Below are 57,671 nucleotides of genomic sequence, written 5' to 3' on the forward strand. Positions count from 1 at the left end.
GAATCTGGAAGCACACGTGGTGGAATTCGCGCCGCGTCTGATGCCGGTGCAGCTGGACGAGGCCGGCGGCGCGGCGCTGAAAGCGCGCATCGAGGCGCTGGGCGTGGGCGTGCACCTGTCGCGCGCCACGCAGGACATCAAGCCGGGCACCCAATACCGTTACCGCATGCGTTTTGCTGAAGGCGCGCCGCTGGAAACCGACCTGATCGTGTTTTCGGCCGGGATCCGTCCGCAGGTGTTCCTGGCGCGCAAAGCCGGGCTGGCGCTAGCCGAGCGCGGCGGCGTCGCCATCGACGAACGCTGCCGCAGCAGCGATGAAAACATCTACGCCATCGGCGAATGCGCGTCCTGGAACGGCACCGTCTTTGGCTTGGTCGCGCCCGGCTACCAGATGGCCCGCATCGTCGCCGCCGACCTGTGCGGCGCGCCCGAACAGGCATTTTCGGGCGCCGACATGTCCACGAAGCTCAAGCTCTTGGGCGTGGACGTGGGCTCGATTGGCGACGCGCACGGCGTCACGCCCGGTTCGCGCAGCTACCGCTACATCGACGAGGCCGGCTCCGGTTACCGCCGCCTGGTGATCTCCGAAGACGGCAAGCGCGTGCTGGGCGCGGTTCTGGTGGGCGACAACAGCTACTACGACACGCTGCTGCAATACGCGCAGAACGGCATCGCGCCGCCCGCGGATCCGTCCAGCCTGATCCTGCCGCAAGGCCAGGCCGCGCCGCTGCTCGGCGTGGACGCCCTGCCCGCCACCGCCACAATCTGCTCCTGCCACAACGTCAACAAGGGCGCGATATGCGACGCCATCGACGGCGGCTGTACGGACCTGGCCGGCGTCAAGGCCTGCACCAAGGCGGCCTCGGGCTGCGGCGGCTGCGCGGGTCTGCTCAAGCAGGTGGTCGAACACGAACTCGCCAGCCGCGGCGTCGTGGTGGACAAGAGCCTCTGCGAGCACTTTGCCTACACCCGTCAGGAGCTGTACGCGATCGTGCGCGTGAGCGGCGCCGAGACCTTCGAAGAAGTCCTGGCCAGCCACGGCCGCGGCCACGTCGGCTGCGAGATCTGCAAGCCCGCCATCGGCTCGATCCTGGCGTCCTGCTGGAACCGTCCCATCCAGGACCCGCACCTCGTGCCGCTGCAGGACACCAACGACACCTTCATGGCCAACATGCAGAAGAACGGCACTTATTCGGTGGTGCCGCGCATGCCGGCCGGCGAAGTCACGCCCGATGGCCTGATTGCCGTCGGCATGGTCGCCAAGAAATACAACCTGTACGTCAAGGTGACCGGCGGCCAGCGCATCGACCTGTTCGGCGCGCAACTGCACGAGCTGCCCGGCATCTGGTCCGAACTGATCGCCGCCGGCTTCGAGACGGGCCACGCCTACGGCAAGTCCACCCGCACCGTGAAGTCCTGCGTGGGCAGCACCTGGTGCCGCTTCGGCGTGCAGGACAGCGTGAAGATGGCGCTGGACATCGAGCACCGCTACAAGGGGCTGCGCGCCCCGCACAAGCTGAAGTTCGCCGTGTCCGGCTGCACCCGCGAGTGCGCCGAGGCGCAAAGCAAGGACATCGGCGTCATCGCCACCGAGAACGGCTGGAACCTGTACGTGTGCGGCAACGGCGGCATGCGCCCGCGCCATGCCGAGCTCTTTGCCACCGACCTGGACGACGCCACCCTCATCCGCTACATCGACCGCGTGCTGATGTTCTACATCCGCACGGCCGACAAGCTGCAGCGCACGTCGGTGTGGCGCGAGTCGCTGGAAGGCGGGCTGGACTACCTGAAGGCGGTCGTGATCGACGACAGCCTGGGTCTGGGCGCCGAGCTTGAAGCGCAGATGCAGCTGGTGGTGGACCGCTACGAATGCGAGTGGGCCAACGCCATCAGCGACCCCGAAAAGCTCAAGCGCTTCCGCACCTTCGTCAACGACAGCCAGGGCGACCCCGACATCCAGTTCGTGCAGGAACGCGGCCAGCCCCGCCCGGCCCCGGCGCGCGCCGCCCAGCGCGTCATCCCGATTGCCGAGGAGATCGTCTGATGGCCGCCTTGCCCAAAACCCAACCCGCCTGGCGCCGCGCTTGCGACCGCCAGGACCTCGTCGCCAATTCCGGCGTCGTCGCGCTGGTCGACGGCGCGCAGGTCGCACTGTTCTATCTGCCGGACGCGCCGGGCCAAACCCTGTACGCCGTGTCGAACCGCGATCCGAAGTCCGGGGCCAACGTCATTGGCCGGGGCATCGTGGGCCAACTGGCCGGCGACCTGGTCGTGGCGTCCCCCCTCTACAAGCAGCACTTCCGGCTGGCGGACGGCAGCTGCGTGCAATTTCCCGAGCAGCGCCTGCAGACCTGGCAGGCGCGCTTTAACGGCGACGCGGTCGAAATCGCCTGACGGCCGCCGCGAACGTATTCAACACATCAGCACAGCAACAGGAAACATCATGTCCTACCTAGCTCCCTCCGAGTTCGTCACCAAGATGGTGGATGCCGGCGAATCGAAGCTCTACATGGCGACCCGCGACGTCCTGATCCGCGCCTTCATGGCCGGCGCCATCCTCGCGATCGCCGCGGTCTTCGCCGTCACCGTCACGGTGCAAACCGGCTCGCCCATCCTCGGCGCCGCGCTCTTTCCGGTCGGCTTCTGCATCCTGTACCTGATGGGCTTCGACCTTTTGACGGGCGTATTCGTGCTGACCCCGCTGGCGCTCTTCGACAAGCGGCCCGGTGTCACGATGGGCGGCATCCTCAAGCACTGGGGCAAGGTCTTCGTGGGCAACTTCCTGGGCGCGCTGACCGTCGCCGTGCTGATGGCCATCGTGTTCACTTACGGCTTTTCGGTGCCGCCCAACAAGGTCGGCCAGGTCATCTCGCACATCGGCGAAGACCGCACGCTGGGCTACAAGGAATACGGCGCGGGCGGCATGCTGACCATCTTCATCCGCGGCGTGCTGTGCAACTGGATGGTGTCGCTGGGCGTCGTGGGCGCCATGATCTCGACCACCGTCAGCGGCAAGGTCATCGCCATGTGGATGCCCGTCATGCTGTTCTTCGCCATGGGCTTCGAGCACTCCATCGTCAACATGTTCCTGTTCCCGTCGGCCATGATCATGGGCGGCAACTTCTCGATCATGGATTACATGATCTGGAACGAGATCCCCGTGGTGCTGGGCAACCTGATCGGCGGCATTTCGCTGACGGGCCTGACGCTCTACACCACGCACATGAAGACCGCGCCCAAGCGCCGCTTCAACTGATACGCCCCGGCATGGACAGCTTCTCGCCCGCCACCTCGCCCGCCGTCTCGCTCAGGGTGGCGGTGGGCCAGCACACCGATCCCGGCGTCAAGTCCGTCAACCAGGACTTCCACGGGCTGTGCGTGCCGGGCGAGCCGCTGCTCGGCGCCAAGGGCATCGCCATCGCGCTGGCCGACGGCATCAGCAGCAGCAACGTCAGCCACATCGCCAGCGAAACGGCGGTGGCAAGCTTTTTGGAAGATTATTACTGCACGCCCGAAACGTGGTCGGTGAAGAAGTCCGCCCAGAAGGTGCTCAGCGCGGCCAATGCCTGGCTGCATTCGCAGAGCCGCCAGCGCCACGGGCAGGATCAGGACAGCGGCTACGTCTGCACGCTGACCGTGATGGTGCTCAAGGGCGCCACCGCGCACATCCTGCATATCGGCGACGCGCGCATCTATCGTCTGCGGGACGGCGTGGTCGAACAACTGACCGAGGACCACCGCGTCTGGGTCGCGCACGACAAAAGCTACCTGGGCCGCGCGCTGGGCCTGGCGCCGCATCTGGAAATCGACTATCACACGCAGGCCGTGGAATCGGGCGATGTGTTTTTGCTGGCGACCGACGGCGTGTACGAGCATGTCGGCGACGACGATCTGCGTGCGGCCGTCACCGCCAATACCGGCGATCTGGACGCGGCCGCGCGCGCATTGGTCGCGCTGGCGCTTGCCCGCGGCAGCGACGACAACCTGACCATCCAGATCGTGCGAGTCGACGCCCTGCCCGCGCGCCAGGCCGGCGAGCTGGCCCAGTACTCCGGCAGCCTGCCCTGCCCGCCGCTGCTGGACGTGGGTCAGACATTCGAAGGCTTTCGCATCACCGACGAGTTGCGCGCCAGCAGCCGCAGCCACGTCTACCTGGCCGAAGACATCGACAGCGGCGACACGGTCGTCATCAAGATACCGTCGCTGGATCTGCGGCACGATCCCGCCTATCTGGAGCGCCTCTTGACCGAGGAATGGCTGGCGCGCCGCATCGACAGCCGCCACGTCGTGCGGGCCTGGCCGCGCACGCGGCAGCGCCGCTCGCTCTACACCGTCAGCGAATACATCGAAGGCCGCACGCTGACGCAATGGATGGCCGCCAACCCGCGTCCCGCGCTGGAACCGGCGATCGCCATCATCGAGCAGATCGCGCGCGGCCTGCAGGCCTTTCATCGGCTGGAGATCGTGCATCAGGATCTGCGGCCGGACAACATCCTGATCACGCCGGACGGCACGGCAAAGATCATCGACCTGGGCTCGGCCCGCACGGCGGGCATCCAGGACCTGAGCGCCGAGGACGACGACGCCTTGCCGGTGCTGGGCACCGCCCAATATTCGGCGCCCGAGTACTTTCTGGGCGAAGCTGGCACGGCGCGGTCCGACATCTATTCGCTCGCGGCGATCCTGTACCAGATGCTCTCCGGCCGCCTGCCGTACGGCGCCGACGTGGCGCGCTCGCGCAGCCGCGCCGCACAATTGCGTCTGACCTACGTGTCGGTGCTGGACCGGGAACGCGAGATTCCGGCCTGGATCGACAGCGTGCTTAGCCGCGCCCTGCATCCCGACCCGCAGCACCGCACGCCCGAGCTGTCCGAATTCACGCACGCGCTGCGCAATCCGCCCGACGTGCGCGGCGGCGAGCGACTGCCCCTGCTGGAACGCAATCCGGTGGCTTTCTGGAAAGGCCTGTGCCTTGTCCTGGCCATCGTGATCGTGATCCAGGCCCTGAACTCCTGATACGAGACGACCATGCCCGCCACGAATCCCACCGTGTCCCTGATCGGCGCCGGCCCCGGCGACCCCGAGCTGCTGACCTTGAAAGCCGTCAGGGCGCTGGCCCGCGCCGACGTGGTCCTGGTCGACGACCTGGTCAACCCCGAGATTCTGCAGCACTGCCCCCACGCCCGCATCGTTCGCGTGGGCAAGCGCGGGGGCTGCCGTTCCACGCCGCAGGACTTCATTCAACGCCTGATGCTGCGTTATGCGCGCCAGGGGCTGCGCGTGGCGCGCCTGAAGGGTGGCGACCCGTGCATCTTTGGCCGTGGCGGCGAGGAAACGCAGTGGCTCAGCGACCACGGCGTCGCCTGCGAGATCGTGAACGGCATTACCGCCGGGCTGGCCGCGGCCACCTCCGCCGGCATCCCGCTGACGCAACGCGGCATGGCTCAGGGCGTTACACTCATCACCGCGCATTCGCAGGACGGCGCAACGCCCGATTGGTCCGGATTGGCGCGCAGCGGCACGACGCTGGTGGTCTACATGGGCGTGGCAAAGGTGCACGACATGACCCGCCAGTTGCTGGCCGCCGGGATGGCCCCGGACACGCCGGTGGCGATGATCGAGCGCGCGTCGCTTCCCGGCCAGCGGGTCTGTGCGTCGACGCTGGCCGGCATGGCGTTGGACGCCCAGGCCTTCCGGTTACGCAGCCCGGCCGTGCTGGTCATCGGCGAGGTTGCCGCCTGCCGGATGTTCGGCGTGCTGGACGACGCGGCAGGCGCGATTGCGCCGCAACGCCGGACGGCCTGATTTCCGCGAAGACACCGCGCCTCACCCCGCATAGAGATTTCGATGGCCGAACGCCACATGCCGCCGCCGCTGCGCTTTCTGCTTGCTGCCCGACGCAGCGAGCTCCAGGGCCTGGAAATCCTGGCCGCCACCTGCGACCTGGTGCTGCGCATCAGCGCGCTGGTGCATGCGCTGCAAAAAGAGCGCGGCTATTCCAACCTGACCCTGTGCAGCCCCGCAGGCCGGCTGCAGCCGGCGCTGGCCGGCCTGTCGAGCGACGCGCAGGTCGTGGAAGCCGACGTGCGCGCATTCCTGGATGGGCTGGAGGCCGACACCGCGGCCGGCAGCAGCCGCGCGCGCCTGCTCAATTGCATTGCGTACGCCCTATTCCGTCTGGACGAATTGCCGGCCTTACGCCGCCAGATCCGCGACCGGTGCGTGGCGGTGGAAGACGCCGATACCCACTTCACCCAAGTGATCGGCAGCCTGCTGGCAGTGGTCTTCGAAGCCGCCGACTCGTCGCTGGACCCGGACGTGACGCGCCTGTTGGTGGCGCTGTTGAATTTCATGCAAGGCAAGGAACTGAGCGGCCAGGAGCGCGCCTGCGGCGTCATGGGCTTTACGGCCGGCTGGTTCGACGACGCGCGCAAGGCGCGCATGCTGGGCCTGGCGGCCAACCAGGCGCGCAGTTTCGGCGTCTACACGCAGTACGCGCAAGGCGCGCCGCTGCAGGCCTGGGATCAAGTTCAGCAGCAGGCGCAGCCGGTGCAACGCATGCGCGACATGGCGCAGCACACGTCAGACGCGCAGCGTGTCGACAGCGGTCTGGCCGAGTTGTGGTTTGACTTGTGCACCGCGCGCATCGACGCCATGCGCAGCGTCGAGACACAGTTGGCACAGGAACTGGCGCAGCAATGCGCCCGGCGCATCGCCGACACCCGCCAGGAATTGGACGACCGCCGCCTGCTGCTTAGCCGCTACACCGATCACGCCAGCGGCCGCGCCCCCAGCATGGTGTTCAGCGTGCAGAGCCGCATTCTGGACGTGCCGCCCGAGGACGGCGTGGGCAGCGAGCTGGAACGGTCGATCCTGGACATGATGCGCGAGCAGACGCTGCGCATGCAGCACGCCGACGATGCGCTGACCAGCGTGCGGGGCGCGCTGGACGACAGGAAGCGCATCGACCGCGCCAAGCTGCTGTTGATCAGCCGCTATGGCCTGAACGAGCAGGCGGCGCATGAACGCCTGCAACGCGCTGCGATGGACGGCGGCCTGTCGCTGGCGGACGTGGCGCGGCAGATCATTGCGCAGCTTGGCGGCAACTGAACCGCACCCCCCTAGCGGAACACGCGCTGCACTAGGCTGACGGCCGCCGCCGCCAGCGCCACCCCCGCCACGATCTGGAAATGATCCAGGCTGGCCAGCAGCACCGACTGCTGGTTCAGCAGTTGCGCGATCTGCGCCGTGGCAAGTTGCGGCGCCGCTGCCGGCCCCACCGCCGCGGTGAAATAGGCGGTCAGCTGCGCCATCGCCGCCTCGAACTGCGCGTTGCCGGTCGCGATGCTTTCCTGCAGCACCGTGTAGTGCCGGGAGGTGAACCACTGCTGGCCGACGGTGGCCAGCATGATGCCCAGCGCCTGGCCGATCTGCGCCAGCATGTTCTTGACCTGCTGCGCATGGGCGAACACCGCAGGGTCGCCCGTCAGGCCGGTGAAGGTCTGCATCGCGGTCGTGGGCATGAGGGTCATGATGAACATGCCGTAACAGGCCAACGCGGGAAACACGTCGGTCCACATGTTGGCCGTGGGCGTCAGCCGCGACATCCACACCCCGAACGCCGCCAGCGCCAGGAAGCCGGTCACGAAGAACTTGCGTGGCGACGGCCAGCGCGGCAGCAGTTGCGACATGACGGCCCAGGTCAGCACGCCCGCCCCCAGCCCCATCGCGAAGAACTCGCCTGCCGTGATCCATGCCTGCCCCAGCGCGCGTTGCAGCATCAGCGGCACCAGGTAGCCATTGGCGCCAAGCATCACGTAGCAGACCATGAAGAGGCCCAGCCCGCACAGGAACCGCACTTCCTTCATGCCGCCCAGCCTGAGCAGCGGCGCGCCGTTGCGCGTCTCCGACCACACGAAGTAACCCAGCGCGGCCACGCCCGCCGCGGCCGACAGCGCCAGGAAGCTGCCCTGGCTGAAGAAGTCGTAATAGGCGCGCTGCAACGCATGCAGCACAAGAAAGCTGCCCCCGCCCAGCGCGGCGATCGGCAGCAAACGCACGTTGCCAGCCAGCACCGAGCCCGCTTCACGGCCCGGCATGGCCAGCATGACGGGCGCCATCGCAAGCAGCGACAGCGCGGCGATCAGCCAGAACATCAACGGCCAGCCATCGTGCTCGACCGCCATCGCGGCCAACCAGGGCGCCAGCGCCGTGCCCACGCAAAGCCCTGTCGCCAAGGCCTTGATGCCCAGAAAACGCGCCGGACTGGGCGGGATCAGGTTCACGGTCAGCCGGGACGACGTGAGCATCGCCGCGCAGCCCATCGCCATCAGCACCCGCCCGAGCAGGAACCCGGTCTGGTCCTGCGCCAGCGCGCACACGGCCGCGCCCACGCCCGCCGCGGCCAGCGACGCCAGCAGGTAGACCCGCAGACCCAGCCGATGCGTCAGCCAGCCCTGCAACGCGATCATCATCACCGCCACGCAGGCGTAGATGAGCGCGATATGGGTGTATTCCTCGGGGCTGGCGCCGATTTCGCCCATGATGGGCGCGGCGCCGAACGTGGCCATACCGTTCTGCAGGAAGTCGATGAACGTCAGCGCGCCGATGACCAGCAGCAGCGAGACCGGGGGCTTGGGGTGGGACATGTGCGCCGCCCGATCAAAGGTTGGCGTCGATGATGGCGCGCACCTGGGCGTCAGCCTGGGCCAGCTCGTCGGCATATACCGCCGTCGTGTAGGCCTGCGCCTGCCCTTGCGCCGCGACCAGGCGCTTGCCGTCGCGCGCCTCGGTGTCCACCTCGACCCGCATCGACAGGCCAAGCTGCAGCGGCTGCGCCGCGACCTCTGCCGGGTCCAGCGCGATGCGCACCGGCACGCGCTGCACCACCTTGATCCAGTTGCCGGTGGCATTTTGCGCCGGCAACAGCGAGAACGCGCTGCCCGTCCCCGCATCCTGGCCCAGCACGCGTCCGTGATAAACCACGCCGCCCCCGTACAGATCGGTGGTCAACTTGACGGGCTGGCCGATCCGCACATTGCGCAACTGCGATTCCTTCAGGTTGGCGGTGACCCACAGCTGATCCAACGGCACGACCGACATCAGCGCCGCGCCGGCCGCCACGCGCTGTCCGACCTGCACGCCGCGCTTGGTCACCACGCCGCCCACCGGCGCCGGGACCTTGGTCCGCGCAAGCGCCACGCTGGCATTGCGCAGTTGCACGGCCGCGGCCCGCACGTCCGGGTGCGACTCGACCGTCGTGCCGTCGATCAGCGCATGGTTGCGCTTGAGCTGTTCGTTCGCAACGTCCAGCGCGGCGCGCGCGGTGCGCACGGCCTGCTGCGCATGGACCAATTCCTCGCCGGGGATGGCGCCGATCTTGGCCAGCGCAGACCGGCGCGACACGTCCTCCTGCGCGCGGGCCAGGTCGACCTTGCGCAGCGCCACGGTGGCGCCGTCCTGCCCGGCCATCGCAAACTGGCCGCGCACCTGCCGCACGCTGCGCGCCAGATTCGCGCGCGCGGCGTCCAGCGCCAGCTGCGCGTCCACGCCATTCAGCTCGATCAGGACCGCGCCCGCCTCGACCCTGTCGGTGTTGTCCGCGCGGATCGCGGTCACCACGCCGCCGACCTGCGGCGTCACCTGCACGACGTTGCCTTCGACATAGGCGTCTTCCGTCGATACCCAACGGCCGTCGGAATACTCGGCATAGGCGCCGGCCAGCACGGTGAAGGCCAGGATCGCGGCGCCGCCGACGGCGACTTTGCGTGCCAGGCTGCCGCGCGGACGGGACGAGGAGGAAGGCGGGTTCGGGGTGGCTTCGGGCTTCATGGCTTGCGGGGAATCGGTATGGGAAGGAGCGGATGGATGGGGATGACGGTTCATGACGGACGCCCGGCTTCGGTGAGCGCGGCCGCGCCGGATGCCGCGGCTGATGCGGAGGCTGCGGACGTCTTTGACGCCTCGGGCACATAGCCCCCGCCCAGCGCCCGGATCAGTTCCAGATGCAGCGCGCGGTTGCGCGTATCCAGTTCGATCAGCAACTGCTTTTGCTGCAGCACCTGACCTTCGGCGGACAGCACCTGCAGATAGCTGCCCACGCCGCTGCGGTAGCGCGCGGACGCCATGTCGTAGGCTTCCTGCGTCAGCCGCAGCGCTTCCTGCTGCTGCGCTGACCGCTCGGCCTGCCAGCGCAGCGACACCAGCTGGTCCACCACGTCGTGCAGCGCCGTGACCAGCGTGCCGTTGTATTGCTCGACCGCGACGTCGTACTCGGCCTGCCGCGCGCCCAGGTTGCCGCGCAGCCGGCCGCCGTCAAAGACCGGCAGCGAGATCGCCGGGCCGATGCCCAGCACGCGGCTGCCGGCGTTCATCAGGTCCGACAGGCCCAGGCTTTGCAGCCCGGTAAATGCCGTCAAGCTGACGTTGGGATAGAACTGCGCGCGGGCGACCTTGATCTCTGCGCCGGCCGCTTCCACACGCCAGCGCTGCGCCACCACGTCGGGACGTCGGCCGATCAGTTCTGCCGGCACCGTCGTCGGGATCGCGCCGGCAAAACCGCCGCGCAGCGACGGCCGGCGCACCTGAATGCCCGCGTCCGGTCCGCGGCCCACCAGCGCCGCCACCTGATTGCGCGTCAGCGCGATCTGTTCGTTGAGTGCGGCGATGCGTTCGCGCGTCGCGGGCAGCGCGGCTTCGGCCTGCTTCATGTCCAGGCGCGAATCCAGTTGGGCGTCGACGCGGCGCTGGGTCAGCTTGAGCGTGTCCTCGCGCTGGCGCAGCGTGTCTTCGGCCAGGTCGCGCAGCAGATACGCGGTGTCCAGCTTCAGATACGCGCGCACCAGCGACGTCGTCAGCATCAGTTCGGCGGCATGGCGGTCCACCTCGGCGGCCTGCGCGCGCTGCAGCGCGGCGTCCAGCGCCGACCGGTTCTTGCCCCAGAAGTCGATTTCGTAGCCCACGCCCGCCTGCAGGTCGGCCGTCCAATCCCACGAGCCGGCCAGCGGCTGCGGCGTGGTGCTGTGCTCGCTGAAACGCTGGCGCGTTGCGCGGCCATTCAGATTGCCCTGCGGCGACAGCGGCGCCCCCGCGACGCTGGCCAGCGCATCCGCCTGCCGCACCCGCGCGGCCGCGACCCGCAGACTCGGCTGCTCGGCCAGCGCGGCGACCACAAGCTGGGTCAGCTGCGCGTCGCCAAAACTTTCCCACCACGCCTCGGTCGGCCATACGGCCGGGGACACCGGCGTCCCGTCGAGCGACGCGGTTGCCGCCAGCTGGTTGGCGCTGCCCACCGTCGAATGGATATGCAGGTCGCCCGTGCTGGCGCATCCGGCCAGCAGCAGCGCCGACAGGGTGAGGCCCAGGATGTGACGGGGGCACCTTGGGCTCAGGAGAGTTGGGGAGGAGACTTGCATGGTGAAGGGGCCTTTCTTTTGCTCAGGCCGTATATGCCTAGGCAGATAAATAGATAAAAAAATCGGCGGACCCGGGAAACGCTAGTCCGCCCGCGCGTTGATCAGGATGCGGGACAGCAGCTTTTGCAGCAGTTCCGCTTCCGCTTCGGAAAACCCGTCCAGCAACCTGCGAAACGCCACCTCGGTGAGCTGCCGTGCCTGGGGGAATGCCGCCTTGCCCTGCTCGGTGAGTTCGATTAGCGAGCTGCGGCGGTCGGACTCGTTTTCCACCCGGCGGATGAAGCCCTTGGCGGCGATCCGATCCAGCAGCCGGGTCATGGCGCCCGAGTCATAGGCCAGGACGCGGCAGAAGTCGCTAAGCGTGCGGCCCCACCCCTTGACGATGCAATTAAGCACGACGTACTGCTGAACGGTGATCTGCAGCGGGGCCAGCTCGCGGTCCAGCGCTTCGTGAATGCCGTTGCGCACGGAGGTCACCAGGAAACCCAGCTCGCCGGTGCACAGTTCGTCCAGTACGGAAGGTGATGCGTTGCTCATGATGGGCCTGGCGCGTAGTCGTTGGAATCAACGGACGCATATTAGCTGCCTAGGCAGTTATTTAGCAAGCGAAATCTGACGGTGGGTGCCGGATTTCATACCTCCCGTTCCCCCGGCTACCCCCGACGCGTCATCCGATCCCGATCCGCCGCGCGCCCTCGCGGAACAGCGCCTGCGTGTCCGGCTCCAGCCGGAACGATGCCAGGAAGTCCTCTACCCGATAGGACGACTGCGCCTTGCGGATGGCGGGCAGAAAGCCCAATGCCTCGTCGGTCCGGCCGGCCAGCGACAGACAGCACGCGGCAATCGCCAGAATGTGCACGTGCGCGTTGGGCCGCGCGGCCGCCTTGATCGCCCATCCAGCCGCCTCGTCGATCCGGCCGAGCCGCACCAGCGCCAGCGCGCGCACCGCCAGCATGCCGAAAAGCAGCGGATCGAAGGGGCTCAGATGGCGAGAATGGTCGGATGCGCCGATGGCGGCCTCTGCGTCGCCCATCTGGCAGTCGACAAAACCTAGCGTGTAATGGCCCAGCGCGAAGTTCGGGCTGAGGTCTACGGCGATCTGCAGTTCACTGACCGACTGGTCCTGGCTGCCGCGCAGCCACAGCGCCCGCCCCATCGCCCAATGCGCCGCCGGATCCCGGTCATCGGCGATCAGGCTTTGGCCGGCCGTTTCGAATGCCCGATCGATGGCGCCACCCTGCTCGTCCCAGCGCTGAAACGCCGTCTGCCAATGCGTGAACGACAAGCCCGCGTAGGCCCGCGAAAACGTCGGATCCAGCCGCACCGCCAACTCGAAGAAATGCCGCGCCTGCTCGTTGTCGGTACGGTTGAACCGGTACATGTGCCACAGGCCGCGGTGATGCGCCTGCCACGCGTCCAGCGAATTGGGCGGCGTCAGGATCGCGCGGTTGCGCTCGGCGGCTTCAATTTCAATATCGACGGACGCCACGATCCGGTTGCCGATCTCGTCCAGCGCCAGCAGCGCGTCGTCATAGGGGTGATCAAGGACATCCGCCCAGACGATGCGCGCCGTGCGCGAATCAACCAACTGCACGTCCACGGCAAGCCGCTGGCCGTGACGCCGCAGCGAGCCGCTGACGACGTAATCCACGTTGAGTGTGCGGCCCGCTTCCTCCGGTCCCACGCTGCGCTGATCCAGCGCAAACACCGTGCCCTGCGCGATGACGAACAGGCTGCGCAGCTTCGCCAGCCTCGCGATGACGTCAAAGGCCAATCCGTCCGCCAATCCGCCGCGTACGCCCGCCTGCGCGGACCGGTCCACAAACGGCATCACCGCGATGGAGGCGCGCCCGCGCCGGTCGGGCGGGGGGTCGGTAAGGCGGGAAGGAGGATCGGCTTCGGGTGGCGGCTGGCCCGTTGTGTCGGCCGCAAACGGCGCGGCGGTGTCCGTCGTGATCGTTGCTGCGGCCTCTCCAACCCGCGGCATCGCTTCCGATGTCCCGACCTGATCCGAGGCGGAGCTGGGGATCTGCCCTGACGCCTGCCCCCCGCCCGCCCGTCGGGCGCGCACGTCGCGCCACGCCTCGCGCAGCAGCCGCCCGTCCAGTCCCTCGGCCTCAAACGCGCGCACGGCCGCAGCCAGATGCTCCTCGCCTTCGCGCCACTGCCCGCGCAGTCCCAGCGCGTCCAGCATCAGTTCATGCGCCTGCGAATCGAACGGCGCCAGTTGCAGCCATTTATCCAGGCAGGCGAAGCGTTCTTCCGCCCTCGCCGGCAGGCTCGCGGCCTGGTGCGCCAGCACGGCCGCATGGCACGCCCGCAGGCGCCGCCGCTGCGCGGTCAGCCAGCTATGGAAGAACGGGCTGCGGCCGATTTCCAGCCCTTCCAGGAAATCACCCTTGAACAGCGCCGACAGGGCGCGCAGCCTGTCTGGGCTTGCCTTGTCGATGCCCGCCTGCATCGCCGTGCCGATTTCGATGACATCCACGCGGCAATCGGACAGGTCCAGACGCACGGCGTCCTGCACCGTCTCGACCCGGCGCCGGCCCGGCTCGTCCAGGAGGCCGCGCGCCTTGCTCAGGCACCAGCGCAACTCACCGCGCGGATCGTTCGGAATGTCCCACAGCAATTCGCACAGGTGCGAGCGCATCACGGCATTCGGGGCCAGCGCAAGGTAGGCAATCAGCGCCCGCAGCTTGCGCGACGGCGGCAACGCCAGCGGGTCGCCGCCGCGGCTGATCGCCATCGGCCCCAGCATGCGCACGTGGATGCCCGCGCCGGTCGAATCCACGGCAGATTCCACGCCGGCTACCACGCTCGCCTCCACGCCCGGTTTTTATCGTTGTTTCCGGGGCGCACGGCACGCGAATTCCTTCGCGGCGCTGGTTGCACTACCCCGGCGCGCTGGCAATGGATGCCGTCGCGCACCCCACGCAATAACGGAGAATCACCATGTCCATTTCCTCCCTTGCCACCAGTGACGTGCGCGAAACCGCACAGCCCGACCTGGCCGCCTTGAAGACTCGCCAGCAGGGCACCTGGTCCTCCGGGGACTACGCCGTCGTCGGCACCACGCTGCAGATCGTGGGAGAACAGCTTTGCGAAGCCCTTGATGTCCGAGCCGGCCAGAAGGTGCTGGACGTTGCAGCCGGCAACGGCAACGCCACGCTGGCCGCTGCCCGCCGCTGGTGCGACGTCACGTCGACCGACTACGTGCCGGCGCTGCTCAGCCGCGGCCGCGAACGCGCCGCCGCGGAACGCCTGAAGATCGAATTCCAGGAGGCCGACGCCGAGGCGCTGCCCTTCCCCGACGCGGCGTTCGACGTCGTCATGTCGACCTTCGGGGTGATGTTCACGGCCGACCAGGACAAGGCCGCGTCCGAACTGATGCGCGTGTGCAAGCACGGCGGCAAGATCGGCCTGGCCAACTGGACGCCCGACGGCTTCATCGGCCAGATCTTCAAGACCATCGGCAAGCACCTGCCCCCGCCCGCCGGCGTCAAGTCGCCCGCGCTGTGGGGCACCAAGGCGCGCATCGAAGAGATGTTCGGATCGCAAGCCGCGTCGATCCAGTGCGAACCGCGTCATTTCGTGTTCCGCTACCGTTCGCCCGAGCACTGGATGCAGGTCTTCAAGACCTACTACGGCCCGCTGCTCAAGGCCTTCGGCGCGCTGGAACCGGCGGCGCAGACGGCGCTGACGGCCGACATCACCGCGCAGATCCAACGCTTCAACCGCTCTGGCGATTCGGCGGTCGTGGTGCCCAGCGAGTACATGGAAATCGTGATCACCCGCCGGTGATCGCGCGGCGAGCCCCGCCTCGCAAGTGGCGGGGATGGCCTGGCGGTCGGCTGTGTGGTCCATGGCGCAACGCCTTCACGGCCGCCCACCGGCAAGCGCCGGGCAACCGTTGTTGAGGAACCATCGTTGAAGTAGGCAGCGGCGTACCCCGCCGCTGCCGCACTGGGTGCGAGCCCATAGCCGAAATAATACGCCCGCGATCCGCCGATTGGCGCAGATGCGGACGCTTGAGCGATCCGACGTGTAGGACTGAATGAGGTGTCAGACACCGGCTCAAAACGTAGGACTGATTGAGGTGTCTGACACCCTGGGGAGACAGTCGTCGTGCCAAGGGCTTTCCTCAAGGGTGTCAGACACCGGGCCACATGAGACACCGCGGCCACATGAAGGGTGTCGATGAGGTGTCTGACACCAGCCCAAAACGTAGGACTGAATGAGGTGTCTGACACCCTGGGGAGACAGTCGTCGTGCCAAGGGCTTGCCTCAAGGGTGTCAGACACCGGGCCACATGAGACACCGCGGCCACATGAAGGGTGTCGATGAGGTGTCTGACACCCTGGGGAGACGGTCGTCGTGCCAAGGGCTTGCCTCAAGGGTGTCAGACACCGGGCCACATGCACGCCGCCGCCCCTACGGCAAGTTCTCCCGGAATATCACCTGGCTACGCGCCAACTCCACCCCATTCATCGCGCTGCGCTTGTCCCGCAGGTTGCTGAAAATCCGCACGCAGCTCATCAGCGCTTCCATCGGGCTCTGCGTAATGACCGCGTCCATCGTGCCGTCGATCAGCAGCGACCGTGTATCCGGCGTCAGTCCATGCCCGATGAAAACAACCCGGTGCTGCTGCCCTGCCTCTTTCAGCGCGCGAGCCACGCCGTCTGACGCGCCGCCGATGTTGTAAATCCCGGCGAGCTGCGGATATTGCTCCAGCAGCTGCCGCGTCTGCTCGTAGTTGCGCTGCGCGTCGTCATACCCTTCGCGCAGGTCCACCACCTGCATCGCCTGAAACTGTTCGGCGTAGAGCTGCAGAAAACCGCTTTCCCGCTCTTCATGGGCGCGGTAATGCCGCGACCCCGCGATCAGCGCCACATGGGCCGCGCGTAAACCGATGAAGCGCGCGATCAGGTAGCCGGCCGTGCGCCCGGCGGCGCGGTTGTCCAATCCCACATACGCCGTGCGCGCGCTGTTGGCGATGTCCGAAATCACCGTCACTGTCGGCACGCCCTGTTGCGCCAGCGCGTTCACGGCTTCGCGGACCACGGGGTGCTCCAGCGCCATGAACGCAATCCCGTCGGCCCGCTTGCCATGCTTGACCAGCGCCTGCGCCAGCGCGTCGGGGTTGAAGCTCTCTACATATTCGACGTGGCACTTGGCATTGAGCGGCGCGAAGTGCTCGTGCGCGAAGCTGACCGTGTCGCCCAGCATGCGCAGGTAGCGGTTGCTGCCGCGCGGCAGCAGGAACACCAGCCGCATGGGCTCGGGCGCGGGGGCCGCGTACGCCTCTTCGTCCGGCAAGTAGTCCAGATCGATTGCGGCCTTGAAGACCTTTTGCGCCGTGGCCGGGCGCACGCCGGGCCGGCGGTTCAGCACGCGATCGGCCGTGGCGGTCGACACGCCGGCGCGGGCGGCCACATCCGCCAGCCGGGCCAGTCCACGAGAGGAAGCACTTTTATTCACATCAAAAACCATCATGAATAAGATTTGACGATGATAGCGCCTATTCACTATTGTCCACAGTGCCGCATGGCTCAGGCGGTTTTGTGGCACATCAAAAAACATCATAAGTAAGACAACGGAGACAACCATGAAGCTGCTTACTCGCCGCAGTGCCCTGCGCCGCCTTTGCGCGGTCCCCGCCCTTGCCGTCGCCGGCACCGGCTTTCCGCTGATCGCCCGCGCCGCCGATTATTCGCTCAAGTACGGCAACAACCTGCCGGTGACGCATCCGCTGAACATCCGCGCTCAGGAAGCGGCCGAACGCATCCTCAAGGAAAGCAACGGCCGCGTCGACATCAAGATCTTCCCGAACAATCAGCTGGGCGGCGACACCGACATGCTGGCGCAGGTGCGTTCCGGCGGCATCGACTTCTTCACGCCGTCCGCCCTGGTGATCGCCACACTGGTGCCGGTGGCCGCCATCAACGCCGTCGGCTTCGCGTTCAAGGACTACGACCAGGTCTGGAACGCCATGGACGGCGCGCTCGGCGCCCACGTGCGCGCCGCCATCGCGCAGCGCAAGCTCTACGCCTTTGAAAAGATGTGGGACAACGGTTTCCGCCAGACCACCAGCAGCAAGAGCCCGGTCAACACGGCCGCCGACATGGACGGCCTGAAGATCCGCGTGCCGGTGAGCTCGCTGCCGATCTCCATGTTCAAGGGCCTGGGCGCTGCGCCCGCCAGCCTGCAGTTCAGCGAGGTCTACTCGTCGCTGCAGACCAAGGTGGTGGACGCGCAGGAAAACCCGCTTCCCATCATCCAGGTCGCCAAGCTGTACGAAGTGCAGAAGTACTGCTCGCTGACCAAGCACATCTGGGACGGCTACTGGTTCATCGCCAACGGCCGCATGTGGGAAGGGCTGCCCGCCGACTTGAAGACGGTTGTGGCGCGCGGCATCAACGAAGCCGGCCTGGCCCAGCGCGAAGACATCAAGAAGCTCAACGCCTCGGTGCAGGCAGACCTTGAAGCCAAGGGTCTGGTGTTCAACCAGCCGTCCGCGGACAGCTTCCGCGAACAGCTGCGCACCGCGGGCTTCTACAAGGAATGGCAAGGCCGGTTCGGCAACGAGGCCTGGGGCTTGCTGGAGCAGTCCGTCGGCAAGCTGGCCTGAGGTCGCGCGTCATGTCCTCCCTGTCCGCTCCCCACGCCGCGGCGCCCGCGCTGCCGGCCAATCCCCTGCGCCGGGCGGCCGGCGCGCTCGACAGCGTGTTGGGCACCGTGGTCGAACACGTTGCCGCGGCCATCGTGCTGGTCGAGATCCTCGTCCTGTTTGCCGGCGTGGTGGCGCGCTATGCGTTCCACAGCCCGCTGGTCTGGTCCGACGAACTCGCCTCCATCCTGTTCCTCTGGCTGTCCATGCTGGGCGCCGTCGTGGCATTGCGGCGCGGCGAGCACATGCGCATGACCGCGCTGGTGAACAACGTCAGCCCCGCGCGGCGCGCGCAGCTTGAAACCGCGGCACTGGCGGCCTCGCTGGCCTTCCTGGTGCTGATCCTGGCGCCCGCCATCGAGTACGCGCATGAAGAGCACTTCATCATCACGCCCGCGCTGGAGCTCAGCAACGCCTGGCGCGCCGCGGCGATTCCGGTGGGCATGGGGCTGATGGGCATCATCGCGCTGCTGCGCCTGCTGCGCACGCAGCCGCTGCCGCAGGTCGCAATGGCGCTGGCTGGCGTGGCGGCGGTCGTCGGGCTCTTCTGGATGGCGCAGCCGATGTTCGCGGGCCTGGGCAAGCTGAATCTGGTGATTTTCTTCGTGGGCATCGTCGCCGCCACCGTGTTTTCGGGCGTGCCGATTGCCTTCTCGTTCGCACTTGCCACCTTCTCGTATCTGGCGCTGACCACCAACACGCCGATGGTCGTCATGGTGGGCCGGCTGGACGAAGGCATGTCGCACCTGATGCTGCTGGCGGTGCCGCTCTTCATCTTCCTGGGCTCGCTGATCGAGATGACCGGCATGGCGCGCGCCATGATCCAGTTCCTGGCCAGCCTGCTCGGCCACGTGCGCGGCGGGTTGTCGTACGTGCTGATCGGCGCCATGTATCTGGTGTCGGGCATCTCGGGCTCGAAGATCGCCGACATGGCGGCCATCGCGCCGGTGCTGTTCCCGGAAATGAAAAAGCGCGGCGCCAAGCCCGGCGATCTGGTCGCCCTGCTGTCCGCCACCGGCGCGCAGACCGAAACGATTCCGCCATCCATCGTGCTGATCACCATCGGTTCGGTGACCGGCGTGTCGATCGCCGCGCTGTTCACGGGCGGCCTGCTGCCCGCCGTCGTGTTGGGTCTGGCCCTGTGCGCCGTGGTCTGGTGGCGCTACCGCAAGGAAGACCTGAGCCTCGTCCAGCGCTTCACCTTCAAGGAGATCGGCCGCTTCTTCATGATCGCGCTGCCCGCCGTGGCCCTGCCCTTCGTGATCCGCGCCGCCGTCGTCGAAGGCGTGGCGACCGCCACCGAGGTCTCCACCATCGGCATTGTGTACTCCGTCGTCGTGGGCCTTGTGACCTACCGCTGCTTCGACTGGGCGCGTGTGAAGCCCATGCTCATCGAGACCGCCTCCCTGTCCGGCGCCATCATGCTGATCGTGGGCTGCGCCACCGCCATGGCATGGGCGCTGACGCAATCCGGATTCTCGGGCGACTTGGCCAAGCTGATGGCGGGCATGCCCGGCGGCAGCTACGGCTTCCTGGCTGTCTCCATCGTGGCGTTCATCATCCTGGGTAGTGTGCTGGAAGGCATTCCCGCCATCGTGCTGTTCGGTCCGCTGCTGTTCCCGATCGCAGTGCAGGCCGGCGTGCACGAGGTCCACTACGCCATGGTCGTGATCTTCGCGATGGGCATTGGCCTGTTCGCACCGCCCTTCGGCGTCGGCTACTACGGCGCCTGCGCGATCAGCCGGGTCGATCCCAACGAGGGCATCCGCCCGATCTGGGGCTACATCGGCGCGCTGCTGATCGGTCTGATCGTCGTGGCCGCCTTCCCCTGGTTCTCCATCGGTTTCCTGTGACGCGACGCGGCCCCTTGCGGGCCGCGCCCTTCCCGTCTCTCAGCCACCCTTTTTAAAAAGATCCAACATGAGTCGTTTCCTGGGCGAGATCCGCCAACTCGGTTATGTCGTGCACGACATCGAAGCCGCCATGGACTACTGGAGCACCAAGCTCGGCGTGGGCCCCTGGTACTACAACCCGCGCGTGCCCATCGTCAATTACCAATACGATGGCGAACCCCACGAGCCGCACAACTCCGTCGCCCTGGCCAACTCCGGCTATGTGCAGGTCGAACTGATCCAGACCCGCAACGACGTGCCCTCCATGTACCGCGACTTCCTGCAAGCCGGCCGCACCGGCCTGCAGCACGTCGCCTACTGGACCGAAAGCTACGACGCCGACCTCGAGCGCCTGCTGGCGCAGGGCTTCAAGCCCAAGATGAGCGGTGAAGTCGGCGAGAAAGGCCGCTTCATCTACTTCGACACCGAATACCACCCCGGCACCGTCATCGAGCTCTCCGAAGTGGCCGGCCCCAAGGGCCGCCTCTTCGACCTGATCCGCGAAAGCTCGGTGAACTGGGACGGCAAGGACCCGGTCCGCGCCTTCCCCGACCTGAGCCGCCTCTGATACGCCCCTGCCGCACACCGCCACCATGAATTCCCAATCGTTTACCGCCACCTACCTGATTGAAACCCCCGTCGACCCCGCCAAGGTTGCGGAGGTCATGGCCGGCGAGCAGTCCTGCGGCACGTTCACGCGCGTTCAGGGCGAAACGGACGAGCTGCGCGCCCGCGCACGCGCCCGCATCGAATCCATCGAAACGCTGGAAACGGTCGACACGCCCAGCCTGCCCAACGCCTACCTCGCGCGCCAGCCAGGCGGCATGCCCGCCAAGTTCCAGCGCGCGCGGATTCGCATCGCGTTTCCGGTCGCCAATGTGGGCGCCAACCTGCCCACGCTGGCCGCCACCGTCGGCGGCAATCTGTACGACCTGGGCGAAGTCACCGGCCTGCGGCTCGAAAGCATGGAGCTGCCCGCCAACTACCGCGCCCAGTTCGACCTGCCGCAAGTCGGCATCGCCGGCACGCGCGCGCTGACCGGCGTGGACAAGGGCCCGCTGGTCGGCACCATCATCAAGCCCAACGTCGGCCTCTCGCCCGAACAGACCGCGCATCTGGTGGCGCAGCTGTGCGCGGCCGGCGTGGACTTCATCAAGGACGATGAGGTGTGCGCCAACCCGGCCCACGCCCCGCTCGCCCAGCGCGTGGCCGCGGTCATGGCCGTCGTGCGCGCGCACCGCGAACGCACCGGCCGCAACGTGATGGTCGCGTTCAACATTACCGACGAGACCGACGCCATGCGCCGCCACGCCGACCTGATTGAACGTGAGCGCGGCACCTGCGTCATGGCCAGCCTGAACTGGTGCGGCTACTCGGCCATCCAGACCCTGCGGCGCAGCACGCCGCTGGCGCTGCACGGTCACCGCAATGGCTTCGGCGCGCTGTCGCGCCATCCGCTGCTGGGCATGGGCTTTCAGGCGTACCAGACGCTGTGGCGGCTGGCCGGCGTGGACCACATGCACGTGCATGGGTTGCAAGGCAAGTTCTCGCAGGAGGACAGTGAAGTCGTGGACTCGGCCCGCGATTGCCTCGCGTCGCTGACGCCGGGGATCGACGACGCCGTCATGCCTGCTTTCTCGTCTGGTCAATGGGCCGGGACGGTGCCTGCCACGTGGGCCGCCGTGCGCAGCGACGATCTGATGTTCATGTCCGGCGGCGGCATCCTGGCGCACCCGGACGGTCCTGCGGCGGGTGTGCAGAGCATCCGGCAAGCGTGGCACGCCGTGCGCGACAACCAGCGCCTGGAAGACTACGCCCGCAACGCGCCCGAACTGCAGCGCGCGCTGGAATTTTTTGGAAGCCGCGCATGATTGGCGGCACCGCGCCGCAGGTCTGTTGGTATGGCGACGACTTCACCGGCGCCACTGACACGTTGGCCGAGGTCGCCCGGGCGGGCCTACGCAGCCTGCTGTTTTTAGGCGTGCCGTCTTCTGCGCAACTGGAGCGTGCCGGCCCGCTGGACGCCATCGGCATCGCCGGCGCCGCGCGTGGCATGACGCCTGCGGAGATGGAGCCCGAACTGGACGCCGTGGGCCGGTTCATGGCAAGCACCGGCGCACGCATGCTGCACTACAAATGCTGTTCCACCTTCGACAGCGCGCCGCATGTTGGCAGCATCGGCGCCGCCGTCCGCACGCTGCGACGCCACCTGCCCAATCCGCTGGTGCCCATCGTCGGCGGACAGCCCAGCATCGGGCGCTATTGCAGCTTCTCCCAACTCTTTGCGCGCGCGGGCGCCGCGCCGGAGATCCACCGCATCGACCGCCATCCGGTCATGAGCGTGCATCCGGTTACGCCGATGCACGAGGCCGACCTGCGGCTGCACCTTCACGCGCAGGGGCTCTCCAGCATCCACGCCGTGCCGCACATTGCCTATCCGCCGGCCGCCGACAAGCCCGCGCTCGACGCGTGGATCGACCACGTGATCGATACCATCGACGGTCCCCTTCTGCTGGACCTGGTGGATCAATCGCAGCTAGCCATCATCGGCCGCCTGATCCGCCGCGCGGCGGCGCGCGCGCCGCTCCTGGCCGTGGGGCCGAGCAGCGTGCAGCAGGCGCTGGCCCGCGCCACCACGCCCGCCCCCGGACACGGCATGCAAGCGGCGCCCCTGGGCCTCGCAGACGGACCCGTGCTGGTGGTGGCGGGTAGTCTGTCGCCGGTCACCGCGCGGCAGATCGCTGCCTGCGAGCATTACGTCCGGCAGCCGCTGCAGGTCGACCGGCTGCGCACGGATGCCGCCTACGCGGCCGAGCAGGCGCAATTGGCGGCCGCCACGCTGGCCCGGGGCCGCAACGTGCTCGCGCACACGGACAAGCCGCCCGGCCCGGTGAGTGCGCAAGACACCGCCGCCACCGCCCGCGCCACCGGCCGCCTCGTGGCGGACATCGTGCACGCCAGCGGTCAGGCCGGCAGGCGCCTGGCGCGCATCGGCATCGCCGGCGGCGACACCTCCAGCCAGGCCACGCTGGCGCTGGGGTTGTGGGGGTTGGCATTCAGATGCGTGCTGGCGCCGGGCGTCACCGTCAGCGTCGCCCGCAGCGACGATCCCCTGACCGACGGCATCGAGCTGATGCTCAAGGGCGGGCAGATGGGCGGGGACCGGTTGTTTGATCAGTTGGCCACAGGGAACGGCTGAGACGCCTGCGGTCGTTAGCGACCATGCCAATACCGTCCCGCTCGCTCCCGCTGTGCCCACACTTCCAACCCATCGGGTCCCGATTCCGCCCTCACCGCGCCGTCCCGATCGCTGCGCCAGAACTTGCCCCCCGCGCGCATCCAACGCAGTTCCACCGCCCGCGCCGGATGCTTGAACCGATTCAGGTGTCCCGCCTGCGCAATGACGTGCTTGGCCTGCGCTGCCGCCACCAGTTCACGGCTGGACGATGAAGACGAACCGTGATGCGGCGCCAGGACAACGTCGGCATCCGCCAGCCCCAGCGCGACCAGCGCCCTCTCTTGTGCCACGCCCACATCTCCGGTCAACAACAGGGAATGGTCCTTACCCTCCACACGAAGCACGCAACTATCAGCATTGCGGTCATCCGCCTTGCCACTGCGTTCCGAAGGCCCCGGATGCAGGAAAGTGAACACCACCCCATCCGCCTCCCACCGCCCTCCCCGTTCGCACCGCTCCATCTCATCAGGCAAGACCGGCTGCGCATTGCCCACGTCCGGCCACATGCGGGCGTCCCGCCGCACGTAGGCCGGCAGATCGAACGACGTATAACTTCGCCGCACCGGCACCGCCGCCAGCACCGCGCGCGTGCCGCCGACATGATCCATATCGGCATGCGACAGCACCAACACATCCAGCCGTCCGATCCCCCGCGACTGCAAGAATGGCGCGACGACGCGTTCGCCCGCGTCGCTGCCGCCGTAACTGCGCGGCCCGGCATCGAACAGCAACGATTGGCTGGCCGTTTCCACCAGGATCGCGCTGCCCTGTCCCACGTCCATCGCGCTCATGCGCCAATAGCCGGGTTCCGGCTTGTCCGGCCGCCAGAACAGCAATGGCAGCATGCAGGCCCATCCCAGATGACGCCCCGGCCAGCCGCGCGCCTGCAGCGCCCACGCCATGCCCGCGACCGCCAACAGCAGCCACATCCAGCCGGCCGCCGCAACCGGCACGCTGGCCCAGCTTGCGTTGCCCACCCATGCCACCGGCACCATGGTGAGGTCGAAGGTGCCCAGCCCTGCCTGCCCCGCCCACGCCGCCAACGTCTCCGCCCCGGGCAGGCAGGACAGCGCCGCGCAAAGCAGCGCCAGCGGCGTCACGATGAACGTCACGACCGGTATCGCCACCGCATTCGCCAAAGGCGAGCCCAACGAGACTTGATGCACCAGAAAAGCCAGCAACGGCATCAGCCCCACGGTCACCATCCATTGCACGCGCACCGCCTGCCCCAGCCGCGCCGCGCAGCGCGCGCGCCAACCGGCATCGATATCAATCGGCGCGGCGGCGATGCGCATCAGCACCGCCACCGCGCCGAACGATAACCAGAAACCGGCGGACACAGGCGCCCACGGGTCCAGCGCCACGACGGCAGCCGCCGCGCACGCCAGGACGCGGCCGCCCGACAACGGCAACCTCGACAACGCCGCCGCCAGCACCACCAACAACATGAAGAACGTGCGGCGCGCAGGCACGCCCCAGCCGGCAAGCAGGCAGTACAGCAGCGCGACCAGCGCCGCCACCGCCCCGCCCGCGATACGCGCGGGCACGCGCTCCGCCAATCCCACGCCGCGCCAGCGCATTCGACGCCATAGCGCCGATGCGAGCAGACCGCCAATGCCCGCGATCGACGTCACGTGCATCCCGCTGATCGACACCAGATGCGTAATGCCGCTGCGGTTGAAGATCCGCCAGTCGTCGCGCGACACACCGGCCTGGTCCCCGATCGCCAACGCAATCAACACCGGTGCATAGCGATGCTCGCCCAGCGCAGCACGCATGCCTTCGCGCACGTGGTGCCGCGCGCGTTCAATCGCGATGCCCGGCGACGCCCATGGCCGATCTTCCAGCAGCACGGGTTGTCCGCGCACGGTGCCGGTAGCGCGAATACCTTGGGCAAACATGCGCCCCTCCGTATCCGGCCCTGCGGGATTGAGCAGGCCATGCGGCCTGCGCAACACCAAAGCCATGCGCCATACCTGACCCGGCAGCACCTGCGGCACGGTCTGATTGGCCCCGGCCCCGGCCTGCCACGTGACCTGGATGTGCGAGGGAATACCGGGACGCGCGGGCGAATCAAGCTCCGCCAGGAAACGCAACCGGTTCGCGTCGCCATCGGGCAATCCCACCACACGCAACACCAGCCGCGAGACCTGATCCTGGTGCTCGTCGGCCAGCGTGTCGTCCAGGCGGTGCTGGGCTTGCAGGGCCGCGTTGAAAAGCCCGGCGCAGGATCCCAGCGCCAAGGCGGCAAGCACACGCAAGCAAGGATGCCGAACGCGCGTCCATGCGGCGCAGAAAGCCGCGCCGGCGGCAGCGAGCACCCACAGCACAAACGCACCGGGCAAGAACGGCGACATCTGCACCAGCCCCGCGCCGGCCACGAACGCGAGGCAGAATGATCGGCCCGTAATCGCTTTCTCCTGAAAAGAGAAAGCGTAGGACGCCACACAATCGGCGGACGAGCCAGTGAACGGATTGATCCACCTCGGCAAACCGCCATTGTCCGGGCGCGCGAAGTACAGTAGCGCCAAATCAGCCCAAACCCGTCACCCGCTTACCGCCCCGTATGAAAGGCACCCGCAACTCCCTATCCTCCCTGCGCATCTTCCTGACCGCCGCCGAAACCCTGAATTTCAGCCGCGCCGGCGAAGCGCTGAACCTGACCCAAAGCGCGGTCAGCAAACACGTTGCAGCGCTGGAGGACAGATTAGGCACGGCCCTCTTCAAACGCATGCCCGCCGGCTTGCGGCTGACCTACGCCGGCGCCCTGTATCTGGAACGCATCAGCGCCGCGGTGCGCCTCATCGACGAAGCCGACGCGCTGGTCGCCAATCCCGCCTCGCGCGTTGCCCTGAACGTGGCGGTATCGCCGTCCTTTGCGCAGTTTTTCCTGCTGCCCAGGTTGTCCGAGTTCTTCGAACTGCACCCCGAGATCCGCGTCAACATCCGTCCTCGCCTGCTGCATGCGCGCGACCGCTCGGAACGGTTCGACGCGGAGATCCAGCTCCATACAGGCTATGTATCCGGCATGAGCGCTCAGTATCTCTGCGGCCGTGAGATGACGCTGGTCGCGGCGCCGTCGCTGCTGGAACGCCATCCCGTGAAGTCGGTGGATGACATCGCCCAATTGCCGCTCCTTAAGCGTGCCCAGCGCGGTTACGGCTGGGACGAATGGCGAGCCGACGTCGCTCCGCTGTGGTCCGGCCCTGCCGCCACCGCGCCAGAGTACGAAGGCTTTTCCATTCTGCTGCCTGCCGTGCTGAACGGATTGGGTGCGGGCATCATGCCGTTGTGCATGGTGCTGGACCATTTGGAATCCGGACAGTTGGTGCGGCCGTTCAAAGAGACGGTGGAAGGCCGTTATGGCTATCACCTGATGCAGCCTCGGCCCAACGTCGGCGGGCCGTACAGTCAGGCGTTTTGCGACTGGGTCATCGCCCAAGGCCAGGCGCTGAATATTCGAACGCGTCGCTACTCGGGAATGGGGTAAAGGCCAGCGCAACCGGCCAGTCAACCTTCTCGCACCCGAAAGGGCGCGTTATAGGTATTCCAATTCGGAATATCCCATTCGCATACTTCCTTTGCCCGTGGAAAATGCAGCCGCCACAATGACGTGAATTATTCATGGATCACCATAAAAATCATGTTCAAGTGGAAAAAACTGCTGGCCGCCGTCGCCATCCCCACGGCCCTGGCCGCCGCACAAACAGCGTCCGCCTCCTATCCCGATAAACCCGTCAAGATCGTCGTGCCGTACTCGGCGGGCGGCAGCTCGGATGTGGTCGCCCGCGCCATCAGCGACCAATTGAGCGCGCAGCTGGGCCAGTCCGTCGTTGTTGAAAACCGCGCCGGCGCAGGCTCGATGCTGGGAACCGCCTATGTGGCCACCGAAGCGCCCGATGGCTATACGCTGCTGCTGGCCGACGTGCCCTTCACCATCGTGCCGGCGCTGTACAAGGACCGCGTGAAGTACGACGCCAAAAAGGACTTTGCGCCGATCACGCTGCTGGGCCTGTCGCCCATGTACCTGTTCGTGAATCCCGGGTTCGAGGCGCAGGACGTCCCGGCGCTGGTGAAGACCGCCGCCGGCAAGCCGGACACCGTCTCCATCGGCTCGGGCGGCAACGGCTCGCTGACCCATCTGATGGCCGAGCTGTTCATGCAGAACACCAAGACCAAGCTCGCGCACATCCCCTACAAGGGCGCATCCGCATCCGTCAATGACCTGGCTGGCCGTCAAATCGATACCAGCTTCACCACCATGGCCTCGGCCGTTGCCCTGTTCCAAAGCGGCAAGATCAAGCCGATCGCCGTGTCCTCGCCCGTACGGCAGGCCGACACACCGGATGTTCCGACGTTTCAGGAACTCGGCTATCCGGGACTGACCGTGCAAAGCTGGTGGGGACTCGTCGCACCGGCCGGAACGCCTGAGCCTGTGCGCCAGAAGCTGTCGGAAGCCATGGCGAAAGTCATGCAGTCCGAGCCCGTCAAGCAACGGCTGGCGAGTGTCGGCATGAACCTTCCGCCGGATACCAGCGCCACCGCGCTGAACGCGTTGCTGGCGCAGGACTTTGCGCGCTGGGCCGACCTGGTGCAACGCGCCAACATCACCTTCGAATAACAACGTTGCAGCGCCGCGCGGCACGCGCGCGGCGCCGGAGACATCAACAATGACGACACCCTGGCAACAGGCGGCCGCTGACGACGCGGCCCTGATGAGCGATTTTCAGACCATTTGCCGCTTTGGCGGACGGCTGTCCGGGTCCGGGCAGGACGAGGCGGCCATGGACTGGGCGCTGGACCGTCTTCGCGAAATCGGGTCCGACGTGCGGCGCGTGCCGGTGCCCTACGACGGGTGGCGCTGCCTCTCCAGCAATCTGACCCTGCTGGGCGACACGCCCATGGCGTTGGAATGCGTTCCCCTGCTGCGCTCCGCGTCCACTGACGGCCAGGGACTGGAAGGCGTGATCCTGGATCTGGGCGCGGGCCGGCCGGAAGACTTTGAACGTGCCGGCGAATCCGTGCGCGGAAAAGTCGTGCTCGTGCGCCATGAGTACCCGTTCTCGCAAACGCACGTGCACCGCCGCCGCAAGTACGACATGGCAGTGGCGCAAGGGGCGGCCGCCTTCCTCATCGCCAATCCGCTGCCCGGCGCCGGCCCCTTGTCCGGTTCCTCTGGCCGTCCCCGTGACGGTGCGGGTATCCCCGCGGCGTACATCGGCCACGAAGCGGCATTGGCGTTGACGGCAGCCGCTGACGCGCGCGTGCGCTTGCATATCCGGGGAGAAGAATTGCGGGATTCGATGGCCTGCGCCGGCGTTCTGGACTTGCCTGGCGGCCGGGAAAGCCGGATCGTGATCAGCGCCCACATGGACGGCCATGATCTGGGCCAAAGCGCGCTGGACAATGCCACGGGCGTTGCCGTCGCGCTGGCTGCGGCCCGGCTGCTCGCCAAGCAGTTGGGTCCGGACACCCCGGGCCTGCGCATCTGCTTCTTCACCGCCGAGGAATGGGCGCTGGCCGGGTCGGCCCGCTACCTGGCCGACATGCCCACTGCAGAACGCCAGCGCCTGAAGCTCGACATCAATCTGGACACGGTGGCAGGTGACGACACCCTTTGCGCGCTGATCAGCGATTATCCGGCGCTGGCGGGCGTGGTCGACGACACGGCCGCGCGCGCGGGCGTGCCGGTGTCGCACTGGCTGCCCTTCATGCCGAACTCCGATCACGCCAACTTCGCCAGGCATGGCATCCCCGCCCTGCGGCTGGTGGCCGGCTTCGAGAAACCCGATTCGCGCGTGCGCCATATCCTGTCGCGCGGCGACGTGCCGGACATCATTCTGGAAGACGAAATGCGCAATGCCTTGGCGGTCACGTGCGCGATGGCATCGCTGGCGCTGGAAATGACGGATCAGGCGCTGGATGCACTGAAAGCCGGCTCGAACTGCCCGCGCGTCTGACGCGTAAAAGACAATCACCCAGGCCATTGCCCCGCCAGGCACGCCACTTGCTGAGTCTCCAATTCTCAGGCGGCCCACGCCGCCTGTTCCTTCCAAACCAAGGAGACCAACATGGCCGAACATGTAATCAAGGTGCTGAACAATCTGATCGAAACGTCGAAGAACGGCGAAAAGGGCTTTGCCGCGGCGGCTGAAGACGCGAAGGCGCCCGAGATGCAGGAACTGTTTCGCAACCGTTCGCGCGACTGCGCAGCCGGCGCCACGGAGTTGCAGACCCTGGTGACGCAACTGGGCGGCGAGCCCGAGGACAGCGGCACGGTGGCCGGCGCCATGCATCGTGGCTGGACGAACATCAAGGCGGCGGTATCCAGCCGCACCGACCTTACGCTGCTCGAGGAATGCGAGAAAGGCGAGGACGTGGCCAAGGCGGACTACGAAAAGGCGCTCAAGGAAACGCTGCCTGACAACGTGCGCGCTGTTGTCGAGCGCCAGTATCAAGGCGTGCTGCGCAACCACGACCAGATCCGCGATCTGCGTAACCGCTACCGCGCGTCGACGTAAGCACGTCAAGCTGCAATACGCGTTGTATTGAAACCGCCCGCCCGCCGCACCACGCGCCGGGCGGGCGTTGTGTTGCAGTGGCCTTCGAATGCGCAAAAGTGCGGTGTCAAAAATGCCCCGGCGCATAACGTGAATTTTCTTCAATCTGCCCGCAAACCCAATTCACGCTATATCGCCTATAAACCCGGGTCCGCTTTTTACGCCTTTTCCGTCCGGAGTCCGCATGTCCATCCTGTTGCCCACCACGCTCGTCGGTTCATATGCCCAGCCCGACTGGCTGATTGATCGCAAGCGTCTTGGCGATCGCTTTCCGCCGCGGGTGCGCGCCAAGGAACTGTGGCGCGTCGCGCCGGAGTGGCTGGAGCAGGCGCAGGACGACGCCACGCTGCTCGCGATCCGCGACCAGGAAAATGCGGGCATCGACATCATCACGGACGGGGAAGTTCGCCGTGAAAGCTATTCCAATCGCTTTGCCACGGCGCTCGAAGGTGTTGATCTCGACAACCCGGGCGAGGCCCTGGACCGCAGCGGCCACCCCAATCCCGTGCCGCGCGTCGTGGGCAAGATCCGCCGCAAGCACGCCGTGCAGGTGCGCGACGTGCAATTCCTGCGCGTGAACACGGACCGCCAGATCAAGATCACGGTGCCGGGCCCCTTCACCATGGCGCAGCAGGCCCAGAACGATTTCTACAAGTCGGAGGCCGAAATGGCCTACGACTATGCGCAAGCCGTCAACGAAGAGATCCGTGACCTGTTCGCCGCCGGCGCCGACGTGGTGCAGATCGACGAGCCCTACATGCAGGCGCGCCCCGAGAAGGCCCGTGAGTACGGCGTCGAGGTGCTGAACCGCGCCCTCGAAGGCGTGACGGGCCGCACCGCGGTGCACATCTGCTTCGGCTACGCCGCCGTGATCCACGCGCGTCCGAACGGCTACTCGTTCCTGCCCGAGTTGTGCGGCTGCTCGGCGCACCAGATCTCGATCGAGACCGCGCAATCGAATCTGGACTGCACCGTGCTGGACAGCCTGTCCAACAAGGAAATCATGCTGGGCGTGCTGGACCTGTCCACCAATGAGATCGAGCATCCCGAGGTGGTCGCTGCCCGCATCCGCCGTGCGTTGCCGCACGTGTCCCCCGAGCGCCTGATCATCGCGCCCGATTGCGGCCTGAAGTATCTGCCGCGCGACGTGGCCTACGGCAAGATGAAGGCCATGGTCGAAGGCGCCGCGATCGTACGCGCCGAACTGGCCGAACGCGCCTGACCGCCCGCCGCTGCCCCAGGTGACCTCCATGTTGCGCAAACTGATCGCCCTTTCGTTCTCGCTGCTCGCGCCGCTGGCTGCCGCGCAGGATTTTCCGACGCACCCAATCACGATCGTGGTGCCGGTGCCGCCGGGCGGCATCGTGGATCTGGCCGCGCGCCTGGCGGGCGAGCCGCTTGCCACCGGCCTGGGCCAGCCCACCGTCATCGACAACCGCGCGGGCGCCAGCGGCAACATTGCGTATGGCGTCGTGGCGGGCGCGCGTCCCGACGGCTATACGCTCCTGGCCTCTTATTCGATGTACCACGCGAGCAATCCGTCGATGTTCACCGGCTTGCGCTGGAGCGCCGAGTCGTTCAAACCGGTCGGCATGATCGCCGTGTCTCCGCACGTGGTGACGGTGCATCCGTCGCTGCCGGTGCACAACCTGAAGGAACTGGTCGCCTACGCCAAGGCGCATCCGGGCGAAATCAACTACGCCTCGCAGGGCAGCGGTTCCGTGCCGCATGTGGGCACGGAACTCTTCAAGCAGATGACGGGGACCGATATGGTTCACGTGCCGTACAAGGGTTCCGGCCCGGCCATCCAGGACGTGCTGTCCGGCCGCGTGCAGCTCTTCGTGACCACGCCGCCGTCGGTGATCGGCCACGTGCAGATGGGCAAGTTGCGCGCGATTGCCATCGCCGGGGCGACGCGCCATCCGATGATTCCGGACGTGCCGACCGCCGCCGAACAGGGCTACCCCGGGTTCGAGCTGGATGCGTGGGTATCGCTGTTCGCGCCGGCAGGCACGCCCGACGCCGTGGTGCAGAAGATCAGCGCCGCGCTGGAGGCGGGACTGAAGAAGCCCGAGCTCATCAAAACCGCCAATGAAGCGGGCGTGCGGGCGAACTACCAGAATCCCGAGGAACTGGGCCGCACCGTCGCGCAGGATACGGCGCATTGGTCGCAGGTGATCAAGTCGGCCAATATCACGGTGAATTGAAACGCCGCCCGCCTGCATGGCCATCTGGGCGCCGGCGCGGGATGCGGCCGGCGCGGCTGCGCATTTATCGCATCAGTTCGGCATAGACCTGCTTGAACAAGGCGAAGCGCTCTTTCAGCCCCACCAACCCGCCATTTATCCGCCGCGTAATCCTGGCGAAATCCTCCAGGTCATCGTCATGCGTGCGGTCGTCCGCCAGCTCGTTCAGCCCGCGCGACTGCCAATACCACCCGGCGCTCAGCGCAGCCCATTTCGGGTCGGACAGTAACTCGGGCGTCTCAAGCAAATTGACGCCCATGGCGTCGCCAGCCGAGTCGTAATTGCTGCGCCCGGTCAGCTGGATGATGCCGCGTCCGCGATACCGGAATCCGTCGTTGCTTTGCGCATCACCATTACCCATCCGGTTCGCATAAACCAGATTTGCAAGTCCTTGCGGATTGTTCACATACGGCATGGCCGACGCCTCATTGGGAAATCGCTTTGGCCACACCTTGGTCAACCGCGAGGCCGTCGAGTAATTGAGGTTTTCCTCGATCCGGTTGTATTGGCCGGATTCATAACCCGTCTGCGCCAGAAAGCTTGCGATGCGATCCGGAGTTTCGATCTCGTATTTCTGAAATGCGGGCGCCAACGCATCGGCCCACACAGCGGGCGTTTTGCAGCTGGGAAATATACGTTGGATTTGTTCGGCACTCAGCATGGAGGCACCTCTTTTGCTGGCGGGGCCAATGATTGTGATCCAGCCCGCACAACCGCCAATACCTCAAATTGAGTATGCGCCCGCGCAGCATTTGCGGCGTGGCGGAGCCATGGACGATTCAATCAAGTTGTGACACACTCAGATATTTTTGGATACGTTCTAACTTTTCCATTAACAACTGACACCGACGACCATGAATCGATCGACCAAGAATAAGCTGAAACTGGCAGTTGCCTGCGCCGCCGTCCTGGCAGCGACGGGATGCGCGAATGTTCCGCTGGCTTCGCAAGAAAACAACCAGAAGGCCAAAGCGTTTGCGGCGCCGGACGAAGGTAAATCCGGCTTGTACGTGTATCGGGACAGCTTCGTGGGCAAGGCGTTGAAGAAAGACGTGTATATCGACGGAAACTGCCTGGGCGAAACCGCCGACAGAGTCTTCTTCTATACCCAGGTCCAGGGCGACCAGCAGCACAAGGTGTCGACGGAATCCGAGTTTTCTCCGAACGATCTGCTGCTGACCATGCAAGCCGGAAAGAATTATTTTGTCCGCCAGTTCATCAAGATGGGCGTATTTGTGGGCGGCGCCGGCGTTGAAGAGGTGTCCGAAGAAGAAGGCAAGCGGGTAATCTCCAAACCCGAAGTGAAGCTGGCCGCCGAAGGCCAGTGCGGCTGATCATTCGCGCATTCCGCCGCAGGGCCCAAGCACGGGTCGGCGGCGGGAACTTGACACCTCTGCGCCCCCCCGGGAACATACGGCACCGATCCGGGGAGCTTCGCGTCCCCGGCCCAAACCCCGCCCGGCATGACGCATTCCGACATCACTTCCCTCGCCCAACAATCCCAGGACCTCCTCGCCGCTGTCCGCCGTGACGCGCCGTTGGTGCAGTGCCTGACCAATTTCGTCTCCATGAATTACGCGGCCAACGCGGTGCTTGCGATCGGCGCGTCCCCCGCCATGGTGCACGCCGAAGAAGAGGCGCCGGAGTTCGCGCGCTTTGCCGGTGCGGTGGTCGTCAACATCGGCACGTTATCGTCGCCCTGGCTGCGCAGCATGCTGCTGACCGCGCAAGCCGCGGCAGAAGCCGGCACGCCCTGGGTCCTGGATCCGGTGGCGCATCACGCCACCGCTTTTCGCCGCGACGCCATCCAGCGGCTGCTGGACCTTGAACCGGCCATCATCCGGGGCAACGCATCGGAGATCATCGCCTTGGCCGGCGGCCACAGCGCCGGCAAAGGCGTGGACGCCCGCGACGCCGTGGCGCAGGCCGAGCAGTCTGCCCACGACATCGCCGCGCGCCGCAAGACCGTGGTGGCCGTCACCGGCGAGGTCGATTACGTCACGGACGGCACCCGCGCCGTGCGCATTGCGGGCGGTTCGCCGCTGATGCCACGCGTGACCGCCACCGGCTGCGCGCTCAGCGCGGTGGTCGGCGCCTTTGCCGCCGTGTCGAAAAACGATGCGTATGCCGCGGCCGTGGCCGCCCTGTCCTGCTTCGGCATCGCGGGCCAGCACGCGGCGGAGCATGCCGACGGGCCCGGCTCGTTCGCGTGGCGATTCCTGGACGCGCTGGCGGCGCTGGACGCGGATTGCCTGACCCGCGAGTCCCCGCTGCGTTGATTTGCCCCCGTGCATGTCACGGGTAGGTCACACACCGTCCCCAAAATTCTTTCCTTCAACACGGAGGAAAGACGGTGAAGCCACACGTACGCAAGATCTTTGCAGTGACCGCCAGCTTTGCGCTGGTGGCCGGCCTGTCCGCCTGCGGCGGCGATGACGATGACGATGACACCGCCGCGCCCGAGACCCCGCCGCAGGCCAGCGTGCCGCAAGGCACCACGCTGGACGTTGCGATTCTCGGCACCACGGACCTGCACGCCAATGTGCTGGGCTACGACTACTACAAGCTTGCCGAAGACAAGAGCTACGGCATGGACCGCACGGCCACGCTGATCGCCAATGCGCGCAAGCAGTATCCGAACACGCTGCTGCTCGACAACGGCGACACCGTGCAAGGCACGGCACTGTCGGACTATCAGGCGCTGGTGTCGCCGGTACAGTGTTCCGACATGATCGCGATCTACAAACAGATGAAGCTGCTGTCGTACGACGCGGCCACGATGGGCAACCACGAGTTCAACTACGGCCTGCCCTATCTGTCGCAGATCACCAACGTGGATTTCGGGCTGGCCGGCATCGGCAAGGGCACGGCGCAGACCAACCCCGCGGGCGCCAAGGATTGCGCGGCCCCGGCGTTCCCGTTCGTATCGGCCAACGTCGTGTCGGCAGCCTCCAAGCAGCCGATCTTCAAGCCTTATGTCCTGCTTGAAAAAACCTTCACGGCCACGGACAGCACGGGCAAGTCCATCGACGTACCGCTCAAGGTAGGCGTGATCGGTTTTGCGCCGCCGCCCATCATGCAATGGGACAAGGCGAATCTGGAAGGCCACGTGGAAGTCACCGGCTGGAAGGAAACCGCGGCGCGCTACGTGCCCGAAATGAGGGCGGCGGGCGCGGACCTGGTCGTGGCGCTGGCGCACGGCGGCATCGACCTGGCCACGGTCTATAGCCCGGACATGGAAAACGGCGCGGGCTATCTGAGCCAGGTGCCGGGCATCGACGCGCTCATCACGGGCCACCAGCATCTGCTCTTTCCCGACACCAATGCCAAATCGCAGTTCGCCGGGCAGCCGGGCGTCGAACTGGAAAAGGGTTTGATCAATGGCGTACCGACCGTGCAGGCCGGCCAATGGGGCAACAACCTCGGCCAGATCACTTTGACGCTGTCGTATGACCAGGGCTGGAAGGTGCAGAAGGAGGCGACGCAGGTGCAGCGCATCTCCACGAGCCTGACCGCGCAAAGCGGCTCGACGCCGGCAACCTACGTGGCGCCGGACGCGGCCGCGCAGCAACTTGTGCAGGCCGAGCACGCCGCGACGATCGACTACGTCAAGACGCCGATCGGCCAGAGCCAGTTCGACATGGCCACGTACTACGCGCTGGCGGGCGACGTGTCCGCGCTGCAGATCGTGAACATGGCGCAGATCGATTACCTGACGGTTTACATCGCCAAGAACAGCCCGTCGTACGCGGGCCTGCCGATCCTGTCGGCCGCCGCGCCCTTCAAGGGCGGGCGCAACGGTCCGGGCGACTTCACCTATGTGAAGCAAGGCAACGTCGCCATCAACAACGCGGCCGACCTGTATCTGTACCCCAACACGCTGCAAGTCGTGCGGGTCAGCGGCGACATCGTGCGCCAGTGGCTGGAAAAGACGGCCGAGCAGTTCAAGCAGATCGACCCCGCGCAGGTCGCGCCGCAGGATCTGATCGACACCGGCTTTCCGACGTTCAACTTCGACGTGCTGTATGCGGCCGGCAATGCGCTGCAGTATGAAATCGACGTGACCAGGCCAAAGGGCTCGCGCATCACCGCGCTGACGTACAACGGCGCGCCGCTGGACCTGACCGCGCAATTCCTGGTGGTGACCAACAACTACCGCGCCAGCGGCGGCGGCGACTTCCCCGGCCTGGCCGGCGGCAAGGGCGACATCGTGCTGCAGGCTCCGGACGCCAGCCGCGACGTGTTGATCAGCTATATCAAGAAGAACCCCACGCTCGACCTGGCCACGTTCGGCCTGGATCGCAGTTGGCGTTTCGCGCAGGTCAGTTCGCTAGCCGGACCGGTGGTGTTTTCGTCGGTGCCGGGCACGCTGGCGATGGCCACGGCGCACGACGTGACCAACGTCTCGGTGTTTGACGCCACGCCCGATCCGGTGACGCAGCTGTCGCGTTACGCGATCGATCTGACCCAGTAAGCAGTTCGATCCGGCGGGCGCCCAGCAATGGGGAGCCCCGCCTCAGCGGTAGTACACGCAGATGCGCTTGCCGCCGATCTCATGCACATCGATCGGCAGTTCATACAGATCGCTCAGCACGTCCGGCCGGATCAGTTCGGCCGGCGTGCCGTGCCGCGCGATCCGCCCCTGCCGCATCGCCACGATGCGGTCCGCATAGCTGGACGCAAAGTTGATGTCGTGCAGCACCAGCACTACCGTCTTGCCCAGTTCATCGGCCGCGCGCCGCAAGGTGCCCATCATCGCGACGGCATGCTTCATGTCCAGGCTGTTCAAGGGCTCGTCCAGCAGCACGTAGCGCGTGTCCTGGCACAGCACCATGGCCACGAACGCGCGTTGGCGCTGGCCGCCGGACATCTCGTCCAGATAGCGGTCCGCCAGCGGTTCCAGGTTCAGGTACGCAATGGCCTGATCGATGTGGACCTTGTCGTCCATTGTCAGGCGCCCGCCCGTGTGCGGGTAGCGGCCGAACGCCACCAGGTCCTTTACCGTCAGCCGCAGCGGCAGGTGGTTGTCCTGCCGAAGAATGGCCAGGCGCCGGGCCAGTTCGCGGCTGTCGGCGCGCGTGACGTCCAGACCTTCGACCAGCACCCGCCCCGCGCTCAGCGGCAGCAAACGGCTCACCATGGACAGCAACGTCGACTTGCCCGCCCCGTTCGGCCCGATGATGGCGGTGACGCCGCCGGCAGGCAGGTCCAGGCTGACATCGTCGATCACAACGGTGTCGCCATATTGCTTGCTGACGTTCTGGATTTCTATCATCGGCGCCCCCTGCGCAAGATCAGGACGAGGAACATCACGCCGCCCACGAATTCAATCACCACGCTGACCGTGGTGTTCAGCCCAAGCACGCGCTCCAGCAGCGTCTGGCCGCCCACCAGGAAAATGACGCTGAGCAGCGTCGCGGCCGGCACGGTGTACCGGTGCCTGTCCGAGCCCATGGCTTGATACGCCAGGTTGCTGACCAGCAGACCGAAGAACGTCACGGGACCGACCAGCGCCGTCGACACGGACACCAGCACCGCAATCGCCGCCAGTGTCACCACCAGCGTGCGGCGATAGTCAACGCCCAGATTCAATGCCATGTCGCGGCCCAGCGCCAGCACGTCGTACCGCCGGCGCATGCGCCAGACGAAGAACGACGCGGTGCACACGGCGCCGAAAGCGATCGGCAGCAGCTCGACGCGTACCGAATTGAAGCTGGCGAACATGCGGTCCTGCAGGACCAGGAATTCATTCGGATCGATCAGCCGCACCACAAAGCTGGACAGGCTGCGAAACAGCAGTCCGAAGATGATGCCCACCAGCATCATCAAATGCAGGCTGCGCGCGGCGTCGGAAAACAGCCAGCGGAACAGCAGGCACGCGAACGCCGTCATCGCGCACACTTCCAGGAGAAACGCTGCGACCGGATGACTGGCGGCGGCCGCCGCCTGCCCGAAGCCGAACACCACGACCGCCTGGATCAGCAGGTACAGGGCGTCGAAGCCCATGATGGCGGGCGTGAGGATACGGTTGTGCGTGATGGTCTGGAACAGCACGGACGACACCGCCACCGCATACGCCACCAGCAGCATGGCCAGCAGCTTGCCGCCACGAAAGGGAATGACGAACGACCATTGGCCATTCGCGCCCAACGTCATGAAGGCGGCAACGCAGATCAGCGCGCCGGCGCCCAGTGCCGCAAGGCGCCACCTCTGCGGCGCGCGCGGGGCAACGCGGAGAATCGAGGCGGTTTCAGCCAAGGCGGTTCCTCCGCGAGCGCAGCAGCCACAGGAACAGGATGCTGCCCAGCACGCCCACCACGGTGCCGATGGGGATCTCGTAGGGGTGGATGACCAGCCGGCCGATGATGTCGCAGGCCAGTACGAATGCGCCCCCAAGCAACGCCACCCACGGAATGGCGCGGCGCATGTTGTCGCCCAGCACCAGGCTGACGGCATTGGGCACGATGAGGCCCAGGAACGGGATGCTGCCGGCCGTTACGACCACCACGGCTGATATGGCCGAAACGATCAGCAGGCCGACCAGCGTCAGCCGTGCGTGATTCAGCCCCAGGTTGGACGCGAACTCGCGGCCCATGCCCGCCACGGTGTAGCGGTCGGCAGCGGCATAGGCCGCGCAGGCCAGCGCAAACCCGATCCACAGCAGCTCATACCGGCCGCGCAGCACGCCGGAGAAGTCGCCGGTAGTCCACGCATGCAGCGACTGCAGCAGGTCGAAGCGGTACGCCATGAAGGTCGTCACCGCCTGGATCACGCCGCCCAGGATCAGCCCGATCAGCGGCACGATGAACGGCGTGCGCAGCGGCACGCGGCGCAGCAAGGCCAGAAACAGCAAGGTGCCCGCCAGCGCAAAGCCCGTGGCCGTCACCATCTTGCCGATCACGGACGTATCGGGCGCCAGCAAGGTGATGACCAGGATGCCGAGGGTGGCGGATTCGACGGTGCCGGCCGTCGTCGGCTCCACAAAGCGGTTGCGCACCAGCATCTGCATGATGAGGCCGGCGACGGCCAGCGCCGTGCCTGCCAGCAGCAACGCGAGGGTGCGCGGGATGCGGCTGACCATCAGCAGCCGCCATGCTCGCTCGCCCTCTTCGCCGCCGTTCCACAGCGCGGCCCAATGCATCTGGCCAGCGCCCAGGCTGATGCTTGCCACGCACAGCAGCAGCAACACCACCACCACGGCCGTCAAGCCGCCCCACCCGCCGATTGCGCGCCGCCAGCTCACCGGCAGCCCTTCCCGTCTTGCATGCTGCCTACCTTCCTTGCGACAACGCCGCGGCGATCTGATCCACGTTCTGCTGCATGGCCGTCAGGCCCGCGCTGCCGAGCAGATACCAGTTGAAGCCGTTCAGGTAGACCACGCGCTGGTTCTTCCACGCCTTGGTCGGACGCACCAGCTCGTTGTCCAGCATGCGCTGCGCCGACACGCCTTCACGGCCGATGGCCGCGTCGCGGTCGATCACGAACAGCCAGTCCGGATCGGTCTGGGCAATGAACTCGAACGAAATCGCCTGGCCGTGGTTGGACACGTTCAGGCCGGTCGCGGCAGGCTTGACGCCGAAGGCGTCGTGGATCACGCCAAAGCGCGAGCCCGGCCCGTAGGCGCTCATCTTGCCGCCGGTTGTCAGCACGATCAACGCGGTGCCGGCGTTGGCGGCCTTGCCTTTCAGGGACGCAATCGACGCATCCAGCGCGGCCAGCTTTTCCTTGGCCTCGCTCGCTTTGCCGTATAGCGCGGCCAGCGTTTCGGTGTTGCGCCGGACGCTGCCGACCAGGTCCTTGGCGTCGACCGTCAGGTCCACGGTGGGCGCAATCTTGGACAGCTCGTCATACTTGGGCGCCGAGCGGCCGGCCACGAAAATGACTTGCGGCGCGGCGGCGTGAATGACCTCGTAGTTGGGCTCGAACATCGTGCCGGCCTTCAGATATCGCTTGTCGGCGAACTGGCTCAGTTGCGGCGGCAGCTTGGCGGCGCTGGGCACACCCACGGGGTCCACGCCGAGCGTGTGCAGGGTGTCCAGCACGGCCAGGTCCAGCACGATCGTCTTGGACGGATTGGACGGCACCGCGGTTTCGCCGCGGGCGTGCTTGACCGGCGTGGTGGACTGCGCGGCGCACACGGCTGCCGCGGCGCTCAAGGCCAGTGCCACACCGGCCCGGGTTGCCCAGCGGCGGGCGGCGCCCGCCTGTTTTCCATTGTTCATGCAAACCTCTCTGTAATGGGGCGCCAGGCGCCCCGTCATTCTCAGAACTTCACGCCCACGCCCAGCCAGTAACGGCGGCCGTCTTCGACATAGCCGAAGTCGTCGTAGGCGACCTGCTTGTCGAACAGGTTGTAGATGCCGGCATACACCGACACGGTCTTGTTCACGGCGTACGAACCGCCCAGGTCCACGAACGTGTAGGACGGCGCGACCAGCGCGTCCGACGACGGGCCCGTGGTCGGCTGGCTTTCGCGGCCGCGGAAGTTTAGGCGGGCCCACGCCTGCAGCGCGTCGGACGGCTGCCAATTCACCGTGGTCGTGAACAGATGCTTGGGCAACTGGTTCAGAGGCTCGCCCTTGTACTGGCCGGACTTCTGCTCCGACTTCGTGAAGGTGTAGCTGCTGGTCATCGACCAGTCGGCCGCCAGCGGCAGCTTCAGGCTGGCTTCCACGCCGCGCGACACAGCCTTGTCCACGTTCATGTACGTGGTGGGGTCCGAGCCGAACTGGTTGGGGCCGTCCGTGCACTGCGACAGGGGGCACGCCACGCGGGTGATCTTGTCCTTGAAGTCGTTGTTGAACAACGTGATGCCGGCGTTCATGCCCTCGCCGTCGTCATACAGCAGGCCGATTTCCTGGGTCACCGACTTTTCGGGCGTCAGGTCCGGATTGCCGTACATGTTGCCGCCGCGGCTGGTCTGGCCCCAGCCGGCCACGGTCTGGCGCAGGTCGGGCGCCCGGAAGCCGGTGGACACGCCGCCCTTCAGCGTCCAGCGTTCGGCCATGTGCCACACGCCGTACAGGCGCGGGCTGAAGTGGCTGCCGAAATTCTCGTCCTGATCCATGCGCAGGCCGGTCGTGAGAGCAAAGCTTTCGGTCAGGCGCCATTCGTCTTCGGCGAACAATGCCCATTGATACCGTTCCACGTTGCTGGGGCCGCCGGGCAACTGATTGCCGTTCTGGTCATCCAGACGTTGATTGAGATAGCTGCCCCCCAAGGTCAGCATGTGCGAACCCAGCGGCAGCGACCAGCTCGTCTGCAGGTCCAGGTTCTTGATCTTCATCTGGCGCGAGCGGTTGTCGAACTCTTCCTGCTGCACATAGCTGTCGGACACGCCCCAGCCCCAGCGGCCGGTGTGCGACAGCGCCCACTTGCTGCTGCGGTAATCGGTTTCCGACGACGCCGGGCAGCCCGTGCGCGGGCACGCGGTGCCGGGCGGCAGCGGCTCCACCGTCTTGCCCAGGGTGTCCTGGAACTTCTGGCGCATCGTGGTCGCTTCCAGCACGATGTCGTGATCGCGATTGGGCGTCAGCGCCAGCTTGGCGGTCACGCTTTCAGCGTTGCGCTTGCGGTAGCCGTTGTAGATGTTGTCTTCGTCGCGCTGCGTGGCCTGGCCGTAGATCTGCAGGCCCAGCAGGTCGTTCTTGATCGGGCCGGCCAGGTAGAAGTTGCCCTGGTAGATATCGCCCGACTTGCTGCTCTCCTGGATCGTCGTATCCATGCGGATTTCGCCGTGCCATTCGTCGGGCACCTTGCGCGTGATGATGTTGATCACCCCGCCCATGGCGTCCGACCCGTACAGCGACGACATCGGGCCGCGCACCACTTCAATGCGCTCGATGGCCGACAGCGGCGGCGTCCAGCCACCCTCCACGCCCGTCGAATCCGAGTTGGTGCGAGTTTCGCGCGAGCTCTGGCGCTTGCCGTCGATCAGGATCAGCGTGTACTTCGGGCCCATGCCGCGCAAGCTGATGTCCTGGCGATCGCCGCCGCCCGTGACGATGACGCCCGGCACTTCCACCAGCGCGTCGTTCAGGTCGCGGTAGAACTTCTTGTCCAGATCCTCACGCGTGATGACGCTGATCGAGGCCGGCGCATCCTGGATGCGTTGCTCGAAACCGCTGGCCGTGACGACGACCGTGTCCATCGTCGTGGCCGCGTCCGCGGCCTGTGCCCAGACGGCGGACGGCCCCAAGCCAAAACCCGCGGCGCACAAGGCGGCGGCCAGTTGCGTGCGCGACGCGGCGATGCGCTGGCCGCCGGCCAGTTCTTTCCTGCTCATGATTCCAACTTCTCCCGTCCCCGGTTTACGCCACGCCCCACGCGCGGCACGCCCCGGCTCCCACTTATTAATGAAAACCATTCTCATATTAGAATTGGGGCTTGCAGCACGCCGCAACACGCTTTCCGCAACTTTTATCTTCTTTGCCTTTCTTGACACTCCGGCGCGCAGCGTTCGGCCACACTGCCGGATGCTCGACGCCCAACACGCATGCCTTTCACTCATTCAGCGGTGGCGCGCCGCATCTTGCTGATCGACGACGACGTCGAGCTGGCGCAGATGCTGCGCGAATACCTGGAACCCCATCAATGCCAGCTGACGCTGGCGCACACCGGCGCTCAAGGCATGTCCTTGCTGGCGCAGGACGATTTCGACCTCGTGCTGCTGGACCTGATGCTGCCCGACGGCAATGGTCTGGATCTGCTCAAGCACTACCGCCAGCGCTCGCGCCGCCCCGTCATCATGTTCACCGCGCATGGTGGCGAGACCGACCGCGTGCTGGGCCTGGAGTTCGGCGCCGACGATTACCTGGCCAAACCCTTCAGCCCGCGTGAGCTCAAGGCCCGCGTCACCGCCGTGCTGCGCCGCTTTGAAGAAACGCCCGTCCCCGCCAGTCCGTCGCTCAGCCTGGGTGCCCTGTCGCTGGACCCGGCCACCGGCCGCGCGCGCATGGGCGCCGACGAAGTCATGCTGACCGGCGCCGAGCAGCGCATCCTGGAAATTTTGATGCGCGCCCCCGGGCAGGTGATCGCGCGCGACCAGATCGGCCTGTATGCGCTGGGCCGCGCGCCAGACCGCTACGACCGCAGCATCGACACGCACATCAGCACCCTGCGCAAAAAGCTGCGCCTGGATCAACACGCCGACACGCTGTCCATCCGCAATCTGCGCGGGCTGGGCTACGTGCTGGCGGGCGCTGCGTGATGACGTTGTTGCCCGCCCGCTCGCTTTTCTGGCGTGCGTTCCTGACGTTCTGGTGCGCCATGGCGGTCATCCTGGTCTGCGGCATGGTGCTGACGGCATCGGTGGCCTGGTACCGCTTCAACTCGCTGGACGGCTTGAATCCCGGCAACCTTACGCGCGATGCCGCGCAGGTCGCGCGCACGCAGGGCCGGGACGGCCTGGAGCGCTGGGTGCGCGCCATGGACGACAACTACTCGGCGCTGAAGATCTATGTCATGGATGCGCAGGACCAGGAGATCCTGGGCCGGCGCCTGCCCACGCGCCTGCATGACTGGCTGGTCGCGTACCGCGCCGCGCCCGAGCGGCCGCCGCAGTCCGACTATGTGCCGGCCGATCCCGCAGGCGAACGCGTGTCGTGGTGGGAACCGCAGATCCTGATCCTGCCGGATGGCTCGGAACTGCTGATGCTGTTTCTGCCGTTCGATTCGTCGCGCTGGGAAGTCCTGGCGTTGTCGCCCGTCGCGCTGGCGCTGCTGCTGTTCGCGCTGGCGGTGACCGCGCCCTTCTGCTGGGCATTGACGCGCCACATCACCGCGCCGCTGGCGCAATTGCGCCAGACCACGCACGCGCTGGCCGCTGGGAAACTGGACACGCAGACACCGCCAAGACTCGCCACGCGCCAGGATGAACTTGGCCTGCTGGCACGCGACTTCGACGCCATGGCCGTGCGATTGAAGGCGCTGGTCGACACGCGCGAGCAACTGCTGCATAACGTGGCGCACGAGCTCAGGTCACCGCTTGCGCGCCTGCGCCTGGCCTCTGAACTGGCGCGCCGCAACGACGAACGGCGCGATCTGCAGCTCGACCGCATCGAACGCGAATGCGAGCGGCTGGACGCCTTGGTGGGCAACACGCTGCGGCTTGCCCGCGTGGGTGCGCTGCCCGTCCCGACCGAACCGCTGGACCTGTCGGATGTCGTGGCCGGCGTCGTGGACGATGCCCGCTACGAGGCCGAAGGGCGGCATCTGCAAATCGATTGGGACACGCCCGCGCCCATCCGCATTGCCGGCGACCGCGCCAGCTTGGCCAGCGCCATCGAGAACGTGCTGCGCAATGCCCTGCGTTTTGCGCCCGCGCACAGCGTCATCCGCGTGCGGCTCTTGACCAGCGCCAGCGAAGCCAGCCTGGAGATCGAAGACCGCGGCCCGGGCGTTGCCACGCAAGAGCTCACCTCGCTTTTCGAACCGTTCTATCGCGCGGGCTCTGCCGGCGCCGCCAGCACGCCCGGCGGCGGCGCGGGGCTGGGACTTTCCATCGCGCAGGCCGCGATTGCCGCGCACAAGGGATCGATATCGGCCCGCAACGTCGCCCCGCATGGCTTGAGCGTGCGCATGGACCTGCCGCTGCTATCCGCCTCCGTGGCGCGCCCCGCTACGGGATGACGCCACGGTCGACGCCCAGCATCAGAACGTGATGTTCGCCGACATCCACAGACGGCGGCCTTCCAGCACCTGCCGGTACGCGTTGCTCCAGCTGGCATTGACCGCTGGCGCCGTCGCGCCGACCTTGGCCGGACCGTAGTCCACAAAGTTCTTGTCGAACAGGTTCAGCACCGAGGCCGACAACGTCACGTTCTTGCTGACCACATACGAGCCCCCCATGCTGGCCAGCCAGTACGGGCTATAGAACACCTGTTTCTTCTCCCAGTTCATGTCGTTGAACTGACCCGCGCGGTATTCGCCGCGGACCCACGCGTTGAACTGATCGTTGACGCGCCAGTTCAGCCCCAGATTCACTGCGTGACGCGGCTGCGAGCCCAAGGGCTGACCGCGCCTCGCGCCCGAGGTGACCTCACTTGCGGTCAGCGTGTAATTGCCATTGAACGAGAGCCCTGCGTACAGCGGAATCCGGCCGCCCAGCTCAAAGCCCTGGATGGTGGCCGAATCGATGTTCACGCGTTGCGAGAAGTTGGCCACGGGCACGCCGTTGCGCTCCCACACGCCCAGGTCCAGGCAGCCCGGCGCGGGGCCGCCCGCCGCCAGGCAGTTGGGCACGCTCTGGCTGTCGATCTTGTCCTTGAACTTGGTATGGAAAGCGGTCAGGTTGCCGGACAGCCCTGCTCCATCGTCAAACAGCACGCCCAACTCGGACGAGGTGCTGGTCTCCGGCTTGAGCTGCGCATTGCCGAGCAACGGCATGGTGCCCTGCGCGCCGAGGCCGATGATGCCGTCGGTCATCAGGTTGATGTCGGGCGTCTTGTAGCCCTTGCTGACGCCGCCCTTGAAGGTCCACGCCGGCGTGGCGTTCCAGACCAGGTAGCCGCGCGGACTCCACTTGCCGCCGAACTGCTCGTTGCGGTCGTAACGCGCGCCGGCCGTCAGCGCCACGCTGTCCACGATGCGCCATTCGTCTTCCGCCAACAGCGCCCATTGGTACTGCCGCAGATTCAGCGGCGCCGACACCAGCGTGTCCTTGAACTGCTGCTCGCGCCACTGGCCGCCCAGGGTCAGGTTGTGGCGGTCATTGAACAACGGCATCGTCCACTTGGTGTCGAACACCCAGTTGTCGTATTCCAGGTCGCGGCTGGACCCGTCGGTGGGTTGGCGCGGCGTGCTCATCGGATTCGTGCGGCCGATGGTCTCGGTGGTGTCGTAGACCAGGCTGGTGTCCGAACTGACCGAACCGCCGTAGCGGCCCAGATGCGTCAACGCGTAGCGCTGCCGGTTGAACTTCATCTCGGGCTCGTAGCCGCCGCCCTGGCGGTTGGGCGCCACGTCGGCGTTCAGCGTGCCTAATTCCCCGTTGCTGTTGTCGAAGGTCTGCCAGTTGCTGTCCACGTCGAACAGGATGTCGTGGTTGCGGTTCGGCGTCAGCGACAGGCGCAGCCCCATGTTCTGCTGCGTGCTGTCGCCCAGTCCGCTGAAGCTGGCAATGTCGCCGGTGTAGTCGCCGCTGTCGTAGTCGGCCTGGGTGGCGGGGTAGCTGCCTGTTGCGCTCAGGCGCCGGTAGTGGCCGCCGCGCAGGCTCAGGCCGAGCTTGTCCGTCTTCAGGGGGCCGCTCAGGTAGAAGCCCGCGCCGTAGGTGTTGCCGAAACGGTTGTCGCCCTGCAGCGTGCCGTCCAGCGTCAGTTGGCCCGTCCATTCGCGGGCGACCTTGCGCGTGATGATGTTGATGACGCCGCCCATTGCGTCCGAGCCGTACAGCGTGGACATCGGGCCTCGCACCACTTCGATGCGCTCGATCGCGGCCATCGGCGGAATGAAGTTGGTGTCGACGTCGCCGAAGCCGTTGGCCCGCGCCCCCGAACTGTTCTGATTCATGCGCTTGCCGTCCACCAGCACCAGCGTGTAGTCGCTGGGCGTGCCGCGGATGCTGATGTTCATGCCGCCAGCCTTGCCGCCGCGCTCGACCGACACGCCCTCCACGTCGCGCACCGCGTCGGCCAGATTGTGGAAAGGCCGCGCTTCCAATTGCTCGCGCGTGATGACCGAAATGGACGCGGGCGCGTTCCGGATCTCTTGTTCAAACCCCGATGCAGTGACCACGACGGTGTCCAGCTGCGTCACGCCCAACGTGTCTTCCAATCCGGCCGTGCCGGTCTGCGCGTGGATGTTTGCGGCGGCAAGCGCCAACACGATCGGCAAAAGACGGAATCGCGCGCAGGGTGTTGAAGCGGCTCGTGCAGAGCCGTTAAAGCGTTTCTGAGTCGACATGGGAATCAAATGAAAAACCGCCCGATCAGGGCGGCGCGCGCTGTGCGCTGATTGACGTGCTAACGAACGCCAATGATAGGTATTCCCATTACCTCAACTCAATGCCACGAAGGCGTTTTCGAAGAATCGTTAGAAGAGTCGATAGGAGATTCGGACTGGTCCGACGAACGCAATCTTCCCGCACGACGACATCATCATCGCGCACGCGTCTTCGAAGTCAGACAGGTCAGTCCGCGTCAGCCAGAATCGCTGCCGGCAACCTTGGCAACACCCGCATCGCGTTCGCGGTGGTGGCGTGCGCCACCTGCCCCGGCGTGATGCCGCGCAGTTCCGCCAGCACCTGCGCAATGCGCGCCAGTTCGCCGGGACGATTGCGCCGATTGGGTTCGTGCAGCCAAGCGGGCGGGATGTCCGGTGCGTCGGTCTCCAGCACCAGATGCTCCAGCCCGACGTCCACCGCGTGGCGGCGAATCTGCAGCGCCCGCTCGAACGTCATCGCGCCGCCCATTCCCAGCGCAAAGCCATGCTCGATGAAGGCCTGCGCCTGCTGCGCGCTGCCATTGAACGCGTGCGCGATGCCGCCGATGCGCGGATGGCGGCGCAGGTACTTCAGCAAGATGTCCTGGGATTTGCGCACGTGCAGCAGCACGGGCAGGCCAAACTCGACGGCCATGTCCAATTGCGCGGCGTAGAACCGTTCCTGACGTTCGCGCGGCGCACCCGAGGCGATCTCCGGCACGAAGAAGTCCAGCCCGATTTCGCCGATGGCGACAAAGCGCGGATCGCCCAGGGATTCCTTGATGGTCTGGCGCAGCACGTCCAGATCGGCGTCGTCGGCGCGCGCGACGTACAACGGATGAATGCCCAACGCATAGGCGCCGCCGGCAATGCTGGCGGCCAGGTCGCGCACGACCGCAAAGTTTGCCCGTTCGATGGCGGGGATCACGATGGCCTGGACGTCCGCGTGGGCGGCGTGGTCCGCCACCTCGGTCCGGTCAGCGTCGAACTCCCGGGCGTCCAGGTGGCAATGAGTGTCGATGAGCATGGGCGTGTCCTCCTTGTGCGGATTATCCGCCCGCGGCCGCCGCGCGGACCCGCGCGGGCGGCTGTCGCTGCGGACCGGGCTAGCCTGACACCAGGCGGCCGTTTTCCATCAGCAACTGACGGTCGGCGCGGGCGGCAAGCTCGGGATCGTGCGTGACGATCGCAAATGCAGTCCCCGACTCCTGGTTCACCCGCGTCAGCAGTTCGAACATGTTGTGGGCGGTGTGGCGGTCCAGGTTGCCCGTGGGCTCGTCCGCCAGCACGCACACCGGGCGCGTCACCAGCGCGCGCGCCAGCGCCACGCGCTGCCGTTCGCCGCCCGACAACTGCCCCGGGAAGTGCCCTTCCCGGGCGGACAGTCCGACCAGTCCGAGCACTTCGCGTGCCGCCTCGCGCGCCTTGTCGCGGTTCTCGCGGCGCACGATCAGCGGCATCGCCACGTTGTCCAGCGCTGAAAACTCGGCCAGCAGGTGGTGGAACTGGTAGACGAAGCCCAGGCTGCGGTTGCGCACCGCGCTTTTCTTGGATTCGGACAGTCCGATGCCCACCTGGCCGTCAACGGAAACCGAGCCGCTCGTCGGCACGTCGAGCAGCCCCAGGATGTGCAGCAAGGTGCTCTTGCCGGATCCCGATGCGCCCACGATGGCGACCATCTCGCCGCGCGCGACGGACAGGCTGACATTGCTGAGCACTTCGATCCGGGCGGGGCCTTCGTCGTAGACCTTGACGATGTTCTCGGCCTGCAGCGCCGGCGTCGTTCCGGCCTGCGGTTTCTGCGTCGGGGTATCAATCATGGCGCAGCACCTGTGCGGGTTGCAGGCGCGAGGCGCGCCAACTCGGATACAAGGTCGCCAACAGCGAAAGCACCAGCGACGTCACGCCGATGGTGACGATGTCGCCCACCTGCGGGTCGGACGGCAGCGCGCTGATGAAATAGATTTCGCGCGGCAGAAAATGCACGCCCAGCATGCGCTCGATGAACGGCACGATCACGTCGACGTTGTAGGCGATGGCAATGCCGCCGGCCACGCCCAGCAAGGTGCCAATCACGCCGATCAGCGCGCCTTGCACCAGGAAGATGCGGGCCACTTCGCCCGGTCCCGCTCCCAGCGTGCGCAGGATGGCGATGTCGGATTGCTTGTCCTTGACGGCCATGACCAGCGAGGACAGCAGGTTGAACGCCGCCACGGCCACGATCAGCGCCAGGATCAGGAACATCATGCGCTTTTCGGTCTGCACCGCCGCAAACCACGTGCGGTTGTTGCGCGACCAGTCGCTGGCCATGACGTACGGCGGCAGGACGTTGCGCAGCTCGGCCGCCACTTCGGGGGCCTTCTGCATGTCGGCAATGCGCAGACGCACGCCGGCGGTGCCGCTTTCGCGGAACACGCGCGCCGCGTCTTCGTTGTCCACGAACGCCAGCGAGGAATCGTATTCGTAATGGCCCGACGAGAACACACCCACGACGGTGAACTGGCGCATGCGCGGCGCAAAGCCGGCGGGACTGATCGAGCCCTGCGGCGCCATCATCAGCAACGTGTCGCCGACCTTGACGCCCATGCCGTCGGCCAGCTCGTTGCCCAGCACCACGCCGAAGCCACCGGGTTTCAGGTCGGTCAGCTTGCCAGACACCATCTGGCGCGGCAGGTCCGACACGTTGCCCTCGGTGCCGGGGTCGATACCCCTGACCTGCACGCCGCGCAGCGCCTGCCCGCGCACCAGCATGCCCTGCGCCGCCACGAAGGGCGCGCCAGCCTTGACCTCGGGATTGCGCTCGGCGGCGGTGGCAAACTGCTGCCACTGCTCAAGCACCCGTTCGGGCGATGCGCCAGGAAGATAGAGTTCGATGTGCGGCAGCACCGACAGCATGCGGTCCCGCACTTCCTTCTGGAAGCCGTTCATCACGGACAGCACCACGATCAGGGCGGCAACGCCCAGCGCGATGCCCGCCATGGAACTGGCGGCGATGAAGGAGATGAAGCGATCGCGGCGGCCGCGTCGCTGGCGGATCCGGGCAAGGCCCGCATAGCGGGCGCCGATCCATAGTTCGTAGGGTATTTTCAGCACGTGCGCATTATTGCATTAACCGCCCGGAAATCGCCCCGCGGATGTGCGGATCCTAGACCAGGCGTGACAACGTATGGCAGTTGGCCGCGGCGCTAAGTTCCCCATCCCGCCGCGGACTACAATCGCCGCCATGCTGATCGTCATTCCGGGCGCCCTGCCCGCCCTTCCCTTTGCTGCCGAACTGGCCAAGCTCCTGCCCGAGCGCGCGCCCACGCTGCACGGCTGGCTGCAGGCCGCAACGGCCCGTCCGCAAGGCTACGACCTGCGCGCGCACGGCTGCACGGCCTTTGAATCCTGGCAGCTCGAGCGCGCCGGGTATGCACCCGAGCCGGGCCTCTTGCAAAGCGCAGGCCTCGGCCCGCTGCTGGCCGGGCAACATTCCCACACACCGGCATCCGAACCGGTCTGGCTGTGCGAACTGGTCCATCTTGCGCTGGGCGCGGATCAGGCTTCGCTGCTGGATCCGGGGTCGATGGACCTGACCGAATCGGAAACCGCCGCCCTGCTCGACACCGCGCGCCCACTCTTTGAGGGCACCGGCTTCTCGGTCGAGCCGCTGTCGCCGCAGCGCTGGCGCCTGCGCTTGCCGGCGGACCTGCGCCCCCAGACCGCCAGCCCCCTGGCCGTGGCAGGAAAGCGCCTGAACGACTGGTGGCGCCAGGACACCGAGACGCGCCCGTGGCGGCGCCTGCTGAACGAAATCCAGATGGCGTGGCACGAACACCCCGTCAACGAAGTCCGGGCCGCCCGCGGCCTGGCGCCTGTCAACGCGCTGTGGCTCTATGGCGGGGGCACGCCCTGGACGGCGGCGCCCGCCGGCCCGGCGCAGGTGCTGACCGGACTGGACGCCCCGCAACGCGCCGGCGACTGGGCCGCCTGGCTCGACGCGCTGACCGAACTCGACACGCAGCATCTGCGTCCGCTGGCCGCCGGCAAAGGCCTGCCCGCGACGCCCGTGCAGATGCTGCTGCTGGGCGATGACCGCAAGGTCGCCCTTGACCTGAAACCGCGCGGGGGCCTGCTTGGCTTGCTGCCCGCGCCCAAGAAGAACTGGAGCGCCTGGTGGTCTCACCCCGCTTAACGATCCGTCCGGCCGACCTGGCCGCCTGTCACGTCCTCGAATCTTCCGGCATCCACCCGCTGCTGGCCCGCTTGTGGGCCGCGCGCGGTGTGACGCATCCGGATCAGACCCGGCTTGCCTGGCCGTCCCTGCTGCCGCCGGCCGGCCTGACCCATTCTGCCCACGCGGCGGCCGTCCTGGCCGACGCCATCCAGGCCGGCAAAAAGCTGCTGATCGTGGCCGACTACGATTGCGACGGCGCCACCGCCTGCGCCGTCGGCCTGCGCGCGCTGTCGGCGATGGGCGCCGATGTCGACTTCCTGGTGCCCAATCGTTTCGAGACCGGCTACGGCCTGTCTCCCGCCGTCGTGGAACTGGCCTGCCGCCACCGCGCGGGCAAGCCCGACATCATCATCACGGTCGACAACGGCATCGCCAGCGTCGACGGCGTGGCCGCCGCCAACGACGCCGGCATCGGCGTGGTCATCACCGATCACCACCTGCCGGGCGACACCCTGCCGGACGCGCTGGCCATCGTGAACCCCAACCAGCCCGGCTGCGGCTTTCCGTCCAAAAACCTGGCCGGCGTGGGCGTCATCTTCTACATGATGCTGGCGCTGCGCGCCGAACTGCGCCGCCGCGGCGTGTACGCCCCCGATGGCGGACCACGCCTGGACGCGCTGTCCGACCTGGTCGCGCTGGGCACGGTGGCCGACGTGGTCAAGCTGGACGCCAACAACCGCCTCCTGGTCACGCAGGGCCTGCAGCGCATGCGCAGCGGCCGTCTGCAGCCCGGACTGCGGGCGCTCTTCGCCGTCGCCGGCCGTGAGCCGCGCAGCGCCAACGGTTTCGACCTGGGCTTCGCGCTGGGACCGCGCATCAACGCCGCGGGCCGCCTGGCCGACATGAGCCTGGGCATCGCCTGCCTGACCACCGACGACGAGGCGCAGGCGCTGGAAATGGCGCGCGAGCTGGACAACATCAACCGCGAACGCCGCACGATCGAAGCCGAAATGCGCGAGCAGGCGCTGGCCGCCATGGAAGCGCCCGACGCCGCCGCGGGCGCCACCGTCTGCGTGTTCGACCCGGGCTGGCACCAGGGCGTCGTGGGGCTGGTCGCCTCACGCCTGAAAGAGAAATTCTGGCGCCCCACCCTGGCGTTCGCGCCGGCCGGCGACGACGAGATTCGCGGCTCCGGCCGTTCGATCCCCGACGTGCACCTACGCGACGCGCTGGATCTCGTGTCCAAGCGCCATCCCAACCTGATCCGCAAGTTTGGCGGCCATGCCATGGCGGCCGGTTTGACGCTGGGCAAGACCGATTTCCCGGCCTTCGCCCCCGCTTTCGACGCCGCCGTGCGCGAGCTGACCGGACGTGATTCCTTCGAGCCCGTCATCGAAACCGACGGCTCACTGGAAACCGGCTACGCCAACGCCGACGTGGCCGGCATGCTGCAACAGCAGGTCTGGGGCGCAGGCTTTGCCGCCCCCCTTTTCCTGGACGAATTCGTCGTGCGCAACCAGCGCCTGGTCGGCGAAAAGCACCTGAAGCTGTCCCTGGAACGCGGCCACCAGCGCTTCGACGCCATCTGGTTCGGCCACGACCAGTCTCTGCCGGAACACATCCAGGCGGCGTACCGTCTGGAACAGAACGTGTGGAACGGCATGGTGTCGGTGCAACTGGTAATCGAACACGCCGGCTAAAGCACGACGGTGTCTGACACTTGGGCACCGTCGGCGCTTGAAGGTGTCTGACACCCTCCGAGACGCTGACTCAAGCCGACGCGCCTCTTCCCCAGGGTGTCAGACACCTTATGAGACACCGTCCACCAGCAGCGYTACTTCAAAAAGGTGTCTGACACCCTCTGAGACGCCGGCTCAAGCCGACGCGCCTCTGCCCAGGGTGTCAGACACCTTATGAGACACCGTCCACCARCAGCGYTACTTCAAAAAGGTGTCTGACACCCTCTGAGACGCTGACTCAAGCCCGACGCGCCTCTGCCCAGGGTGTCAGACACCTTATGAGACACCGTCCACCGTCTGACACCCTCTGAGACGCCGGCTCAAGCCGACGCGCCTCTCCCCAGGGTGTCAGACACCTTATGAGACACCGTCCACCAGCAGCGCTACTTCAAAAAGGTATCTGACACCCTCTGAGACGCCGGCTCAAGCCGACGCGCCTCTGCCCAGGGTGTCAGACACCTTATGGGACACCGCCACCCAGCAGCGTTACTTGTTCACCAGCTTCGCCGGCTGCGCCAGCGCCACCAGCGCGCCCACCACCAGGCAGCCGGCCAGCATGTACAGCCCCGTATTCGTGGTGCCGGTCAGATCCTTCAGCCAGCCCACCAGATACGGGCTGACGAAGCCCGCCAGGTTCCCCACCGAATTGATCAGCGCAATACCCGCGGCGGCCGCCGTGCCACCCAAGAGCGCCGTCGGCAGACTCCAGAACAGCGGCAGCACCGTGCAGATGCCGATGTTGGCCACCGTCAGCGCCAAAATCGCCAACACCGTATTGCCGCTCCACAGCGCCGACAGGAATAGCCCCACCGCGCCGAACAGCGCCGGCAAGGCCACGTGCCAGCGGCGCTCGCGCTGCCGGTCGGAATTGCGCGAGATCAGAATCATGCCGATCACGGCAAACAGATTCGGCACCGCCGTCAACAGCCCGATCGCCAGCGGACTTTGCACCCCGGTGTTCTTGATGAGGCTCGGCATCCAGAACCCCACCCCGTACAGGCCCATCACGAACGAGAAATAGATCAGCGCCATCGCCCACACGCGCGGCTTGGTCAGCGCGGCGCGGATCGGCGGATCCTCCTTCTGCTGCTCCTCGGCCGCGATATTGCGGATCAGCACGGCCTTTTCGTTGGCCGTCAGCCACTTCGCTTTGTTGATGCGGTCATCCAGATAGATCAGCACCAGCACGCCAATCACCACCGACGGAATTCCCTCCAGAAGGAACAGCCATTGCCAGCCCGACAGGCCGTGGTCGCCGTGGAAGGTCGCCATGATCCATCCCGAGATCGGGCCGCCGATCAGGCCGGACATGGGCACGGCGGTCATGAAGAACGTCGTGATGCGCCCGCGCCGGGCCGCCGGATACCAATAGGTCAGATACAGGATGATGCCGGGAAAGAACCCAGCCTCCGCCGCGCCGAGCAGAAAGCGCAGGAAATAGAACATGTGCACGCTGGTCACGAACATCATGCAGGCCGAGATGATGCCCCACGTGATCATGATCCGCGCAATCCAGATCCGCGCTCCCACCTTGTGCAGGATGATGTTGCTGGGAATCTCGAAGATGAAGTAGCCGATGAAGAAAATACCGGCGCCCAGCCCGTACACCGTCTCGCTGAACTGCAGCTCCTGCAGCATCTGCAGCTTGGCGAACCCCACGTTGACGCGGTCCAGGTACGCCACGACATAGCAGACCACCAGCAGCGGCACCAGCCGCCAGCCCACCTTGCGGTAGATCCGGTCCTCTTCACTGGCGTCAAGCGCCGGCGAGACCCCGGGGGGCATCGTGTTTTCCATCTCTGTCTCCATTCCTCTGGCGGGATAGGCCGGCACGGGGCCGGCGTCAGCGCGGTCCATCCTCCCCAAACGGGGACACGACGGCCACCCGGCAAGCCTAGAGCGGCCGGGTTGACAAAAAACTGAACAACTCCAATTGCGTGCCACCAAACGCTGGAAATCGGACCCGGCCCCCGTCTGCCGCCGCGCGCCCGCGCAGTCGGTCCATCCACGGTAAAATGCCAGGTTTCGCACAAAAGTCATCAGACAGGATCAATCATGGAAGCCGAACGTCAGAACCAGCTCGCAGCCCGCCTCGCCGACTACGCGGAGCGCGAACAGGCTCTACGGAGGTATCTTTGACTACGATGCCAAAGCTGAACGCCTCCACGTCGTAAACGCCGAACTCGAAGACCCGGCCGTCTGGAACGACCCCAAGCACGCCCAGGATCTGGGCCGTGAAAAGAAATCGCTCGAGGTCGTGGTGGAAACGCTCACGAGCCTGGGCGCCGGCGTGGCCGATTCCCAGGAACTCTTCGAAATGGCCGCCGCCGACGATGACGGCGACACCCTCGAAGCGATCGAACTGGATGCCAACGAATTCCAGGAAAAGCTCGAAGCCCTGGAATTCCGCCGCATGTTCTCCAATCCGGCCGATCCCCTGAACTGCTTCCTGGACATCCAGGCAGGCGCGGGCGGCACGGAAGCGCAGGACTGGGCGTCGATGCTGCTGCGCCAGTACCTCAAGTACGCCGAACGCAAGGGATTCAAGGCCGAGATCCTTGAAGAATCCGACGGCGAAGTCGCGGGCATCAAATCGGCCACGATCAAGATCGAAGGCGACTACGCCTTCGGCTACCTCCGCACCGAAACCGGCGTGCACCGCCTGGTCCGCAAGAGCCCCTTCGACTCGTCGGGCGGCCGCCACACGTCGTTCGCCAGCGTCTTCGTGTATCCGGAAGTCGACGATTCCTTCGAGGTCGAAGTGAACCCCGCCGACCTGCGCGTCGACACCTACCGCGCCTCGGGCGCGGGCGGCCAGCACATCAACAAGACCGACTCGGCCGTGCGTCTGACGCACATCCCCACCGGCATCGTCGTGCAGTGCCAGAACGACCGTTCGCAGCACCGCAACCGCGCCGAAGCCATGCAGATGCTGAAGTCCAAGCTCTACGAACTCGAAATGCGCAACCGCATGGCCGAGCAGCAGAAGCTGGAAGACTCCAAGACCGACGTGGGTTGGGGCCACCAGATCCGTTCGTACGTGCTGGACCAAAGCCGCATCAAGGACCTGCGCACGAACGTCGAAATCTCCAACACGCAGAAGGTGCTGGACGGCGACCTGGATCCCTTCATCCAGGCCAGCCTGAAGCAAAACGTCTAAGTTCCGCGATTCTTCCCGCTTTCACGCACCCAGAGGTCCACGAATGTCCGACACCATTGCAATTCTCACCGGCGCTTCGCGCGGCATCGGCGCCGCCATGGCGCGCGGCCTGGTCAAACCCGGCACCCGCCTCATCACCCTGGCGCGCCGCGAAGACCCCGAGCTCACCGCCCACGCGCGCTCGCAGGATGTGCAGCTGGATCAACTGTCCGTGGACCTCTCGGACCTGAAAGCGGCCGAATCCGCGGCCGAACGCATCTGCGCCGCGCTCCCGCGCGACGCCAAGCGCTATCTGCTGATCAACAACGCGGGCACCGTGCATCCCGTGGCTCGCACCGACGAACTCACCGACGGCGCTGCCATCACCGCCGCCTTCAACCTGAACGTCACCGCCGTCATGCTGCTCACGGCACGGTTCCTCGCCGCCGTGGCCGACATCAAGGCCGACCGGCGCGTGCTGAACATCTCCTCCGGCGCGGGCCGCAACCCGAACGCCGGCTGGGGCGTGTACTGCGCGACCAAGGCCGCGCTCGACATGCACGCCCGCGTCGTCAAGCAGGAACAAGGCGCCGACGGCGCGCGCATCGTCGCGCTGGCCCCCGGCATCGTCGACACCGACATGCAGGCCGCCATCCGCGCCAGCTCCGTCGACAGCTTCCCCGCGCTGGCCAAGTTCCAGGACTTCCATGCCACCGGCAAGCTGTCCTCGCCCGCCAACGTAGCCTCCCGCATCCTCGCCTACCTGGATCGCGAAGATTTCGGCACGACCGAAATCGACGACATCCGCAATTACGACTGATCCCCCGACCATGACCGACCACTCGACCACTCCGGCTCCCGCCCAGGATGAAAACCGCTTGATCGCCGAACGGCGCGCCAAGCTGGCCAAACTGCGCGAAACCGGGGTCGCGTACCCCAACGATTTCGTCCCGGACGCCCGCGCCGCGGCCCTGCATGACAAGTACGACGGCGAGGAGCAGGAAGCCCTGGCCGCCGCCGCCGTCACCGTCAAGGTCGCCGGCCGCATGATGCTCAAGCGCGTCATGGGCAAGGCCAGCTTCGCCACGCTGCAGGACAGCACCGGCCGCATCCAGATCTACCTGGACCGCGGCACGCTCGGCGAAGACGTCTACGCCGCATTCAAGCAATGGGACATCGGCGACATCATCGCGATCGAAGGGTCGGTCTTCAAGACCAACAAGGGCGAACTCTCGGTGCACGCCGCCTCGGCGCGCCTCTTGTCCAAGTCGCTGCGCCCGCTGCCCGACAAGTTCCACGGCGTCGCCGACCAGGAACTGCGCTACCGCCAGCGCTATGTCGACCTCATCATGACCGACGCCACGCGCCGCACGTTCGAAGCGCGCAGCAAGGCCGTGGGCAGCATCCGCCAGTTCATGCTGAACGCGGGCTTCCTTGAAGTCGAAACGCCCATGCTGCACCCGATCCCGGGCGGCGCGGCGGCCAAGCCGTTTGTCACGCACCACAACGCGCTGGACATGGAAATGTTCCTGCGTATCGCACCCGAGCTCTATCTCAAGCGCCTGATCGTGGGCGGCTTCGAACGCGTGTTCGAAGTCAACCGCAATTTCCGCAACGAAGGCGTCAGCCCGCGTCACAATCCCGAATTCACGATGATGGAGTTCTACGCAGCCTTCGCGGACTACCGCTGGCTCATGGACT

At 66.5% G+C, this 57,671-nt stretch carries 46 protein-coding genes (2 of these 46 cut by a window edge); 28 read left to right on the top strand and 18 right to left on the bottom strand.

Going from position 1 to position 57,671, the window contains the following annotated elements:
• The 6 genes in view from nirB to ASD71_RS09035 are tightly spaced (at most 49 nt apart) and all read left to right on the top strand, a layout consistent with a single transcriptional unit that may run on beyond the window.
• A protein-coding gene (gene nirB, locus ASD71_RS09010; RefSeq protein WP_056562240.1) for a nitrite reductase large subunit NirB crosses the window boundary here: on the top strand, positions 1 to 2,044 show its 3' portion. 518 nt of this gene lie to the left of the window's left edge; the window shows 2,044 of its 2,562 coding nt (coding positions 519–2,562); the start codon falls outside the window, past its left edge; it ends in the stop codon at positions 2,042 to 2,044.
• Entirely contained in the window at positions 2,044 to 2,394 is a 351-nt protein-coding gene (gene nirD, locus ASD71_RS09015) for a nitrite reductase small subunit NirD (RefSeq protein ID WP_056562243.1), read from the top strand. The genes nirB and nirD overlap by 1 nt, the downstream gene beginning before the upstream one ends.
• Before the next feature lie 49 nt (positions 2,395 to 2,443).
• The gene (locus tag ASD71_RS09020; RefSeq protein ID WP_056562246.1) at positions 2,444 to 3,256 is read left to right on the top strand and encodes a formate/nitrite transporter family protein; all 813 of its coding nucleotides are present in this window, start codon (positions 2,444 to 2,446) and stop codon (positions 3,254 to 3,256) included.
• 11 nt (positions 3,257 to 3,267) lie between these two features.
• Positions 3,268 to 5,016, top strand: a complete 1,749-nt coding sequence (locus ASD71_RS09025) for a bifunctional protein-serine/threonine kinase/phosphatase (RefSeq protein WP_056562249.1) — start codon at positions 3,268 to 3,270, stop codon at positions 5,014 to 5,016.
• A 12-nt stretch (positions 5,017 to 5,028) separates the two neighbouring features.
• Positions 5,029 to 5,805 carry a uroporphyrinogen-III C-methyltransferase gene (gene cobA / locus ASD71_RS09030; protein ID WP_056562252.1) on the top strand — a complete coding sequence of 259 codons (777 nt, stop codon included), beginning with the start codon at positions 5,029 to 5,031 and terminating at the stop codon, positions 5,803 to 5,805.
• A gap of 42 nt (positions 5,806 to 5,847) precedes the next feature.
• Complete coding sequence (locus ASD71_RS09035) at positions 5,848 to 7,110, top strand: nitrate- and nitrite sensing domain-containing protein (protein ID WP_056562255.1); 1,263 nt, start codon at positions 5,848 to 5,850, stop codon at positions 7,108 to 7,110.
• A gap of 11 nt (positions 7,111 to 7,121) precedes the next feature.
• Here the strand turns inward: ASD71_RS09035 and ASD71_RS09040 are convergent, their stop codons facing one another.
• The 5 genes from ASD71_RS09040 to ASD71_RS28355 all read right to left on the bottom strand — a co-directional run bounded on the left by ASD71_RS09040 (position 7,122) and on the right by ASD71_RS28355 (position 14,205).
• On the bottom strand, positions 7,122 to 8,648 hold the full coding sequence (locus tag ASD71_RS09040; protein WP_056562258.1) for an MFS transporter: 1,527 nt from the start codon (positions 8,646 to 8,648) through the stop codon (positions 7,122 to 7,124).
• 13 nt (positions 8,649 to 8,661) lie between these two features.
• Complete coding sequence (locus tag ASD71_RS09045; RefSeq protein ID WP_056562261.1) at positions 8,662 to 9,885, bottom strand: efflux RND transporter periplasmic adaptor subunit; 1,224 nt, start codon at positions 9,883 to 9,885, stop codon at positions 8,662 to 8,664.
• Positions 9,882 to 11,414 (bottom strand): efflux transporter outer membrane subunit, encoded by a 1,533-nt coding sequence (locus ASD71_RS09050; RefSeq protein ID WP_082578840.1) that lies wholly within the window; start codon positions 11,412 to 11,414, stop codon positions 9,882 to 9,884. Before ASD71_RS09050 ends, ASD71_RS09045 begins: the two co-directional genes overlap by 4 nt.
• 81 nt (positions 11,415 to 11,495) lie before the next feature.
• Entirely contained in the window at positions 11,496 to 11,951 is a 456-nt protein-coding gene (locus ASD71_RS09055; protein WP_056562264.1) for a MarR family winged helix-turn-helix transcriptional regulator, read from the bottom strand.
• A 130-nt stretch (positions 11,952 to 12,081) separates the two neighbouring features.
• Entirely contained in the window at positions 12,082 to 14,205 is a 2,124-nt protein-coding gene (locus tag ASD71_RS28355; RefSeq protein WP_235512072.1) for a transcriptional regulator, read from the bottom strand.
• A gap of 161 nt (positions 14,206 to 14,366) precedes the next feature.
• Here ASD71_RS28355 and ASD71_RS09065 point away from each other — a divergent pair, with 161 nt between their 5' ends.
• On the top strand, positions 14,367 to 15,215 hold the full coding sequence (locus tag ASD71_RS09065; protein ID WP_056562271.1) for a class I SAM-dependent methyltransferase: 849 nt from the start codon (positions 14,367 to 14,369) through the stop codon (positions 15,213 to 15,215).
• 630 nt (positions 15,216 to 15,845) lie between these two features.
• Here ASD71_RS09065 and ASD71_RS09070 read toward each other — a convergent pair.
• Positions 15,846 to 16,907 carry a LacI family DNA-binding transcriptional regulator gene (locus ASD71_RS09070; RefSeq protein WP_056562275.1) on the bottom strand — a complete coding sequence of 354 codons (1,062 nt, stop codon included), beginning with the start codon at positions 16,905 to 16,907 and terminating at the stop codon, positions 15,846 to 15,848.
• 112 nt (positions 16,908 to 17,019) lie between these two features.
• Between ASD71_RS09070 and ASD71_RS09075 the strand changes: the two genes are divergently transcribed.
• From ASD71_RS09075 to ASD71_RS09095, 5 genes are all read left to right on the top strand, one after another.
• Positions 17,020 to 18,042: a TRAP transporter substrate-binding protein gene (locus ASD71_RS09075; protein WP_056562279.1), complete on the top strand. Its 1,023-nt coding sequence runs from the start codon at positions 17,020 to 17,022 to the stop codon at positions 18,040 to 18,042.
• 11 nt (positions 18,043 to 18,053) lie between these two features.
• On the top strand, positions 18,054 to 19,934 hold the full coding sequence (locus ASD71_RS09080) for a TRAP transporter large permease subunit (protein WP_056562283.1): 1,881 nt from the start codon (positions 18,054 to 18,056) through the stop codon (positions 19,932 to 19,934).
• Between the two features lie 67 nt (positions 19,935 to 20,001).
• Positions 20,002 to 20,541: a VOC family protein gene (locus tag ASD71_RS09085; protein ID WP_056562286.1), complete on the top strand. Its 540-nt coding sequence runs from the start codon at positions 20,002 to 20,004 to the stop codon at positions 20,539 to 20,541.
• 25 nt (positions 20,542 to 20,566) lie between these two features.
• Complete coding sequence (locus tag ASD71_RS09090) at positions 20,567 to 21,844, top strand: ribulose-bisphosphate carboxylase large subunit family protein (protein WP_056562289.1); 1,278 nt, start codon at positions 20,567 to 20,569, stop codon at positions 21,842 to 21,844.
• Positions 21,841 to 23,172 carry a four-carbon acid sugar kinase family protein gene (locus tag ASD71_RS09095; RefSeq protein WP_056562292.1) on the top strand — a complete coding sequence of 444 codons (1,332 nt, stop codon included), beginning with the start codon at positions 21,841 to 21,843 and terminating at the stop codon, positions 23,170 to 23,172. The genes ASD71_RS09090 and ASD71_RS09095 overlap by 4 nt, the downstream gene beginning before the upstream one ends.
• A gap of 14 nt (positions 23,173 to 23,186) precedes the next feature.
• On the opposite strand, the gene ASD71_RS09100 is transcribed toward ASD71_RS09095, so the two are convergent.
• Positions 23,187 to 25,568, bottom strand: coding sequence for a DNA internalization-related competence protein ComEC/Rec2 (locus ASD71_RS09100; RefSeq protein WP_082578957.1), 2,382 nt, complete (start codon positions 25,566 to 25,568; stop codon positions 23,187 to 23,189).
• Between the two features lie 209 nt (positions 25,569 to 25,777).
• Between ASD71_RS09100 and ASD71_RS09105 the strand changes: the two genes are divergently transcribed.
• The 6 genes from ASD71_RS09105 (at position 25,778) to ASD71_RS09130 (ending at position 31,978) form a co-directional block, all read left to right on the top strand.
• Positions 25,778 to 26,701, top strand: coding sequence for a LysR substrate-binding domain-containing protein (locus ASD71_RS09105; protein WP_056562294.1), 924 nt, complete (start codon positions 25,778 to 25,780; stop codon positions 26,699 to 26,701).
• A 153-nt stretch (positions 26,702 to 26,854) separates the two neighbouring features.
• Positions 26,855 to 27,832 carry a tripartite tricarboxylate transporter substrate binding protein gene (locus ASD71_RS09110; protein WP_156395104.1) on the top strand — a complete coding sequence of 326 codons (978 nt, stop codon included), beginning with the start codon at positions 26,855 to 26,857 and terminating at the stop codon, positions 27,830 to 27,832.
• A gap of 49 nt (positions 27,833 to 27,881) precedes the next feature.
• Positions 27,882 to 29,171 carry a M28 family peptidase gene (locus tag ASD71_RS09115; RefSeq protein WP_056562300.1) on the top strand — a complete coding sequence of 430 codons (1,290 nt, stop codon included), beginning with the start codon at positions 27,882 to 27,884 and terminating at the stop codon, positions 29,169 to 29,171.
• A 111-nt stretch (positions 29,172 to 29,282) separates the two neighbouring features.
• Positions 29,283 to 29,732, top strand: coding sequence for a PA2169 family four-helix-bundle protein (locus ASD71_RS09120; RefSeq protein ID WP_056562302.1), 450 nt, complete (start codon positions 29,283 to 29,285; stop codon positions 29,730 to 29,732).
• Positions 29,733 to 29,955: 223 nt separating this feature from the next.
• Positions 29,956 to 30,993 carry a uroporphyrinogen decarboxylase family protein gene (locus tag ASD71_RS09125; RefSeq protein ID WP_056562305.1) on the top strand — a complete coding sequence of 346 codons (1,038 nt, stop codon included), beginning with the start codon at positions 29,956 to 29,958 and terminating at the stop codon, positions 30,991 to 30,993.
• Positions 30,994 to 31,021: 28 nt separating this feature from the next.
• Entirely contained in the window at positions 31,022 to 31,978 is a 957-nt protein-coding gene (locus ASD71_RS09130; RefSeq protein WP_056562308.1) for a tripartite tricarboxylate transporter substrate binding protein, read from the top strand.
• A 64-nt stretch (positions 31,979 to 32,042) separates the two neighbouring features.
• On the opposite strand, the gene ASD71_RS09135 is transcribed toward ASD71_RS09130, so the two are convergent.
• Positions 32,043 to 32,678 (bottom strand): glycoside hydrolase family 19 protein, encoded by a 636-nt coding sequence (locus ASD71_RS09135; protein ID WP_056562311.1) that lies wholly within the window; start codon positions 32,676 to 32,678, stop codon positions 32,043 to 32,045.
• A 193-nt stretch (positions 32,679 to 32,871) separates the two neighbouring features.
• Here ASD71_RS09135 and ASD71_RS09140 point away from each other — a divergent pair, with 193 nt between their 5' ends.
• From ASD71_RS09140 to ASD71_RS09150, 3 genes are all read left to right on the top strand, one after another.
• On the top strand, positions 32,872 to 33,351 hold the full coding sequence (locus tag ASD71_RS09140; protein ID WP_082578841.1) for a DUF2846 domain-containing protein: 480 nt from the start codon (positions 32,872 to 32,874) through the stop codon (positions 33,349 to 33,351).
• A 129-nt stretch (positions 33,352 to 33,480) separates the two neighbouring features.
• The gene (gene thiM / locus ASD71_RS09145; protein WP_056562314.1) at positions 33,481 to 34,296 is read left to right on the top strand and encodes a hydroxyethylthiazole kinase; all 816 of its coding nucleotides are present in this window, start codon (positions 33,481 to 33,483) and stop codon (positions 34,294 to 34,296) included.
• Positions 34,297 to 34,370: 74 nt separating this feature from the next.
• Entirely contained in the window at positions 34,371 to 36,491 is a 2,121-nt protein-coding gene (locus tag ASD71_RS09150; RefSeq protein WP_056562317.1) for a 5'-nucleotidase C-terminal domain-containing protein, read from the top strand.
• A gap of 42 nt (positions 36,492 to 36,533) precedes the next feature.
• Here ASD71_RS09150 and ASD71_RS09155 read toward each other — a convergent pair whose 3' ends face one another.
• The 5 genes from ASD71_RS09155 to ASD71_RS09175 form a co-directional block, all read right to left on the bottom strand.
• On the bottom strand, positions 36,534 to 37,292 hold the full coding sequence (locus tag ASD71_RS09155) for an ABC transporter ATP-binding protein (RefSeq protein WP_056562320.1): 759 nt from the start codon (positions 37,290 to 37,292) through the stop codon (positions 36,534 to 36,536).
• Complete coding sequence (locus ASD71_RS09160) at positions 37,289 to 38,173, bottom strand: iron chelate uptake ABC transporter family permease subunit (RefSeq protein WP_056566669.1); 885 nt, start codon at positions 38,171 to 38,173, stop codon at positions 37,289 to 37,291. Before ASD71_RS09160 ends, ASD71_RS09155 begins: the two co-directional genes overlap by 4 nt.
• Before the next feature lie 94 nt (positions 38,174 to 38,267).
• Entirely contained in the window at positions 38,268 to 39,260 is a 993-nt protein-coding gene (locus ASD71_RS09165) for an ABC transporter permease (RefSeq protein ID WP_056562323.1), read from the bottom strand.
• 28 nt (positions 39,261 to 39,288) lie between these two features.
• Entirely contained in the window at positions 39,289 to 40,239 is a 951-nt protein-coding gene (locus ASD71_RS09170) for a siderophore ABC transporter substrate-binding protein (RefSeq protein WP_082578842.1), read from the bottom strand.
• A 41-nt stretch (positions 40,240 to 40,280) separates the two neighbouring features.
• The gene (locus ASD71_RS09175) at positions 40,281 to 42,302 is read right to left on the bottom strand and encodes a ligand-gated channel protein (RefSeq protein ID WP_056562327.1); all 2,022 of its coding nucleotides are present in this window, start codon (positions 42,300 to 42,302) and stop codon (positions 40,281 to 40,283) included.
• A gap of 210 nt (positions 42,303 to 42,512) precedes the next feature.
• Here ASD71_RS09175 and ASD71_RS09180 point away from each other — a divergent pair, with 210 nt between their 5' ends.
• Both ASD71_RS09180 and ASD71_RS09185 read left to right on the top strand, forming a co-directional pair.
• A complete protein-coding gene (locus ASD71_RS09180) occupies positions 42,513 to 43,226 on the top strand; it encodes a response regulator transcription factor (RefSeq protein WP_056562329.1) in 714 nt (237 codons plus the stop codon).
• On the top strand, positions 43,226 to 44,647 hold the full coding sequence (locus ASD71_RS09185) for an ATP-binding protein (protein ID WP_056562332.1): 1,422 nt from the start codon (positions 43,226 to 43,228) through the stop codon (positions 44,645 to 44,647). Before ASD71_RS09180 ends, ASD71_RS09185 begins: the two co-directional genes overlap by 1 nt.
• A gap of 21 nt (positions 44,648 to 44,668) precedes the next feature.
• Here the strand turns inward: ASD71_RS09185 and ASD71_RS09190 are convergent, their stop codons facing one another.
• The 4 genes from ASD71_RS09190 to ASD71_RS09205 form a co-directional block, all read right to left on the bottom strand.
• Entirely contained in the window at positions 44,669 to 46,918 is a 2,250-nt protein-coding gene (locus tag ASD71_RS09190) for a TonB-dependent receptor domain-containing protein (protein WP_056562335.1), read from the bottom strand.
• A gap of 226 nt (positions 46,919 to 47,144) precedes the next feature.
• Positions 47,145 to 47,963, bottom strand: coding sequence for a TatD family hydrolase (locus ASD71_RS09195; protein ID WP_056562338.1), 819 nt, complete (start codon positions 47,961 to 47,963; stop codon positions 47,145 to 47,147).
• 79 nt (positions 47,964 to 48,042) lie between these two features.
• A complete protein-coding gene (locus ASD71_RS09200) occupies positions 48,043 to 48,756 on the bottom strand; it encodes an ABC transporter ATP-binding protein (protein ID WP_056562341.1) in 714 nt (237 codons plus the stop codon).
• A complete protein-coding gene (locus tag ASD71_RS09205; protein WP_056562344.1) occupies positions 48,749 to 50,029 on the bottom strand; it encodes a lipoprotein-releasing ABC transporter permease subunit in 1,281 nt (426 codons plus the stop codon). Before ASD71_RS09205 ends, ASD71_RS09200 begins: the two co-directional genes overlap by 8 nt.
• A gap of 130 nt (positions 50,030 to 50,159) precedes the next feature.
• On the opposite strand from ASD71_RS09205, the gene ASD71_RS09210 reads away from it, so the two are divergent.
• Together ASD71_RS09210 and recJ are read left to right on the top strand one after the other, a co-directional pair.
• Positions 50,160 to 51,110 (top strand): hypothetical protein, encoded by a 951-nt coding sequence (locus tag ASD71_RS09210; RefSeq protein WP_056562347.1) that lies wholly within the window; start codon positions 50,160 to 50,162, stop codon positions 51,108 to 51,110.
• Positions 51,092 to 52,792, top strand: a complete 1,701-nt coding sequence (gene recJ / locus ASD71_RS09215; protein ID WP_056562349.1) for a single-stranded-DNA-specific exonuclease RecJ — start codon at positions 51,092 to 51,094, stop codon at positions 52,790 to 52,792. The genes ASD71_RS09210 and recJ overlap by 19 nt, the downstream gene beginning before the upstream one ends.
• Positions 52,793 to 53,317: 525 nt before the next feature.
• Here recJ and ASD71_RS09220 read toward each other — a convergent pair.
• Positions 53,318 to 54,628, bottom strand: a complete 1,311-nt coding sequence (locus tag ASD71_RS09220) for an MFS transporter (protein ID WP_056562351.1) — start codon at positions 54,626 to 54,628, stop codon at positions 53,318 to 53,320.
• A gap of 258 nt (positions 54,629 to 54,886) precedes the next feature.
• Here ASD71_RS09220 and prfB point away from each other — a divergent pair.
• The 3 genes from prfB to lysS form a co-directional block, all read left to right on the top strand.
• Positions 54,887 to 55,991, top strand: a protein-coding gene (gene prfB, locus ASD71_RS09225) for a peptide chain release factor 2 (protein ID WP_156395105.1) whose coding sequence is annotated in 2 segments (ribosomal slippage) — positions 54,887 to 54,967 and positions 54,969 to 55,991 — 1,104 coding nt in all. Because the reading frame shifts where the segments join, the coding sequence is not laid out codon by codon here.
• 43 nt (positions 55,992 to 56,034) lie between these two features.
• Positions 56,035 to 56,790, top strand: a complete 756-nt coding sequence (locus ASD71_RS09230) for an SDR family oxidoreductase (protein ID WP_056562358.1) — start codon at positions 56,035 to 56,037, stop codon at positions 56,788 to 56,790.
• Between the two features lie 10 nt (positions 56,791 to 56,800).
• On the top strand, positions 56,801 to 57,671 hold the 5' portion of the coding sequence (gene lysS / locus ASD71_RS09235) for a lysine--tRNA ligase (protein WP_056562361.1). Its footprint extends 653 nt past the window's final position; 871 of the gene's 1,524 nt are visible here — the first part of the coding sequence; its start codon is at positions 56,801 to 56,803; its stop codon lies off the right edge, out of view.

This window comes from Achromobacter sp. Root565 (genome assembly GCF_001427425.1).
GTDB classification, from domain to species: domain Bacteria; phylum Pseudomonadota; class Gammaproteobacteria; order Burkholderiales; family Burkholderiaceae_B; genus Achromobacter; species Achromobacter spanius_D.

Bases quoted from the DNA above. Each gene is read 5' to 3' on its own strand.
- ASD71_RS09020 (WP_056562246.1), top strand. From the start codon at position 2,444: ATGTCCTACCTAGCTCCCTCCGAGTTCGTCACCAAGATGGTGGATGCC.
- ASD71_RS09155 (WP_056562320.1), bottom strand. From the start codon at position 37,292: ATGATAGAAATCCAGAACGTCAGCAAGCAATATGGCGACACCGTTGTG.
- thiM (WP_056562314.1), top strand. From the start codon at position 33,481: ATGACGCATTCCGACATCACTTCCCTCGCCCAACAATCCCAGGACCTC.
- ASD71_RS09125 (WP_056562305.1), top strand. From the start codon at position 29,956: ATGTCCATCCTGTTGCCCACCACGCTCGTCGGTTCATATGCCCAGCCC.
- ASD71_RS09140 (WP_082578841.1), top strand. From the start codon at position 32,872: ATGAATCGATCGACCAAGAATAAGCTGAAACTGGCAGTTGCCTGCGCC.
- ASD71_RS09195 (WP_056562338.1), bottom strand. From the start codon at position 47,963: ATGCTCATCGACACTCATTGCCACCTGGACGCCCGGGAGTTCGACGCT.
- ASD71_RS09075 (WP_056562279.1), top strand. From the start codon at position 17,020: ATGAAGCTGCTTACTCGCCGCAGTGCCCTGCGCCGCCTTTGCGCGGTC.
- ASD71_RS09230 (WP_056562358.1), top strand. From the start codon at position 56,035: ATGTCCGACACCATTGCAATTCTCACCGGCGCTTCGCGCGGCATCGGC.
- ASD71_RS09160 (WP_056566669.1), bottom strand. From the start codon at position 38,173: ATGACGTTGGGCGCGAATGGCCAATGGTCGTTCGTCATTCCCTTTCGT.
- ASD71_RS09045 (WP_056562261.1), bottom strand. From the start codon at position 9,885: ATGAACCGTCATCCCCATCCATCCGCTCCTTCCCATACCGATTCCCCG.
- ASD71_RS09170 (WP_082578842.1), bottom strand. From the start codon at position 40,239: ATGAACAATGGAAAACAGGCGGGCGCCGCCCGCCGCTGGGCAACCCGG.
- ASD71_RS09085 (WP_056562286.1), top strand. From the start codon at position 20,002: ATGAGTCGTTTCCTGGGCGAGATCCGCCAACTCGGTTATGTCGTGCAC.
- ASD71_RS09175 (WP_056562327.1), bottom strand. From the start codon at position 42,302: ATGAGCAGGAAAGAACTGGCCGGCGGCCAGCGCATCGCCGCGTCGCGC.
- ASD71_RS09050 (WP_082578840.1), bottom strand. From the start codon at position 11,414: ATGCAAGTCTCCTCCCCAACTCTCCTGAGCCCAAGGTGCCCCCGTCAC.
- ASD71_RS09090 (WP_056562289.1), top strand. From the start codon at position 20,567: ATGAATTCCCAATCGTTTACCGCCACCTACCTGATTGAAACCCCCGTC.
- ASD71_RS09135 (WP_056562311.1), bottom strand. From the start codon at position 32,678: ATGCTGAGTGCCGAACAAATCCAACGTATATTTCCCAGCTGCAAAACG.
- ASD71_RS09080 (WP_056562283.1), top strand. From the start codon at position 18,054: ATGTCCTCCCTGTCCGCTCCCCACGCCGCGGCGCCCGCGCTGCCGGCC.
- ASD71_RS09055 (WP_056562264.1), bottom strand. From the start codon at position 11,951: ATGAGCAACGCATCACCTTCCGTACTGGACGAACTGTGCACCGGCGAG.
- ASD71_RS09190 (WP_056562335.1), bottom strand. From the start codon at position 46,918: ATGTCGACTCAGAAACGCTTTAACGGCTCTGCACGAGCCGCTTCAACA.
- ASD71_RS09115 (WP_056562300.1), top strand. From the start codon at position 27,882: ATGACGACACCCTGGCAACAGGCGGCCGCTGACGACGCGGCCCTGATG.
- ASD71_RS09040 (WP_056562258.1), bottom strand. From the start codon at position 8,648: ATGTCCCACCCCAAGCCCCCGGTCTCGCTGCTGCTGGTCATCGGCGCG.
- ASD71_RS09035 (WP_056562255.1), top strand. From the start codon at position 5,848: ATGGCCGAACGCCACATGCCGCCGCCGCTGCGCTTTCTGCTTGCTGCC.
- ASD71_RS09185 (WP_056562332.1), top strand. From the start codon at position 43,226: ATGACGTTGTTGCCCGCCCGCTCGCTTTTCTGGCGTGCGTTCCTGACG.
- ASD71_RS09220 (WP_056562351.1), bottom strand. From the start codon at position 54,628: ATGGAAAACACGATGCCCCCCGGGGTCTCGCCGGCGCTTGACGCCAGT.
- ASD71_RS09070 (WP_056562275.1), bottom strand. From the start codon at position 16,907: ATGATGGTTTTTGATGTGAATAAAAGTGCTTCCTCTCGTGGACTGGCC.
- ASD71_RS09130 (WP_056562308.1), top strand. From the start codon at position 31,022: ATGTTGCGCAAACTGATCGCCCTTTCGTTCTCGCTGCTCGCGCCGCTG.
- ASD71_RS09100 (WP_082578957.1), bottom strand. From the start codon at position 25,568: ATGTCGCCGTTCTTGCCCGGTGCGTTTGTGCTGTGGGTGCTCGCTGCC.
- ASD71_RS09180 (WP_056562329.1), top strand. From the start codon at position 42,513: ATGCCTTTCACTCATTCAGCGGTGGCGCGCCGCATCTTGCTGATCGAC.
- ASD71_RS09095 (WP_056562292.1), top strand. From the start codon at position 21,841: ATGATTGGCGGCACCGCGCCGCAGGTCTGTTGGTATGGCGACGACTTC.
- ASD71_RS09025 (WP_056562249.1), top strand. From the start codon at position 3,268: ATGGACAGCTTCTCGCCCGCCACCTCGCCCGCCGTCTCGCTCAGGGTG.
- cobA (WP_056562252.1), top strand. From the start codon at position 5,029: ATGCCCGCCACGAATCCCACCGTGTCCCTGATCGGCGCCGGCCCCGGC.
- ASD71_RS09065 (WP_056562271.1), top strand. From the start codon at position 14,367: ATGTCCATTTCCTCCCTTGCCACCAGTGACGTGCGCGAAACCGCACAG.
- ASD71_RS09210 (WP_056562347.1), top strand. From the start codon at position 50,160: ATGCTGATCGTCATTCCGGGCGCCCTGCCCGCCCTTCCCTTTGCTGCC.
- ASD71_RS09110 (WP_156395104.1), top strand. From the start codon at position 26,855: ATGTTCAAGTGGAAAAAACTGCTGGCCGCCGTCGCCATCCCCACGGCC.
- ASD71_RS09105 (WP_056562294.1), top strand. From the start codon at position 25,778: ATGAAAGGCACCCGCAACTCCCTATCCTCCCTGCGCATCTTCCTGACC.
- ASD71_RS09120 (WP_056562302.1), top strand. From the start codon at position 29,283: ATGGCCGAACATGTAATCAAGGTGCTGAACAATCTGATCGAAACGTCG.
- ASD71_RS09200 (WP_056562341.1), bottom strand. From the start codon at position 48,756: ATGATTGATACCCCGACGCAGAAACCGCAGGCCGGAACGACGCCGGCG.
- nirD (WP_056562243.1), top strand. From the start codon at position 2,044: ATGGCCGCCTTGCCCAAAACCCAACCCGCCTGGCGCCGCGCTTGCGAC.